Origin of the sequence: Meridianimarinicoccus zhengii (assembly GCF_003254465.1) — a bacterium.
Classification (GTDB): Bacteria; Pseudomonadota; Alphaproteobacteria; order Rhodobacterales; family Rhodobacteraceae; genus Meridianimarinicoccus; species Meridianimarinicoccus zhengii.
On sequence record NZ_QDFI01000024.1, the window covers coordinates 1 to 53,707 of the forward strand.

The 53,707-nt window shown below is 65.3% G+C and carries 44 protein-coding genes and 1 pseudogene; 21 read left to right on the top strand and 24 right to left on the bottom strand.

Annotated features, from left to right (window positions below):
- Positions 1–50 precede the first annotated feature (50 nt).
- Both DDE13_RS09625 and DDE13_RS09630 read right to left on the bottom strand, forming a co-directional pair.
- A complete protein-coding gene (locus tag DDE13_RS09625) occupies positions 51–407 on the bottom strand; it encodes a hypothetical protein (RefSeq protein WP_162630929.1) in 357 nt (118 codons plus the stop codon).
- Between the two features lie 33 nt (positions 408–440).
- Positions 441–1,412 carry a Bug family tripartite tricarboxylate transporter substrate binding protein gene (locus DDE13_RS09630; protein WP_111403838.1) on the bottom strand — a complete coding sequence of 324 codons (972 nt, stop codon included), beginning with the start codon at positions 1,410–1,412 and terminating at the stop codon, positions 441–443.
- A 329-nt stretch (positions 1,413–1,741) separates the two neighbouring features.
- On the opposite strand from DDE13_RS09630, the gene DDE13_RS09635 reads away from it, so the two are divergent.
- Positions 1,742–2,827 (top strand): AbrB family transcriptional regulator, encoded by a 1,086-nt coding sequence (locus DDE13_RS09635; protein ID WP_111403840.1) that lies wholly within the window; start codon positions 1,742–1,744, stop codon positions 2,825–2,827.
- A gap of 9 nt (positions 2,828–2,836) precedes the next feature.
- Here DDE13_RS09635 and DDE13_RS09640 read toward each other — a convergent pair whose 3' ends face one another.
- Both DDE13_RS09640 and DDE13_RS09645 read right to left on the bottom strand, forming a co-directional pair.
- On the bottom strand, positions 2,837–4,219 hold the full coding sequence (locus DDE13_RS09640; RefSeq protein WP_111403842.1) for an MmgE/PrpD family protein: 1,383 nt from the start codon (positions 4,217–4,219) through the stop codon (positions 2,837–2,839).
- Entirely contained in the window at positions 4,216–5,616 is a 1,401-nt protein-coding gene (locus DDE13_RS09645) for an MmgE/PrpD family protein (RefSeq protein ID WP_162630930.1), read from the bottom strand. The genes DDE13_RS09640 and DDE13_RS09645 overlap by 4 nt, the downstream gene beginning before the upstream one ends.
- Before the next feature lie 191 nt (positions 5,617–5,807).
- On the opposite strand from DDE13_RS09645, the gene tcuA reads away from it, so the two are divergent.
- Positions 5,808–7,301, top strand: coding sequence for an FAD-dependent tricarballylate dehydrogenase TcuA (gene tcuA, locus DDE13_RS09650; RefSeq protein ID WP_111403844.1), 1,494 nt, complete (start codon positions 5,808–5,810; stop codon positions 7,299–7,301).
- 18 nt (positions 7,302–7,319) lie between these two features.
- A complete protein-coding gene (locus DDE13_RS09655) occupies positions 7,320–8,783 on the top strand; it encodes an MmgE/PrpD family protein (protein ID WP_162630931.1) in 1,464 nt (487 codons plus the stop codon).
- Between the two features lie 19 nt (positions 8,784–8,802).
- On the opposite strand, the gene DDE13_RS09660 is transcribed toward DDE13_RS09655, so the two are convergent.
- Entirely contained in the window at positions 8,803–9,528 is a 726-nt protein-coding gene (locus DDE13_RS09660; RefSeq protein ID WP_222626068.1) for a GntR family transcriptional regulator, read from the bottom strand.
- Between the two features lie 130 nt (positions 9,529–9,658).
- Here DDE13_RS09660 and DDE13_RS09665 point away from each other — a divergent pair, with 130 nt between their 5' ends.
- Positions 9,659–10,795, top strand: coding sequence for a 2-methylaconitate cis-trans isomerase PrpF family protein (locus DDE13_RS09665; RefSeq protein WP_235868654.1), 1,137 nt, complete (start codon positions 9,659–9,661; stop codon positions 10,793–10,795).
- A 13-nt stretch (positions 10,796–10,808) separates the two neighbouring features.
- Entirely contained in the window at positions 10,809–11,918 is a 1,110-nt protein-coding gene (locus DDE13_RS09670; protein WP_268951235.1) for a PrpF domain-containing protein, read from the top strand.
- Between the two features lie 12 nt (positions 11,919–11,930).
- Here the strand turns inward: DDE13_RS09670 and DDE13_RS09675 are convergent, their stop codons facing one another.
- The 7 genes from DDE13_RS09675 to DDE13_RS09705 form a co-directional block, all read right to left on the bottom strand.
- On the bottom strand, positions 11,931–12,971 hold the full coding sequence (locus tag DDE13_RS09675; protein ID WP_162630932.1) for an AbrB family transcriptional regulator: 1,041 nt from the start codon (positions 12,969–12,971) through the stop codon (positions 11,931–11,933).
- Positions 12,968–14,521: a tripartite tricarboxylate transporter permease gene (locus DDE13_RS09680; protein ID WP_111403856.1), complete on the bottom strand. Its 1,554-nt coding sequence runs from the start codon at positions 14,519–14,521 to the stop codon at positions 12,968–12,970. The genes DDE13_RS09675 and DDE13_RS09680 overlap by 4 nt, the downstream gene beginning before the upstream one ends.
- A gap of 15 nt (positions 14,522–14,536) precedes the next feature.
- The gene (locus DDE13_RS09685) at positions 14,537–15,010 is read right to left on the bottom strand and encodes a tripartite tricarboxylate transporter TctB family protein (RefSeq protein ID WP_111403858.1); all 474 of its coding nucleotides are present in this window, start codon (positions 15,008–15,010) and stop codon (positions 14,537–14,539) included.
- An 87-nt stretch (positions 15,011–15,097) separates the two neighbouring features.
- Positions 15,098–16,054, bottom strand: a complete 957-nt coding sequence (locus tag DDE13_RS09690; RefSeq protein ID WP_111403860.1) for a Bug family tripartite tricarboxylate transporter substrate binding protein — start codon at positions 16,052–16,054, stop codon at positions 15,098–15,100.
- Positions 16,055–16,142: 88 nt separating this feature from the next.
- Positions 16,143–17,015, bottom strand: coding sequence for an isocitrate lyase/PEP mutase family protein (locus DDE13_RS09695; RefSeq protein ID WP_111403862.1), 873 nt, complete (start codon positions 17,013–17,015; stop codon positions 16,143–16,145).
- A gap of 343 nt (positions 17,016–17,358) precedes the next feature.
- Positions 17,359–18,324, bottom strand: coding sequence for a D-2-hydroxyacid dehydrogenase family protein (locus DDE13_RS09700; protein WP_111403863.1), 966 nt, complete (start codon positions 18,322–18,324; stop codon positions 17,359–17,361).
- A gap of 177 nt (positions 18,325–18,501) precedes the next feature.
- Complete coding sequence (locus DDE13_RS09705; RefSeq protein ID WP_222626069.1) at positions 18,502–19,167, bottom strand: GntR family transcriptional regulator; 666 nt, start codon at positions 19,165–19,167, stop codon at positions 18,502–18,504.
- Between the two features lie 824 nt (positions 19,168–19,991).
- On the opposite strand from DDE13_RS09705, the gene DDE13_RS09710 reads away from it, so the two are divergent.
- The gene (locus tag DDE13_RS09710; protein ID WP_111403867.1) at positions 19,992–21,299 is read left to right on the top strand and encodes a short-chain fatty acid transporter; all 1,308 of its coding nucleotides are present in this window, start codon (positions 19,992–19,994) and stop codon (positions 21,297–21,299) included.
- Between the two features lie 629 nt (positions 21,300–21,928).
- Here the strand turns inward: DDE13_RS09710 and DDE13_RS23405 are convergent.
- From DDE13_RS23405 to DDE13_RS09745, 7 genes and pseudogenes are all read right to left on the bottom strand, one after another.
- Positions 21,929–22,192 (bottom strand): annotated as a pseudogene (locus DDE13_RS23405) (IS110 family transposase); the annotation flags it as partial.
- A 134-nt stretch (positions 22,193–22,326) separates the two neighbouring features.
- Positions 22,327–23,163 carry a DUF6635 family protein gene (locus DDE13_RS09720; protein ID WP_235868655.1) on the bottom strand — a complete coding sequence of 279 codons (837 nt, stop codon included), beginning with the start codon at positions 23,161–23,163 and terminating at the stop codon, positions 22,327–22,329.
- 154 nt (positions 23,164–23,317) lie between these two features.
- Positions 23,318–25,096 carry a dipeptide ABC transporter ATP-binding protein gene (locus DDE13_RS09725; RefSeq protein ID WP_111403869.1) on the bottom strand — a complete coding sequence of 593 codons (1,779 nt, stop codon included), beginning with the start codon at positions 25,094–25,096 and terminating at the stop codon, positions 23,318–23,320.
- Positions 25,093–25,932 (bottom strand): ABC transporter permease, encoded by an 840-nt coding sequence (locus DDE13_RS09730; RefSeq protein WP_111403871.1) that lies wholly within the window; start codon positions 25,930–25,932, stop codon positions 25,093–25,095. The genes DDE13_RS09725 and DDE13_RS09730 overlap by 4 nt, the downstream gene beginning before the upstream one ends.
- Positions 25,929–26,897, bottom strand: coding sequence for an ABC transporter permease (locus DDE13_RS09735; protein ID WP_222626070.1), 969 nt, complete (start codon positions 26,895–26,897; stop codon positions 25,929–25,931). Before DDE13_RS09735 ends, DDE13_RS09730 begins: the two co-directional genes overlap by 4 nt.
- Positions 26,894–28,762 (bottom strand): S9 family peptidase, encoded by a 1,869-nt coding sequence (locus DDE13_RS09740; protein ID WP_111403873.1) that lies wholly within the window; start codon positions 28,760–28,762, stop codon positions 26,894–26,896. Before DDE13_RS09740 ends, DDE13_RS09735 begins: the two co-directional genes overlap by 4 nt.
- Before the next feature lie 66 nt (positions 28,763–28,828).
- Positions 28,829–30,418, bottom strand: coding sequence for an ABC transporter substrate-binding protein (locus DDE13_RS09745; RefSeq protein WP_111403875.1), 1,590 nt, complete (start codon positions 30,416–30,418; stop codon positions 28,829–28,831).
- A 174-nt stretch (positions 30,419–30,592) separates the two neighbouring features.
- On the opposite strand from DDE13_RS09745, the gene DDE13_RS09750 reads away from it, so the two are divergent.
- Complete coding sequence (locus DDE13_RS09750; RefSeq protein WP_162630933.1) at positions 30,593–31,639, top strand: LacI family DNA-binding transcriptional regulator; 1,047 nt, start codon at positions 30,593–30,595, stop codon at positions 31,637–31,639.
- 314 nt (positions 31,640–31,953) lie between these two features.
- On the opposite strand, the gene DDE13_RS09755 is transcribed toward DDE13_RS09750, so the two are convergent.
- Positions 31,954–37,005, bottom strand: coding sequence for a DUF4347 domain-containing protein (locus DDE13_RS09755; protein WP_162630934.1), 5,052 nt, complete (start codon positions 37,003–37,005; stop codon positions 31,954–31,956).
- A 643-nt stretch (positions 37,006–37,648) separates the two neighbouring features.
- Between DDE13_RS09755 and DDE13_RS23560 the strand changes: the two genes are divergently transcribed.
- Positions 37,649–37,777, top strand: a complete 129-nt coding sequence (locus tag DDE13_RS23560) for a hypothetical protein (protein ID WP_268951236.1) — start codon at positions 37,649–37,651, stop codon at positions 37,775–37,777.
- A 141-nt stretch (positions 37,778–37,918) separates the two neighbouring features.
- On the opposite strand, the gene DDE13_RS09760 is transcribed toward DDE13_RS23560, so the two are convergent.
- Together DDE13_RS09760 and DDE13_RS09765 are read right to left on the bottom strand one after the other, a co-directional pair.
- Positions 37,919–38,833 carry a LysR family transcriptional regulator gene (locus tag DDE13_RS09760; RefSeq protein ID WP_111403881.1) on the bottom strand — a complete coding sequence of 305 codons (915 nt, stop codon included), beginning with the start codon at positions 38,831–38,833 and terminating at the stop codon, positions 37,919–37,921.
- Positions 38,834–39,077: 244 nt separating this feature from the next.
- Positions 39,078–39,455, bottom strand: a complete 378-nt coding sequence (locus DDE13_RS09765) for an AtzH-like domain-containing protein (RefSeq protein ID WP_162630935.1) — start codon at positions 39,453–39,455, stop codon at positions 39,078–39,080.
- Positions 39,456–39,547: 92 nt separating this feature from the next.
- On the opposite strand from DDE13_RS09765, the gene DDE13_RS09770 reads away from it, so the two are divergent.
- The 4 genes from DDE13_RS09770 to DDE13_RS09785 are packed head-to-tail and all read left to right on the top strand — an operon-like array spanning position 39,548 to position 43,524.
- On the top strand, positions 39,548–40,237 hold the full coding sequence (locus tag DDE13_RS09770; protein WP_111403885.1) for a cysteine hydrolase family protein: 690 nt from the start codon (positions 39,548–39,550) through the stop codon (positions 40,235–40,237).
- A 29-nt stretch (positions 40,238–40,266) separates the two neighbouring features.
- Entirely contained in the window at positions 40,267–41,856 is a 1,590-nt protein-coding gene (locus DDE13_RS09775) for a hypothetical protein (protein ID WP_222626071.1), read from the top strand.
- A complete protein-coding gene (locus DDE13_RS09780; RefSeq protein WP_111403887.1) occupies positions 41,853–42,074 on the top strand; it encodes a DUF4089 domain-containing protein in 222 nt (73 codons plus the stop codon). The genes DDE13_RS09775 and DDE13_RS09780 overlap by 4 nt, the downstream gene beginning before the upstream one ends.
- Positions 42,067–43,524 (top strand): AtzE family amidohydrolase, encoded by a 1,458-nt coding sequence (locus DDE13_RS09785; protein ID WP_111403889.1) that lies wholly within the window; start codon positions 42,067–42,069, stop codon positions 43,522–43,524. The genes DDE13_RS09780 and DDE13_RS09785 overlap by 8 nt, the downstream gene beginning before the upstream one ends.
- A 290-nt stretch (positions 43,525–43,814) precedes the next feature.
- On the opposite strand, the gene DDE13_RS09790 is transcribed toward DDE13_RS09785, so the two are convergent.
- Together DDE13_RS09790 and DDE13_RS09795 are read right to left on the bottom strand one after the other, a co-directional pair.
- Positions 43,815–44,972 (bottom strand): glycine cleavage T C-terminal barrel domain-containing protein, encoded by a 1,158-nt coding sequence (locus DDE13_RS09790; protein WP_111403891.1) that lies wholly within the window; start codon positions 44,970–44,972, stop codon positions 43,815–43,817.
- Between the two features lie 712 nt (positions 44,973–45,684).
- The gene (locus tag DDE13_RS09795; protein ID WP_111403893.1) at positions 45,685–46,089 is read right to left on the bottom strand and encodes a DUF4168 domain-containing protein; all 405 of its coding nucleotides are present in this window, start codon (positions 46,087–46,089) and stop codon (positions 45,685–45,687) included.
- 185 nt (positions 46,090–46,274) lie between these two features.
- Between DDE13_RS09795 and DDE13_RS09800 the strand changes: the two genes are divergently transcribed.
- From DDE13_RS09800 to DDE13_RS09835, 9 genes are all read left to right on the top strand, one after another.
- Complete coding sequence (locus DDE13_RS09800; protein WP_111403895.1) at positions 46,275–46,778, top strand: RNA polymerase sigma factor; 504 nt, start codon at positions 46,275–46,277, stop codon at positions 46,776–46,778.
- A gap of 1 nt (position 46,779) precedes the next feature.
- Positions 46,780–47,694, top strand: a complete 915-nt coding sequence (locus tag DDE13_RS09805) for an anti-sigma factor family protein (protein WP_111403897.1) — start codon at positions 46,780–46,782, stop codon at positions 47,692–47,694.
- 357 nt (positions 47,695–48,051) lie between these two features.
- The gene (locus tag DDE13_RS09810; RefSeq protein WP_111403899.1) at positions 48,052–48,456 is read left to right on the top strand and encodes a DUF4168 domain-containing protein; all 405 of its coding nucleotides are present in this window, start codon (positions 48,052–48,054) and stop codon (positions 48,454–48,456) included.
- A gap of 45 nt (positions 48,457–48,501) precedes the next feature.
- Positions 48,502–48,987, top strand: a complete 486-nt coding sequence (locus tag DDE13_RS09815) for a PRC-barrel domain-containing protein (RefSeq protein ID WP_111403901.1) — start codon at positions 48,502–48,504, stop codon at positions 48,985–48,987.
- A 624-nt stretch (positions 48,988–49,611) separates the two neighbouring features.
- The gene (locus DDE13_RS23565; protein ID WP_268951237.1) at positions 49,612–49,740 is read left to right on the top strand and encodes a hypothetical protein; all 129 of its coding nucleotides are present in this window, start codon (positions 49,612–49,614) and stop codon (positions 49,738–49,740) included.
- 3 nt (positions 49,741–49,743) lie between these two features.
- Entirely contained in the window at positions 49,744–50,496 is a 753-nt protein-coding gene (locus DDE13_RS09820; RefSeq protein ID WP_222626072.1) for a phosphate/phosphite/phosphonate ABC transporter substrate-binding protein, read from the top strand.
- An 81-nt stretch (positions 50,497–50,577) separates the two neighbouring features.
- Positions 50,578–51,378, top strand: coding sequence for a phosphonate ABC transporter ATP-binding protein (locus DDE13_RS09825; protein WP_111403903.1), 801 nt, complete (start codon positions 50,578–50,580; stop codon positions 51,376–51,378).
- A gap of 15 nt (positions 51,379–51,393) precedes the next feature.
- Positions 51,394–52,185, top strand: a complete 792-nt coding sequence (gene phnE / locus DDE13_RS09830) for a phosphonate ABC transporter, permease protein PhnE (RefSeq protein WP_111403905.1) — start codon at positions 51,394–51,396, stop codon at positions 52,183–52,185.
- 636 nt (positions 52,186–52,821) lie between these two features.
- The gene (locus tag DDE13_RS09835) at positions 52,822–53,277 is read left to right on the top strand and encodes a GFA family protein (RefSeq protein WP_111403907.1); all 456 of its coding nucleotides are present in this window, start codon (positions 52,822–52,824) and stop codon (positions 53,275–53,277) included.
- Positions 53,278–53,707: the final 430 nt, after the last annotated feature.

Below are 53,707 nucleotides of genomic sequence, written 5' to 3' on the forward strand. Positions count from 1 at the left end.
ACCAGCGCTCCAGCGTGATCTGCGCTGAGAATCAGTAGGTTAGGAATTGTTCAGGGCGAACCAAGCAGGATCGACAGCACCCAGGGAAAGCCACTTCTGGCAAACTCGGCGAAATCGCCGCTCGATTCCTGGCGATAACTGTCGAAGATCATCATAACCGCCGCGATGAGCATCCAGACGACGCCAAGGAGCGGAAAGAAGCCGAGCGTGAAACGATCCGACTGGACCGATGACGCCCAATTGCTGTTGTAGATGTAGTAGAAGAGACCCAGGAGGGAAACTGTCAGAGCGATTCCGAAGAGCTGGTTCGATTTGAGCCAAGGTATCGAAAACCTGTTGTTTCCACTCGGCATATCCGCTCCAATTCTTCGGGTATGTGCAAGGAAGGCATGGAGATCGCCGGTCATGGCGGCAATCCCCATGCCTGTCGTTCCGGGGCGTTAGCGCAAGAGTTCCGTCGCAACGCGCATGTTTTCGGAAAGCCGGTTGTAGTTTTCCTGCGCCTGCGGAGCAGGAACGAAGACCACTTCGGCATTGATCGCCTTCAGCATGGCGCCGACGCCCGGTGTCTCGATCATCTCGCCGAGAAGTTCGGACCACCGGAGAACGATCTCATCCGGCGTGTCCGGATGGGCTCCGACCCAGCGCGGAAGGGAAACACCTTCAAGACCGATGTCCGTTGCAAGCGGCGGATTGCCGAATTGTTCCTTGAAGTCGTCTGACAAGGGCAGATCGCTGGCATTGATGATGACCTGTCCATGAACGGGATAGATCGCCGCGATATCGGCGGCCGGCGCGGCCAGTGCATCGATATGCCCGCCCAAGAAATCGGCCGTGGCGTCGGACGTGCTGGCATAAGGCACGAGTGTCGCCTCGATCCCGGCAGAGCCGAATGTCGTCGCGACACCGACAAGGTTGGAGTTGGTCGCGCCGATCGTGACCGCCCCCGGATTGGCCTTGAGATGTTCGACGAAGCTGTCCCAATCGTCCCAACCCATACCTTCTTGGGTGGCGATGATCGTTCGGAAGGCACCGACATAGGCAACGATCTTGATATCGTCGAGATCGATGGGCGGGTTTTCCTGTTGAAGCAGGGCAAGCATCGGGGTCGGGCTCGCCTGGATCAGCGTTCGACCGTCCGCGGGCAGATCCAGCAGGTTGGTCCACCCGACGACCGCCGACGCCCCGGGCATGTTGCGTACGTTCATCGGCTGTCCGGTAACATCCATGGAACCCGTGGTCATCGCCCTTGCCCACTGGTCGGTCCCGCCGCCCGCTCCGAAGGGGACGATCATCGTTACGGGCCCATCGAGAAAGTCGTCGGCTTGCGCGGCACCCGGATTCGCGAACCCGATGCTTCCGAAGGCGACAGCGGCGGCGGCGGCGAACTTCCATTTCGTGATGGCTGGCATTTCACTTCTCCCTGTTCATTGGCGAACGAGCGTCCAGCACTCGACCATAACTCGAAAGGTTGACATTACTTTTGCAGAGTGTCAACAGTTCACAAGTCTTGGTTTTCGCGTCGGCGTCTTTCTCGGCCATACGCTTCGCGTGACAGCCGCAATAGGCGATCGCGCGCAAGGATGACCGGGCGGGCTTTATCGGGGCGTCATCCACGCGCGCGTGGCTGAAAAATTGCGATGGCGCAGAAGTTTGCCGACGCCATTGCCATCAAGCGCGTCAATCCGGAAAAGACCCTTGTGGCAACCGACGCGTTGGAGCGATTGCCGGAGGAGTGGCGATGATTTCCGACTGGACCCGCGTTGCGCGACTGAGGCATGTCCTGCTGATCTATGCGGGCGCGCTTGTATGCGGGGCAATCGGGAACCTGATGGACCTGCCGCTGCCCTGGATGATCGGGGCGATGGCTTTCGCGACGGTCCTGCGTCTGTCGAACCGCGAGGTCCGGGTACCACCGGTCACGCGACCGATCGGGCAGATGGTGGTCGCGTCTTCGGTCGGCATCTCGTTCACGCCTGCCGCCGTGGCGGCGCTGTCCGTGCTGTTCGTGCCGATGGTCGGCGCCGCACTTCTCACCATTGCAGCGGGCTTTCTCGTCGCCGCCTGCCTCATGCGGATGGCCCATGTGGACGTGGTCACCGCCGCGCTGTCGTCGATCCCGATGGGACCGGTGGAAAGCGCGCATCTTGCCACCCGGCACGGGGTCACGCCCGGCCCCGTGGTCTTCGCGCAGACGCTCCGCATCATGATCCTGGTGGTCTTCATACCGCCCGCGCTCGTCGCGCTGTCCGACAGTACCGAGCCCGCCAACGACGTCCTGCGCGCGATCCCGTGGACGCCGACGGGGGCCTTGCTGCTTGCTGCCTTCGGCGTGGTGGGCGCACTGACCGCCCGCACCGTGCGCCTGGGCAATCCGTTTTTCGTGGGCTCGATCGGCGGCGCCGCGCTGGCCGCCGCGCTCAGCCTGCCGGTGACGGCCTACCCCTACCCGGTGCTGGTCGTGGCGCAGGTCTTTCTGGGCGTCTGGCTTGGCGCGGTCTTCGACCGGGAGCTTCTGCGCAAGGCCACCGGGTTCATCTCGGCCGCGGTGGTATCGTCGTTGCTGCTGATCGGCCTGTGCATCGCGATGGCAATCGGGCTCGCCTGGATCACGAACGAAGCGTGGCAGGTCATGGTGCTGGCCACGGCGCCCGGCAGCGTCACGGAAATGGCCCTTACCGCGAAGGTCCTGCAGGAAGGGATTGCCGTCGTGTCGGCGTTCCACCTTGTCAGGATTTTCATCATCCTGCCCTTCGCCCCGCTGATCATCAGCGTGACCGCACGCCTTGCGAAAACCGGGCGGCGCGACCAGGACGCGCATCGCTGACAAGGGTGACTAGGCGCCGTCCGCACAGGGCAGCCCGAGCGAACGGATCAGGGCCTTGAGGGAGCCCGGGTCGTGATCCGAGACCGCGCCAAGCTGCGCGTCCAGCCCTTCGGGCAGCCCCGCGCGGGCGACGCAGTCCCGCAGCTTCATGACACGCCAAGCCGCCGGCGCAGGTCGTCCCCAGATGCCGGGCGGGCCGTCGCACATCGCGCCGTGCATAGCCCCGTCGGCAAGACGCAACATGATATCAAGGCTCATCTCGTCGAAACGCCCCTTGCGGTCCGGATCGGGCGCGATCGCTATACGCGGCAACAGCGCCACCATGTCCGGCGCGAAGCGGCGTGCATCGGTAAACGTGTCGAGGGTCACGGCCCCGTCCAGGAGCGCGGCCGCCGCCACATACTGGAAACTGAACTTCCCGGCGAGGCCCGAGGGCGGCGACGGGCGGTCGACATAGGGCATCGGGGGGCAGGTAATCGTCACGCTTTCGATCGGCGCGTCGCTGCCGATGGCAGCATGAAGCTCCAGTGCCGCAGTGATGACGAAATGCGTTCCGTACTGGCTGGGGTAGAACTTGAAGGCCGGGCCCGGATCCATCACCGCGAGCGGCCTGTCTTCGGTCAGCGCACCGGGGTCGGCGCCGCTGCCGAAAAATGCGTTCAGATAGCCCCGCGGCCCGTCGAGCGCATCGCCGTCCGCCGTGAACCCGCGCGCGGCCAGCAGTGCAGCCTCGAGCCCGTCCGCGGCAGCACCGCCGCAATGAAGCGCCTTGGTCATGCTGCCGACATTGGCGAGCACGCCCCCTGCCCGTGACGCCGCGATCCCGACAGCATGCACGACCGTTTCCGGATCGAGCCGAAGCAGCACCGCGCTGGCCACGGCCGCCCCGATGGGCCCCACGACGCCGGGCGGATGGAACACGAGGTCGGCCGGCTCGAACTGTCGGGAGGCGCGCCGCAGCCGCGCCTGCGTCTCGATGCCGATGGCGAAGGCGGTCGCGAGCCCGGCGCCGTTCGTGCCGGGTGCCGAAGTCTCGCACAATGCGAGCAAGGCCGGCAGAACCGTCGAGACGGCGTGGTTGGCCGGGTTCCACATGGGCTCGTAATCCAGCACATGCATCGCGGCACCGTTGACACGGGCGGCCGGCACGGGCGGCAGCCGTCCCTCGCGGGCCAGAAGCGTCGCACCGGCGCGGGACAGACCGCCAGACTGGGCAGCGCTTTCGTCGGCCAGCAGCGTCGGCCCGCGCTCGGCCGCCCCGGCAAGACCGACGGCGATCCCGTCGCCGACAAGCGCATCCATCCGGCCAAGCACCGCCGGATCGCCCCGCACCCGCGCCTCGAGCCCGAGCATCGCCTCCACGAACCGGATCGTGAGGGCGCGCGCGCTCATTCGGTGCTGCCGCTCAAGCCGCGGGCGAGCTCGCGTGCCGAACGGGATCCGAGGTTGAGCACAGTCTGCCGCAGACTGGCACTGCGCTCATGACCGAGAACCGGATCGGCGTTGGCGTGAAACTTTGCCGACACCGCGTCACGGTCCATCATGCGCTCCCCCGCCCCGCTGTTGACGCGCACATGACGATCGACGACGCGGCCATCTTCCAGCCTGACCCGCACGCCACCGGAGAAATAGGTCGGAAAGGCGCTGTCTTGGTCAATCACGCAGGTTACCCGTGGCATCAGCGCCTTCACGGCGGGATCGGCCAGCGCGTCGCCGGTCAGATCGGCCAGCGTGAAGGCGCCCCGCAACAGGCAGGTGCCAACGACATAATGGGCGCTGAACTTCGCCTCGTACTCGGTGGCGGCGGCGCGCTTGGCCGCCTGCGGCTCGGCGACGATGGGCATCGTGTCGGCCGGAAGGCGGATCTCGACCTCCGCGATCGGGCTGCCGGCGATCTCTTCATGGGCCGACAACGCCGCATCGGCTGCACCGTGAATGAAATGGCAGACCGGATACGGTTTCAACGCGGTATCGGCCATCATCCAGCGCGCGCCCAGGGCATCGGTCAGAAATGCCGGGGCCAGGTCGTGCCCATCACCCTGAAGATGGGTCTCGAACAGCCCGAACCGGCCTTCATAGGCGCGCGACGGACCACGGAACGCATGCTGCGCGAAGGTGGCCGCCGTGATGCCGCCGACAGCCGCCCATCCAGGATGGAACCGTTTCGTCCACGCGCCTTCCTCGAGAAAGACCTGGACGCCGGAGGCCGTGCTGGCGGCGATGCCCTGCGCCGCCACCAGCGCATCGGGGCCGAGACCGAGAAGCCGCCCGGCAGAAAGCGCGCTGGCGAAATGGGCCACGATGCCCGTGGCATGAAAGCCGGTATGGTGAAACCCGCCCTGAACCGCCGCGCCGATCCGGATCGCCGCCTCCATGCCGATGCAATAGGCGACGAGAAGCGCCTCGCCGGACATCCCGCGCTCCTCGGCGATGGCCAGCGCCGCGGGAAGACAGGCGGCCGTCGGATGCACGATGGCCTGCTGGTGCGTGTCGTCGAAATCGAGACCGTGGATCAGGATGCCGTTGGCAAGCGCCGCATCCCGCGGCGCGGCGCGCAGTGTCTGGCCGATCATGGTGCAGCGGTCGTCGCCCGCCGACAGCGCGGCAACACCAGCCACGGCCGATGCCGCGAAATCATGCCGCGTCGAGGCCAGGCCCAGCCCCAACCCGTCGAGGATGTGCAGAAGCCCGCGCGCGCGGACGTCCGGGGGAATGTCCGACAGTTGCACGCTTGCCGCGAACTCGGCCAGTCCGCGCGCATGCGCCTGCGTCTCAGTTCGATCCTTCACAGCATCCCTCCTTCGACCTGTATCGCGTTCGGACCGGCTCGATCCGACTGCCTTCCAGATACGCCAAATGACGACTGTTGACAATCTGCATCCCGCAAGAGCATTCTCCCCCGCAACGGCCGGGGCCCGGAACCGGTTCGGTGTGACGGACCTTCGGACGAAACAGACGACGCAAATAAGGGGAGCCAGCGATGTCGCAATATGACGTGATCGTTGTGGGAGCAGGGAATGCGGCGCTTGCCGCGGCAGTGTCTGCCAGGGAAAACGGGGCCGAGCGGGTCGTGGTTCTGGAAAAGGCACCGCGCGACATGCGGGGCGGCAACACGCACTGGTCCGGTGGCGTGTTGCGCTTCGCCTTTGACGATCCCCGCGAAATCGCCCCACTGGTGCCAGGCGCCGAGGAGCAGATCGAGAATTTCTACGACGGCATCGCGCCCTATCCTTATGACGACTACCATGGCGACCTGATGCGGGTGACCGGCGGGCGGACGGACCCGGTCCTTTCCGACATCCTCGTTCGCAATTCCAAGGAGACCGTGTTCTGGATGAACGAGGTCGGCCGGGTACCGATGGAACCGGCACTCAGCCTGTCCGCGATCAAGAAGGACAACAAGGTCATCTGGGCACGCGGGCTCGTGGTGCGCGCCAAGCACGAAGGCGTGGGCCTGTCGCGCGCATGGTTCGCGACTGCCGAGGCGATGGGCGTCGAGATCCGCTATGGCGCGGCGGCGCGTGAACTGATCGTCGACGACAGCGGCAAGGTCAGCGGCGTCCGGATCCGCGACGACGACGGGATGCACACCCTGAACGCGAAATCCGTGGTTCTCGGCGCGGGCGGGTTCGAAGCGAACGTGCAGATGCGGACTCAGCACATCGGCACAAATATCGGCAACGCGAAGGTGCGCGGCACGCCGCACAACCAGGGCGACGGCCTGCGCATGGCGATGGATATCGGCGCCATGCCGACGGGCCAGTGGTCGGGGTGCCACGCCACCCCGATCAGTGCCGACTGGGGTGAATTCGCCCCGCGCGAATTGACGGACCGATCGAACCGGCTCAGCTATCCCTTCGCGGTCATGGTCAATCTCAAGGGCGAGCGTTTCGTCGACGAAGGTGAGGATCCCGCGCTGTTCACCTATGCCAAGTTCGGCCGCGCCATTCTCGCCCAGCCGGGCGCAAAGGCGTGGCAGATCTTCGACACCCAGACCCTGCACCTGCTGGAAGCGCGCTATTCCACCTCGGACCCGATCGTCGCGGACACCCTCGAGGACTTGCTGGAACTGCTCGATATCGAGGACAAGGCGCAGGCCCTGCGGACGCTGAAAGCCTATAACGCGGCCGCGCGCGACGCCGGCGAAGGTTTCGATCCGACGAAGAAGGACGGGCTTGAAACCCATGGCGATCTGAAGCCGCCCAAATCCAACTGGGCGCTGCGCCTCGATAAGCCGCCCTTTCACGCCTATTCAGCGACCGGCGGCATCACCTTCACTTTCGGTGGCCTGAAGATCACCGAGGACGCCCAGGTGGTCGCCACGGACTGGCGCCCCATTCCCGGCCTGTTCTGCTGCGGCGAAATGGTCGGCGGACTGTTCTACGACAACTACCCGGCGGGCACCGGACTCGTGTCTGGTGCGACATTCGGGCGGATCGCGGGACGCTCCGCCGCCAATGCCGCGCAGGGCTGACACCGAAAGGAGATCGCCGTGACCCAGACGCAAACCATTGCCGAACAGCTTGCCGAACGCATCGTCGCGTTCGACGAAAAATTGATCACGCCGAAAGCGCGCGAGCGCGCGCTGATCGGTATCGTCGATACCGTGGCCGTGATGCTGGCGGGGGCGCGCACCCCTTGCGTCGCCACGTTGCGGCAGGTGCCGGGCATTGCCGACGCCCCGGGCCCCTGTACCCTTGTCGCCCAGACCGACAAGGTGTCGATGCTGGATGCCGCGCTGGTGAACGGAACGGCTGCGCACGCGCTCGATTACGACGATTTCAGCAGCGTCTTCGGCGGGCATCAATCCGCACCGCTGGTGCCGGCGCTCTTCGCCCTCGCCGAGGCCGAGAGATCGGCCGGCAAGGATGTCGTGACCGCGTATGCGGCTGGCGTCGAAACGGAAATCCGCCTCGCGCGGGCGGTGCATTTCCACCACTATGACAAGGGATGGCACCCGACGGCGACGCTCGGCACGATAGGTGCGGCGGCAGCGACATCCAAGCTTCTCGGTCTTTCCGCCGAGAAGACGGCGATCGCGCTGGCGCTCGCGGTCTCGCAGGCCGCCGGCGTCAAGGCGAATTTCGGAACCATGACCAAGCCCTTCCATGTCGGCATGTGCGCCCGCGCAGGGCTGCTGTCCACATTGCTCGCGCGCGAGGGTTTCACGGCGAACCCGGGCGCCTTCGAACATCCGCAGGGGTTCTTCGAGGTGTTCAACGGTCCGGGCACCTACGATGCGGACCGTCTGTTCGCGAACTGGGCCGACCCGCTCGAGCTTGAGGACGAGGGGATCGCGGTCAAGTCCTACCCGTGTTGCGGCAGCACCCATGCGGCGATCAAGGCGGCGTTGTGCCTGCGCGAATCGACATCTCTGAAGCCCGCGGAGATTGCCAGTGTCGAGGTCCTGCCCCATGGTCGGAGGCTGAAGCATACCGACACCCCGCATCCACGGACCGAGCTTCAGGCCAAGTTCAGCGTGCAGTACGTGGTCGCCCGCGCGCTGCTGGACGGCGCGGTAAAGCTGGAGCATTTCGAAGAGGCCGCAATCTCGGAGCCGGCCGTGACCGACCTGCTCTCTCGCATGGCGGCGAAGGCTCATCCTGACATGGCCGACAGCGCCGATAGCCAGTGGGCGGCGGAAGTCGTCGTCCACACCACCGACGGCCGACGCCTCGCCCATCGCATCGACAATCTTATGGCCGATGGCGGCGCCATCCCGAAAAGCGTCTCCGGCATGTGGGAGAAGTTCATGGATTGTGCAGAGGCGGCGCAGTTGCCCGCCGACATGGGCGGCGCCGTATTCGAGCGGCTGGAAACGCTGGAAAGCGCCCGCGACATGAGCCAGGTCCTGCGCCTGATGAAAGGCGCCCCCGCGCGGCCCGCGGCGGACAGGACCAGCGCAGGGAGCTATGTCGTGGGCGACCCGGCTCCGGAAACCCAGTGGGTGCCATAGGGACGGGACGAACGGTCGTTCAGGCCGACTGTTCCCGTGCCGCGTCGGCAGCGATTTGCTCCAGCGCCATCAGCGCGTAGCCACGTCCGTTGGATATGTGGCTGCGCATCATCCGCTCCGCCGCCTCGGGGTCGCGGCTTCGCAACGCCGCGACGATCGCGCGATGCTCTGACAAGGCGGCCCCCGCCCTACCCTTCATCGTCGACGACTTGTACCTGTAGACGCGCAGCAGATCGTAGAGATCGCCGCAGATCATCGAGATCAGCATGTCGTTTCCGGACGCCTTCGCAATTCGGAAATGAAAGTCGAAATCGCCCGATTGCTGGTAATAGCCTGCCCCGGCCTGGGCATCGATGGTCGCCGCGTGATCTTCGATCATCGCTTCGATCTCGTCGAGTTCGGCGTCGGTCAGGCGCTCGCAGGCCAGCCGCGCGCCCATGCCCTCCAGCGCCTCCCGCACATGCAGGAGATTCGCAAGCCGCTCGACCGAAAGCTCGACCACGCGAACGCCGACATTGACCTTTCTTTCCAGAAGCCGCCGACCCTCGAGACGGCGGATCGCCTCGCGCAGGGGCCCCCGGCTAACCCCCATGGACGCGGCAAGGCCTTGTTCGCTGATCCGCTCACCAGGCGCGAGACGCCCCTCCATGATCGCGGACTCCAGTTCCTCCGTCACGGCATCCACCAGGGACCGAGCCGTCACTTTTCCGAATTGTGCTTTTTGCATGCTGTTTTTCCAGCCCAAGGTAAATGTAACGATCACTCGCAGATATTAGACTTTTGTAAGCGCTCCAAGACACATTGACAACTGTTGACATTCCACCATGTAGCGGCTTCAATCCGTATGGACAATCAGTAGGAAGAACATGCCACAGATGCGGATACCTGCAGTCTTCATGCGGGGCGGCACGTCCAACGCGCTCGTGTTCAAACGCGAGGATCTGCCCGGGGACGAATCGCGCTGGCCCGCACTTTTCCTTACGGCGATGGGTTCTCCCGATCCCAATGGCAGGCAGTTGAACGGTATGGGCGGCGGGATCTCCTCGTTGTCCAAGGTCTGCGTCATCGGCCCGCCCACGCGTGACGATGCCGACATCGACTATTCCTTTTTCCAGATCGGCGTCACCGACGAGACTGTCGACACCAGCGGGAACTGCGGCAACATGTCCTCGGCGATGGGGCCCTTCGCGCTCGACGAGGGTTTAGTGTCGGCCCCGCCGGACGGCGACGAAGCCGTGGTACGCATTCACAACACCAATACCGGGAAGCTCATCGTGGGACGCTTCCAGGCCGAGGATGGCAAGGCAAGGGTGTCGGGCGACTTCGCGCTCGATGGCGTCTCGGGAACCGGCGCCGCGATCAGGCTGGAATTCCTCGATCCGGGTGGTGCGGGAACCGGGCGTCTCCTGCCGACGGGCCAGGCGCTGGACACGCTCGACGTGCCGGGCGTTGGCCCCGTGGAGGTATCGATGGTGGATGCCGCGAACCCTTGCGTCTTCGTCGCTGCCGAGAACATCGGCCGGGACGGCACCGCGCTGCCCGACATGCTGGAAGCGGATGCCGAATGTCTTGCCATTCTCGAACGGATCCGCCGTGCCGCCTCGCTCGCCATGGGCATCGCAGAGACCGAGAACGGGGCCGGCCGCATTCCGTCGATCCCCAAGGTCGCGATGATCTTCGCGCCGACCGACTGTTCCACGCTGTCCGGCGCGCGCCAGTCCGCCGCGGACTACGATATCGGCATCCGCATGATCTCGATCGGACGCCCGCACCGGGCGGTCCCGCTGACGGGGGGCATCTGCCTGGCCGTCGCCACGCGCATTCCGGGCAGCCTTCCCAACCGGCTGGCCCGCCACGGTGCGGGCGAAATCATCGTCGGCCATCCCTCCGGCACGCTATCGCTCGATGCCGACGTGACCGTCGCGCCGGACGGCACGGTACACGCGCGGCACGGGGCGGTGTACCGCACGGCACGACGCATGTTCGAGGGCCATGTCCTTGTTCCGGCGTGACAGGAGAGTGACAGTGATAGGCGACCAGAGACCCGTACCCTTCGTTTTCATGCGCGGCGGCACCTCCCGCGGGCCATACATGCGCCGCGCGGACCTGCCGGCTGACCAGGAAACCCTGTCGCGGGTACTGATCTCGATGATCGGGGCGGGGCATTCTCTGAACATCGACGGGCTGGGCGGCGGCAATCCCGTCGCCACGAAAACGGCGATGCTGTCGGTGTCAGACGATGACTGGGCCGATATCGACTATTTCTTCGCACAGGTCGCCGTCGACAAGCCGCTGGTCGACTATGCTCCGACCTGCGGCAACATCCTTTCGGGCGTCGGCCCCGCCGCGGTGGAGCTTGGACTGATCGCGCCCCGCGACGGCGCGACGACCGTACGCATACGCATGGTGAACACCGGAGCTCGGGCCGAGGCGCGGTTCGAAGTGCGCGACGGCCGCCCCGTCTATGGCGGCGCTCAGAGCATCCATGGTGTGCCGGGAAGTGCTTCCCCCGTGGCGCTGCAGTTCATGGACACGGTCGGCTCTCGCACCGGGACCATGCTGCCGACGGGGCAGGTCCGCGATACCATCGACGGGATCGAAGTCACCTGTCTGGACGTTGCCATGCCCATGGTGATCGCCCGCGCCGAAGACCTTGGCATCACCGGCCATGAAGGCAGCGAGGCGCTGGACGCAGACGCGGCGCTTTTCGCACGCTTCGAACCGATCCGCCGCGAAGCAGGCAGACTCATGGGGCTTGGCGACGTGTCGGACAAGGTCGTTCCGAAGTTCGGCGTTCTCGCACCGCCCCAGGGCGATGGCGCCGCCGCCGCGCGCTATTTCATGCCGTGGAAGACCCACCCGACGATGGCCGTGACCGGGGCGCAATGCCTCGCCGCTTGCCTGATGCTTCCGGGGTCCGCCGGCAGCGGGATCGCGCGGCTACCGTCCGGGGCCGGTCAGGGCGATGCGCCCTTCACTCTCAGCCTCGAACACCCGACGGGCACGATCGACGTCACACTCGACTGCAAGGTGACCAATGCAGGGCTCGATCTGCGGTCCGCGGGCATCATGCGCACTGCCCGGCTTCTGGCACGGGGCGATGCGATGGTCCCGTCACATGCGTGGCCGGACTGACGCCAAGGCGCGTCAGGTGAGCCATCGCGACAGGAACGGCGTAAGGCTCATGACCAGCAGCAATCGCAGCACGTGGTGGAGGATGACATAGGTTATGTCCGCTCCGGTGAGGATGGCGAGCATGACCATCTCGGGCTGGCCGCCCGGCGCGAAGGCGAGAATGCCGTGCAGCAGATCGTTGATGCCTGACAGCGCGATGATCTCGCCGAAGGCCAGCGTCAACGCCGCAAGGATAAGCGCATAGCCCACGCTGGCCGAAATCACGTGCCGCAGCTCGTGCCGCGTGACACCGACATAATGCGCGCCGATGCTGATCCCGATCACGAACTGCGCGAGGATCAGCGCTTCCGTGGGCGGCCGGTTCTCGATCAGGCCGAGAATGCTGGCCAGCCCCGACAGGAGCATCGGGCCAAGAACGCTTGCCCCGAACATGCCGATGCGCATCGCGCCGTGATATCCCACGAAGGCACAGACCGCCATGATCACGAGATCCTTGGCGGGAATGTCAAGCAGACGCACGCCCGGCGCGACGCTCAGGTCAACGTCCAGATAGATGTTGATGATGAAGGGCGTGAGCGAGACCAGGGTCAGGATCCGCGTGGCATGGACCAGCGACAGCGCGCGGACATTCCCGCCCTTTTCGGCCCCGAACAGGATCATTTCCGCGAACCCGCCCGGCATCGTGGCGAAATAGGCAGTGGGGCGGTCGAAGCCGGCCACGCGCCGGAAGAACGGGAAGCCGAGAAACAGCGACGCCGCGATGAACAGTGGAACAAGACTGATGCTTGCCAGTGTCATCGGCAGCTGTTCCATCAGCGACGGCGACACGGAGGATCCGGCGGCCACGCCGAGGATCGTGCGCACGGAGTTCAGCCAATGCGTTGGAGGGCCGGACAGCCGCGCGCCCATCAGCGCCGTGATCAGGCAGGCGGCGAGTGGTCCCAGCAGGAACGGCAGCGGCATGCCCAGAAGCCAGAAGATCGCCGTGCCCAGAAGACCGATCGCGGCGGTCCATCCACGCCGGACCCAGATGCCCCGATCGATCCGGCTCATTTCACCCGCGGCTCGGAACCAGCATCCGCGCGGCCCACCTTGGCGAGTTTCGCACCTATATTCATCCGGAACGTGATCACGATCACCAGCGCCGCAAAGGCCGCCATCGTGATCGCAAGCGGCGAGTTGAACAATGCCGGAGTCCATTCACCGCGATTGATCAGAAGCGCGCGGCGCAGGTTCTCTTCCAGCATGGGCGCGATGAGAAAGGTGATGATCAGCGGCGCCTCGGGAACGCCGATCTTGCGCATCATGAAGCCAAGGAACCCGAGACCGAGCATCATGTAGATGTCGTAGACATCCCCGCGCGCCGAATATGCGCCGATGACGGCCATGACCATGATCGTGGGAACGAGCACCCTGGGCGACACCTGGCCCAGCCGGGCATACAGGAACCCGAAGGCACGCCCGATGCCGAGATTGACGAAATTCCCGATGAACAGGATCATGAAGAGCGCGTAGATCACCTCGGGATGGAGCGTGAACATGCGCGGCGACGGCGTGACGCCCTGCAACATCAGCGCCGCACCGATCAGCGCCGCCGTGGCGCTTCCCGGGATACCGAAGGCCAGCAGCGGCACGAGCGTGGGTCCGACCGTCGCGTTGTTCCCGGCCTCGGCCGCGGCGATGCCGTGGATCGACCCCTCTCCGATGCGCTTCTCGGGGAAGGACTGCTTGGCGATGCCGTAGGACAGAAAGGCTGCGACCGTGGCGCCAAGGCCCGGAAGCGTCCCGACGAAGGTGCCGACACCCAGGCCGATCCCCATCTCGCGCCAGCAGCTGAGGTATTCGCGGAAGGTCAGGCCTTCGGACGTCTTGCTGAACAGATCCGCCAGCTTGCCCGACGCCTCCTGCACCCTTCGGGAACTGCGCAACACGCCGAGCCCCTGTTCGAGCATCTGGCTCATGGCGAAGATGCCGATGACCAGCGGGACAAGATGAAGCCCGTCACGCAGCCAGACCTGGTCGAACGTATTACGCGGCACGTTGCTGACGGGGTCGGTGCCGATCGTTCCCAGGAACAGCCCGATGCCGGCGCTCAGCATCCCCTTGGCAAGGTGTCGGCCGCTCAGCGCGCCAAGCAACGCGATGGCGACGACCATCAGCCAAAGCCTCTCCGACGGCCCGAACTGAAGGGCCATCAGCGCGATGGTGGGCGCGATCAGGATGACGATGATGTCCGACAGGGTATCGGCGGTGACCGAGGAATAGAGCGCGATGAGGATCGCTTTCCGGCCCTTGCCCTGCTTGGTCAGCTTGTAGCCGTCATAGACGGTGGCGGCGCTGTCCGGCGACCCCGGTATCGCGAAACTTATGGCCGATATCGACCCGCCGAAAACCGCGCCCTTGTAGAGGCCGATCAGCAGCCCCAGCATCCCGGTGATGTCGAGAAGGAAACTGAGTGGAAGCACCAGCGCAATGCCGGTGGAGGCCGTCAGACCCGGGATCGCACCGAGGCCGACACCCAGAAACACCCCGGCCACGAGCCAGAACATGGTTTCAAGCGTGAAGACGAGAGCAAGTGCTTCGTTGAGCGCTTCGACGTTCATGTCTACCTCGGGACGCTAGAAGAATGCGGGGAGGATGCCGTTCGGCAGCCTGACCCCGATCACACTGAACAGGACGTAGATTCCGACTGGAATCGCCAAGGCGAGAAGGGCCGTCCGCTTCAGCGGACGCAGACCGAACCAGAACATGTAGACGAAAAGAAACACCGGCGTGGTCAACAGGAAGCCGATTTCACGCATCGCCGCGAAGTAGACGCCGATGCCGATCAGCATCGCGATCGCCTGTCCCGTTTCGGTCCAGCTGATGTCACCCAGATCTTCCGGGATCTCGCGCCGCAACGGGTCGACGATCAGGGCGAAGGAGCACAGCAGCATGCCCGCGACACCCAGCAACGGAAAGAAGCCCAGAAGGAACCCGTCCCGCGTTTCCCGGAAGACCCAGGACGTCGACAGCATGTAGGCGAGCAGCAGACCGAGGCCGATACAAAGGTAGACGCCGATCGCTTGATTGCTCCGATAGAATTTCGACATGATCCAGAGCCCTCCCCTTGCCTCGATGATCGTTGTGTCGGCTGCCCTGTTGGAGGCCGGGCGACATCACGCCCGGCCGGGGGAGCGTCACTCCAGGATTTTCACGGCACTCCGAAGCGCTGGGATCAGGGCCTTGTAGTCGGCGCGGGCTTCTTCCATGGCCATGTACTGGATCGGCTCGCCGGCCGCGGCCCATGCCTCCCGCACGGCCGGATCCATCGCGAGCTTGCGCACGAGTTCCGCAACGTCCGCCTGGATGTCCTCCGGCGTATCGGGGTGCACGCCGACCCAGCGCGGCGACGCCATGCCGGTATAACCGAGATCCCGCGACATCGGGATGTTTCCACCCAGGGCCTCGTCGATCTCGGGCGCAAGCGGCAGGCTGGATGTATTCAGCAGCGCAATCCCGTTCTCCGGCACGATCGTGGCCGCAGTCGACTCCGTAGTCGTGACGACATCGATATGCCCACCCAGGAAGTCGGTGACCGCCTCGCCCGTGCTGGGATAAGAGACGTAGATCACCTCCACACCCGCCTGCGAAAGGGTGTTGGCCGCGCCCAGCAGCGTCGAGTTCGTGCCGCCCACCGTGATCGGGTCTTCCGCGGCGGCAGCGACGAAGCTGTCCCAGTCGGGAAATTCGTCGCCGCGCACGACGATGATCGACGCGAAGGCTCCGATATAACCCACGATGGCAATATCCTCAGGCTGCACCGGCGAATTCTCTTCCGTCAGGATCGTCACCAGCGGCGTGGGCGATGCGTTGAAGATCGTGTAGCCATCCGCGGGCTGGTCGAGAACGTGGAGCCAGCCGGTCGTGCCGCCTGCGCCGGAATGGTTTTCGACCATGACGGGCTGACCGACGATGCTTTCGGCGTCGGCGGTCAGAAGACGGGACAGCCTGTCGGTGCCGCCGCCGGCGCCGAAGGGGATCACCCACGAGACCTGACGCGCGGGGTAGTCATCTTGCGACAGCACCGGGCCAGCGAGCGTGCTCAGACCGGCGGCGACCGCGGTCGCCTTCAGGATCTTGCTTCCGAGTTCCATGGTTTGCGTTCCTCCCAATTTTCGTGGTCTAGGCCACTGTTCAACAGGCTCACGCCTGCCCCTCCGCCTGCCATCCGCAGATCTCTGGTTATTTCCTCGTGGAAAAGGTCTGCTCGATCGCGTCCCAGGCAGGTTTGCCCACGATCCTCTGCCGTTCTTCGAAACCTGCCAGAATTGGCGCCGCACGATCCAGGCGCCCGTCCGACTTCAGCACCGACAGGGCGGCCCGCGCGCCATGCATCGCTGCCTGCAGCGCGGCATTCGCATAGAGCACGACGCTGAAACCCATCTCGGCCAGCGCTTCCTGCCCGGGATCGGGGGTCCGGCCGCCATGCACGATATTGGCGAACTGAGGCACGGCAAGCGCCGCAGCGATACGCGCAAGCTCGGACGCGTCCACGGGCGCCTCGACGAATGTCGCGTCGGCACCCGCCTCGATATAGAACTGCGCGCGCTCGATGGCGGCATCGAGTCCCTCGATTGCCCGTGCATCGGTGCGCGCGATGATCTGCAGGTCTTGATCGCGCCGCGTATCGACCGCGGCCTTGATCTTGTCGATCATCTCGATGGCGGGAATTACTTCCTTGCCCGCGAAATGGCCGCATTTCTTGGGAAAGACCTGATCCTCGATCTGCAACGCCGACGCGCCGGCGCGCTCCAGCAGACGTACCGACCGCACAACGTTCAACGGATTGCCGAAGCCCGTGTCCATGTCGACGATCAGCGGCAGCGATGTCACGTCCGCCATCTCGGCCGTCGTCTCCGCCAGTTCCTTGATCGTGCCAAGCCCGATATCCGGCACGCCGAGCTTCATGTTCACAACGCCGGCGCCCGTGACATAGACGGCTTCGAACCCGAGATCCTCGACAATACGAGCGAAAAGCGCGTTCGCGGCTCCGGGCACGATCATTGCGCGTCGGCTCTTCATGGCCTGCTTCAAGGCGGCTGCGGTGGTTGGCATGGATGCTCCGTCCCTCTCTCGTCATGAAGACAACAGGTCTGAAGACAACTGTCAACACTTTACAGTTTGATAGTCGTTCAGCTATGAAACATGGGACGGTGCCAAAGTTTCGGGAGTATGGATCTTGCCAACACGCGTTCTGGTTCCTTCGGGTGGCCGCGCTTTGCCGACCACCCGGTGTGTGCACGCCCTGCGCTTGGAAAGGGATACCCCGGCATCGTCGCGCAGGCCGGGCCAGGCTGGGACAATACCCCGATCGACGACATCCAGCCCCTGGGCCCGTGCCCGGAGGCGCATCGCTCGCGGGGCGAACAGCAAGCACCCGCTGCGCGTCGCCGGGGTGCTAGGATGGGCTGGCGATCACGCGGATCGGCGCGCCCTTCGCAAAGGCGCGCACGTCTTCGGCCGTCTCGCGGTAGAATTTTTCGTAGGTATCCAGCGCACCATAGCCGATATGGGGCGTTATGATCAGCCTGCCGCTATCCAGCAGCGCCGCGTCGCGCCACGGGCTGTCGGCGGGCAGCGGCTCCTCGTCGAACACGTCCAGCGCCGCACAGGCCAGCGTTCCCGCATGTAGCGCGGCGATCAGCGCCGCGCGGCCCACGATGGGTCCCCGCGAGGTATTGACCAGGCAGGCGTCCGGCTTCATGTGGCCAAGTTCCTCTGCCCCGATCAGTCCCCGCGTCCGGTCCGACAGCACCAGATGGATCGACGCGATATCCGCGCGCGACAGCAGGTCCGGAAGGGTTTCTGCCCGCTCCACCCCGACCTCCGCGCAGCGCGCATCGGTGAGGTTCTGGCTCCATGCAAGGAACTTCACGCCGAAGGGAGCCGCCAGTTCCACCATTGCGGCGCCCAGCCGCCCCAGCCCGATCAGCCCGAGGGTCAGGCCCTCCAGATCGCGGCCCGCCGGCGCCTGCCATCCGCCGCGCCGCACCGCGTCGAGGTTCGGCACCACATTGCGCGCAGCCATCAGGACGAGCGTCATCGCCAGGTGCGCGGTGGCCGCCTTGCGGTTGCCCGTGCCGCAGACGGTGATCCCGCGCGCGGCAGCGACATCCATATCGATGGAAAGGTTCCGCGGCCCCGTCGTCACGATCAGCCGCAGGCTCGGAAGCGCTTCGATCAGCTCGGCCGGAATCGGCGTGCGTTCCCGCATGACGCAGATCACCTCGAACGGGTGCAGGGTCCGGGCCAGTTCCCCCGGCGGAATAGGCGCTTTGAACACGGTGACGCCGGGTGCCAGATCGCCCCAATCCGCGAAACGCTCCGAATAGCCAAGGTAGTCGTCCAGGACTGCGATCTTCATCTGCTTCTCCCTCCATCCGCCAGATGCGGCCAGCGACGGCGCGCCATCAGCGCCGCGCCGCCAGGCGCACCGTTCCGCCGGGCGTCCACCACGGCAGGCGCCGCGCAGCAGAAACCGTGGACCATCTTCGAGCGGGTATCGCCACGACGAAAGCGAGAACCGCGCCGGGATGAGGCGTCATCGCGCGCTACCTTTGCGAAGCTGGTGCTGCCGCGCGCGGTGGGCCGCGTCCATATGCGCGCGCATCCGGGCCTCCGCCGCATCCTCGTCGCGCGCGCGCAAGGCCTCGATCAACTGTGCATGTTCGGCGACCGCGGCGCTGGCCCGGCTGCCCTCCTCCATCGTCGATGGACCAAGGATCAGCAGCGGCTTCTGCGCCGCTTCGACGGCATGCAGCAGAAAGCGGTTGCGCGCGGCACGGCGCAGGATGTCGTGGAACTGCCAATTGGCCTGACGAAGCCGTTCGACATCGTCCGTGGCCGCCGCCATCTCGGCGTTGAGCGCCTCCATCTCGTCGATCTCGGAGGGGTAGGCGGCGCGGGCCGCGAAACGCGCGGCCGTGCCCTCCAGAACGACGCGCATCTCGTAAAGCTCGGTGATCTCGGCGTAGTCGAGTTCCCGGATCACGGCCCCCACACGGGGCGTGTGCGACACGAGCCCATCCGACTGGAGAAGGCGGATCGCCTCCCGCACGGGTGTGCGCGATGTCCCGAGCCGCTTGGCAAGCTCGGTTTCGGTCAGACGGTCCCCGGGCACAAGGCGACCCTGCCGGATTTCTGCAAGCAGCCGGGTATAGGCGTCATGTCCCTGCGCGGCAGCCGTGTGGCCATCGTCCTGCGCCATCATTTGTCTCCCTGTATCTTTTTACATACAGCAGGATACATGCGCGCACAATCTGGGAAGATTGCCCTTTCCGGGCGCAAACCCGACCGCTCGAAACAGGAAAGCACATCGACGGTGAAGCCAGCAGTGGTGACGGTGCCTGCCTCCGGGGCGGTCTTCAAGGGTCACGACGCCGGCAGTCGTGTCGATGGAGCAACTTCCGAACCGTTCGTCGGCGCCCGAGGCCAGCGCGACGAACTGCGTGTCCCGCTCCGGCTGCGCCCGCAATCGCGGAAGCGAGCGGTGGTCTTGTCCGTGAACAGCTTCGTCGTTGCCTTCACATCTCCGGCCATCCAGCCGATTCCGGGCCAAGCCTAGCGTGACATACCCCAAGTCTTCTGCAGGGTGGATTCAGGGAATGCTGCGGCTCAGGGCTGCGTCCACGAGGTTTACGCGCGGGGGTGGTCTTGCCAACGCCCGGCAATCGGGACACCGAAATCGAACGCGCCACGACCATCACCCGTGCCGTGGCCGGCCCCGTCACAGCGGCAAGTCTATCGCACCCGGATCGCCTCGAACCGACGCCGCGGAGCGCAGGGCCGAGCGATGCCGACTATTTTCGTGTGGCGTGACATCCGCCGAAGGCGGTCGCGCCGGATGATCGCAAGGTCAGGCCAAGCCGGTTTCCGTGGGCCCTGCCATCGACCGGTTCGCGCCTCACGGTGGTCGGCTTGGCTCAGGCGAAACGCACCCGCCGGCACCCTGACCTGACGGGTTGCGCACGACGCCTTGACCTTGTCCCTGATACAAGGTGACACGGGTCCCACACCGATAAGGAGAATCCCGTGCTGCGCTTGCTTTCGCGTCCCGCCGTGACGCTGACGGAACGGTATCTGCCCGATCCGTTCATCTTCGTGTTGATCCTGACAGTCGTCGCCGCGGCAGCGGCCATGCTGTTCGAGGGAACCACCCCGCTGGAGATCGTCGAGATCTGGGGGAACGGATTCTGGGATCTGCTGACGTTCTCGATGCAGATGCTGCTGGTTCTGGTTACCGGCTTCATACTGGCATCCTCGCCGCCCGTGAAGCGGCTTCTGGCTGCGCTTGCGGGGCGCGCTTCTGGTCCAGGAGCCGCCATCGTGCTGGTGTCGCTCGTCTCGCTTGCCGCGTCATGGATCAACTGGGGCTTCGGGCTGGTGATCGGGGCGCTTTTCGCCCGTGAACTCGCCCGCGTGGTGCGGGTCGACTACCGCCTGCTGATTGCCGCGGCCTATTCCGGTTTCGTGGTCTGGCACGGCGGGCTGGCAGGATCTGTCCCGCTGACGATTGCCACGCCGGGCCATTTCACGGAGGATCAGATCGGTGTCATCGACACCGGAATGACCATTTTCGCAGGCTTCAACCTGTTGATCGTGGCCGCTCTTTTCATCGTCATACCACTGACCAACCGCATGATGCTGCCGAGCGAAGCGGACAGCGTCTTCGTCACGCGCGAACAGCTTGGCGAGGTGGGGACCAAGGATTTCGTGCCGACGCGGCCAGCCGAACACCTCGAAAACAGCCGTGTCCTGATGTGGCTCGTGGGACTTCCGGGGATCGCCTTCCTCGTGTCCTACTTCGCGGATGGCGGCGGGCTGAACCTGAACATCGTCAACTTCATGTTCCTGATGGTCGGGATCGTCCTGCACGGAACCGCGCGCAATCTGCTGGACGCCTTGCAGGAAGCGATCAAGGGTGGCTCGGGGATCGTGATACAGTTCCCGTTCTATGCCGGCATCATGGCGATCATGATCCATTCCGGTCTCGCCCAGAGCATGTCGGAGTGGTTCGCATCGATTTCCACAGCCGCCACCTTGCCCTTCTGGACGTTCATCAGCGCGGGCGTGGTCAATCTCTTCGTGCCCTCTGGCGGCGGACAATGGGCCGTCCAGGCCCCCGTGATGCTGCCCGCGGCAGAGGCGCTTGGAGCAGATGTCGCGCGCATCGCGATGGCCGTGGCCTGGGGCGATGCCTGGACGAACCTTCTGCAGCCCTTCTGGGCACTGCCGATGCTGGCCATCGCCGGGCTGAAGGCCAAGGACATCATGGGCTTCTGCCTGATCCACCTGTTCATTACCGGTGCGATCATCAGCGTATTGCTCGTGACGATCTAGGGCACATGGTGGCAGTCGGCGTCCTTCGTGACGCCGGCTGCCACCCTTCCCTGCCCTGCGCGTGCATGGCGGCATCCGCCAAGGACCTGTTCATTCCAGCGGGCCTGATTCTGCATCGTTGCCGTCCCGCGTGCTGCATGGCTTGGCCTTGACCCGCCGGGATTTGGCGACCGGTCGCAGGTTCCGAAACTCGCAAGGCTCCGGGCCCCGCCATGAGTGCCCGATGGGCGCCTGGATGGTCTTGCCAACCCGTCTGCATCGCGTCGCAACCCTGCCGATCAGGGCGCCCAGCCAGTCTTCGACGACAGAAAATTCGGCAACGCGGAACAGACAAGCTGCGCGCCGACCAAATCTGTAATTTGGCACGCATGTGTGGATGTCCCCGGTGATGCAAGGATTTCTTCGCTGTGCTGAAGCTGTGATCGGATGCGGTCTTGTGTCAGGCTTCGAGGTGAGGCCGACAATGCGCCGCGGGCCGGTATGGCGATGCGCGGGTCCGGCCCAGATAAAAATTGCGAGCTCGCAACTCTTTGCATGCCACTGGTTTTTCGAACTCCGAACTTTCCGATCATTTGCCCATCCGGATCGTCGCTCTCTTCGCATCTCCGACGTTTGCCGGTGATCTACTGTCAGCAGACGGCACCCGCCGGATCTCGATAGTCTTCGCCGCGCATCAGCATCGCCCGGATCATTCGTGCCATCTTGTTGGCAAGCGCGATGGCGACCAGAAGCCGCGGTTTTCGTGCCAGCATATGAGCGAGCCATCAGCCGGGCCGACCGCTCTCTTGCCCTTTCCATGTGACCACGGACATCGCCCCAAGAATGAGCAGTCGTCGGATGTCGCGCTGGCCCATGCGCGTTGCCCGCGGTCCGCCGGGTCCTGTCTTGCGCGGGAACCGTCAGGCGGGCTTCCACTCTCGCTGCGCAGATGCCCCGTGACGTTCTTCGAGACGTTTCACCCCTGTCCCTTTACGGATCGCATGTCCGGCGGAGGTCGACGCATGCGCCCGCTTTCGCAAAGGCAAGGTCAGGGCCGCAGCATGCGCAGAAGCGCCGCTGCCGCGTCCGACACGTCGGCCATGCGCGCCAGAAGATGTTCTCGTGCAATGGCTGGGTCGTCGCCTTCGGCCGCATCGATGCGCGCGAGAAGCCGCAGCAGCCGCCGTTGGTGAACACCGAGCAGGGCTTGCAACGGATCCGCGACGACACCGGCAAACGTCGTCACGATTGATCCTGCAACCACCAGCGTGATGCCGACCCCGGCGACGAACCAGACGGATTGGTCGGCGGGAAACAGCCCGTACCAGGCACGGCCGAGACTTTCGCCCAACGGAAAACCAGCGACGGCCGCATTGAACGCCGCGCGCTCGGACACCAGCGGCGCGAGCGACAGGACACCCGGCGTGGCGGCCCGGAACACGAGCAGGCCGGCGATCAGCACCAGAAGGGTCGTCGCGATCTCAGCGACTGCGCTGCGGATGCCGAGATAATCCTCGACATGTCGCGCAGGAATGGCGGGGTCCGTGTTACCTCGCCATGTCCGCCTCTCCAGAAGGTCGTCGCAAAGGGCGCGTTCGAGCGCGCGGGACGCGTCGGAGCGCAGAAGGATGCGGCGCGAGGCAAGCCAGCGCCCGGCGCGCACGAGACGAAGGCGCGACAGCACCAGCGCGGCAATCCGCACGAACAGGAAGACCGGCGCCAGCGCCACGTTGATCGGGGCGCGCAACAGGTCGAGCCCCAGCGACGCGCCGTGCATCCGGAGGGAACCGCGCCACGAGAAATGCCGGCGCACGAAGGCCCGGACCAAGGCCGCATCTTCGCTGCGATGGTCGTTGGCATCCATGTGCGCGATGTTCTCCAACATGGTGATCGGGTCCCTCCATCACCGTTGCAGGTGCCTTGGCACCGGATCGCTGGCCCTGTCCGGGCTGGTCGCACGCTATATCCACCCGGGGCGGAACCGAAAGGATTTCCTGGTCATGGGATGTCGGGCCGACTCCGAATAGGCGACATGGCAATCAGGCATCACCCCGCGATTGGAGCCTTGATCGACCGGGCAACGCAGATACCAGCGTCTTCGTATAGGGTTCTGCGGGCGCGTCCATCACGCGATCGACTGGGCCTGTTTCGATGATCCGTCCCCTCTCAAGAACGGCGACGCGATCGGCCATCTGGCGCACGACGGCCAGGTCATGGGTGACGAATAGATAGGCAAGCCCGCGGTCGCGCGCGAGCCGCTTGAGCAGGTTCAGGATCTGCGCCTGCACAGATACATCGAGCGCCGAAACGGCCTCGTCGCAGATCAACAGTCTCGGCCCCAGCGCAAGCGCGCGGGCGATGGCAATACGCTGGCGTTCGCCCCCCGAAAGCTGCGCCGGGCGGCGGTCGAGATAGGCCGGTGTCAGACCCACCTGCTCCAGCAGGGCCGTTTTCTCGGTGTCGTCCCTGTCGGGGCGCCCGTCTGCGCGCAGGATCTCGTCGAAGCATTTGCGGATACTGTGGCGCGGATTGAGCGTCGCGTAGGGATCCTGGAAGACGAATTGCACCGCACGGCGGAAATCGACCAGCGCCGCCGCGCTGCCCGTCGCCGGATCAGCCACCGCGGCCCCGTCGAGGGTGATTTCGCCCGCATCGGCGCGTTCCAGCCCGACAAGACAGCGCGCGATGGTGCTCTTGCCCGAACCGCTTTCGCCCACAAGGCCGAGACACTCCCCCGGATAAACCTCCAGATTGATCCCTTCGAGAACCCGCCCCGCACCGAAGCTCTTGGTCAGCCCCACGATCCGCACCAGCGGGGCACCAGTTGCCCGATCCACAGCGGCATCCGCCGCCGCTCGGCGCCGCGCCCGGCGTTCCGCCATCTCGGGACCGATCTCGTCCTGTCGCAGGCAGGCCGAACGGTGCGCATCGCCCTCCGAACCCAGCACCGCATCGGAAGCCCGGCAGACAGTCGAAGCCCAGTCACAGCGTTCTGCAAAGGGGCAGCGGCCGAGCACGCTTTCAGCGGGGGGAACGACGCCGGGTATGGCGTGGAGTTCCTTCACCCGCCGGTCCGCGGGTGGCTCTGACAGCAGCAGGCCCAGCGTGTAGGGGTGTCGCGGCTGCGCTGCGATCTCGTCGGTGCCCCCCGCCTCCAGCAATGCGCCTGCATAGAGCACGAGAACCCGGTCGCAGGCGGAAAAGGCCAGCCGCAGGTCATGGGTGATGAGCACCAGCCCCATGCCACGCTCGCGCCCCGTCCTGGCGAGAAGGTCCACGATCTCGGCCTGCGTGGTGACGTCGAGCGCTGTCGACGGTTCGTCCGCGATCAGGATTTCCGGGTCGTTGGCGAGCGCGGCAGCAAGGCCGACGCGCTGGCGCAGGCCGCCCGACAGCTCGAACGGATAGCGTCGCGCAACCGCCGGATCGTCGATGCCCACCTCGGCAAGACGCCGTGCAATCTCGTCCGCACCGGGGCGATGCAGCCCTTCGGCCAACGTATCGCCCGCGGTCTGAAGCGGATTGAGCATGGTGAACGGGTCCTGGAACATCATGGTGATCCGCTTGCCGCGATGCGCAGCCGCAGCGCCCGGGCGCAGCAGATCGGTCTCGCCCAGGCGCACGTCGCCCGTGGCTTCCAGGCCGGCGGGCAAAAGCCCCATGATCGCCCGCATGGCGATCGACTTGCCCGAGCCGCTTTCGCCGACGATCCCGATCGTCTCGCCGCGTGACAGCGAAAATCCCAGATCACGCAGTAGCGTCGCGCCGGACGCCGTGCGCACGGAAAGCGTCTCGACGGACAGGAGAGGCCCGTTCATTTCGCCACCGCTTCGCGGATGCGGTCGCCCAGCATGTTGATGCTGCCCGCGGTGACCACGATCATTGCAGCGGGCAGCAGCAGCGCCGCGGGGTTGGTGAACAGGATGTTCCGGTTCTCGAACAGCATCCGCCCCCAGTCCGCCGTGCCGGGTTCCACCCCAAGGCCGAGGAAGGACAGGCCCGCAAGGTTGACCAGCGCGAAGGCGAAATCGAGCACGGCATAGGACAGGATGATCGGCATGACGTTTGGCAGTATATGCACGAACAGGATCCGGTGGCGCGGGATGTTCTGGATCCGTGCCGCCTCGATATAGGGCTGGCTGCGCTGGACCAGCACGGCACTGCGCACGATCCGGGTGTCGGGCGCCACGAACAGTACGATGAGCACGCTCACGGCCGTCCAGTATCCGCCACCGGTCACGCCCACGACGACGATGGCGATCAGCGGCCCCGGCAGGGCGAGGATGATGTCCACCCCGCGCATGATGACGTTGTCGATCCAGCCGCCGAAATACCCTGCGATGAGACCAAGAACGGTGGCGATGGCGAAGGCACCGGCGGCGACCACAGTCGGGCCGATGAGCGCCGTTCGCGCACCGGCGACCGTCCGGGCGAGCACGTCGCGCCCGAGCTTGTCGGTGCCCGCCCAGAACTCTGCCGAGGGCGGCGTGTCGCCGACCAGAAGCCGCTGCATGTCGGGCGACCCCGGCGCCACGGCACCGCCGCCGATGGCGCAGACCAGCACCACCAGAACGCAGCACGCAGCCACCCAAAGCGCCGGGGACATGGCGCCGACAATGCGTCCGCCGATTGCTTGCACCGACTGCCCCGTCATCGCGCCGCCTTTCCGAACTGAATGCGCGGGTCGATCAGCACATAGAGAATATCCGTCGCCACGTTCACCAGGATCACGAAGACCGAAAAGAACAGTGTCGCCCCCTGGATGACCGGGATGTCGCGCTGGCGCACCGCGTCGACCAGGAGGCTTCCGAGCCCGGGCAGCGCAAAGGTAATCTCGACGTAGATCGCCCCGGCCATCGTCGCCACCACGATCACGCTCGCCGCCGTGACGACGGGCACCATCGCGTTGCGCAGCAGATAGGACAGCATGATGCGACGCTCCGGCACGCCCCGCGCGCGCGCGAAGGCGACGTAGTCTTTTTCCATCTCCTCGATCACCGCGGCGCGAGTGATCTTCACCACGATCGCCAGAACCGACAGCGCCAGTGCCAGCGCGGGGAGCGTGAGATGCCACGCGCGGGTCCAGAAGCCCCCGTCGCGCCCGGCCCCGAAAACCGGGAACAGGCCCGCGACAAAGCCGAGGTAGTAAAGCAGGAAAAGCCCGCTCACGAAGGCTGGCGTGCTGACCCCGAAAACCGACAGGGTGACCACGCTGCGGTCCAGACGCGAGCCCTGGCGCAGTGCGGCAGCCAGCCCCAGCGGCACGCCCGCACAAAGCACGATCATCGCGGCATAGAAGGTCAGCCAAAGGCTCAGAGGTGCGCGGTCCAGAACCGCCGTCACCACCGGCTGGCGCGTCTGCACGGAGGTGCCGAAATCGCCGGTCAGTGCGTCGCCCAGCCAGCGCAGGTATTGAACGACCATCGGCTCGTCGAGATGGTACTTGGCGCGCAAGGCGTCCATCGCCTCCTGCGAGATCGCCCGCCCGCCGGTCAGCGCGCTTGCCGCGTCGCCCGGGGCAAGATGCACCAGCACGAAGACAAAGACCGAAATGACCAGCAGAAGCGGGATCGCCGTGAACAGGCGCAAGGCCACATATCGGATCAGGGCGCGGTTCAAGTGCAATGCCCCAGATGTTCGGCGAACCAGTCCAAGGCCTCTCCGGAGAGGCGAGCACGATGCGCGGTTTCCTCGATCATGTGCCCTTCCCGCGGGAACACCACCAGACGCGCCCGCGTGCCGCGGTGCAGCAGCGCGGCATACATCATCCCGGCCTGGGTCACTGGTGTGCAGCGGTCGCGCTCGCCGTGCAGGAACAGGGTCGGCGTCGCGCCCGGCGCGAGATTGTGGATGGGCGAACGGTCGATCAGCAGTGCGCGTGTCGTCGCCGCGTGCGCCGGGCCGTCGGCCACCCATTCGGAAAAGGCATGGTTGCAATCGTAGTTGCAGGCCAGAAGATCGCTGATGCACGAAACGACCACCGCCGCCGCGAAGCGGTCGCTATTCGCCGCCCCCCATGCGGAAAGAAATCCGCCATAGCTTGACCCGGTGATACCGATGCGACCCGGCGCCGCCAGCCCTTGGGCCACGACGTGATCTACCCCGGAGACGATATCCGCCCAGTCGCCGCCTGCCGGGTCGCCGATGACGGCGCGGGTGAAATCCCGGCCCTGCCCCACGCTGCCGCGATAGTTGGGAAGCAGAACGCGGAAGCCGGCCTCGACGTACTGCAACGCACCGCCGGGATCGAAGCTGCAACGTGCCGACGCCGTGGGTCCGCCATGAACCACGACGATCAGGGGCCCCGGCGTAGGGCCGCCGGGATCGAGCAGCAGGCCGCCGATCTCGGTGCCATCCGGCGCATGCCATTCCAGCTTTCGCGTTTCATGCGGCGGCGCTTGCGCGGCAGCGTGCTGGTTGAAAGCACTGAGCTTGCGCCATTCATCCCCGGTGCGCAGAACGATCTCGGGCGGGTTCGCCGTGCTTTCGCGGATTGTCATCTCGCAGCTCGCGCCCTGTTCCACCCGAGCGGCGAACCGGCCCGGCCCGAGCTGGGCGTCGTCAGCATATTCGGACAGCACCTCCCCGTCCGTCGAGATCCGTCCATAGCGGCACCCGAAGCCCTTCCAGCCGGAGAACCCGATCACCGTGTCCGACAGCCATGCGGCATGGGTCAGGTCATCGAGCCGGGCTGCGGCGAGCAGACGGTTTTCCCCCGTGGCCAGGTCGATCAACCGAAGGCGACCGGCAACGAGTTTCCTGTCGCTCGCAGGACCTTCGAGGATCAGCGCCCGATCACCCGAGGGCGAAATGGCAGGACACTGGATCTGTTCGTCCGACAGGTAGATCGTCTCGCAGCCATGCGGGCCGATCCGGACCAGCCGCGCCCCGTGCCAGCCGCGCTCTGTCGGATCGTCCGACACGATGGCGAGCATCATGCCATCCGGCCCCACATCGAATTCCCACACGGACGGCCCGCGCGTGGAGATTTCGGTCGCTTCTTCACTCTCCAGGTCGAACCGCACTAAGCGCCGCACGGGTCTGCCATCGGTCACCCGCGGATCGCCTGGCGCGTTCCATGCCAGCGGCAGCGCGCCGTCGCAACTGGCCGTGTCCAGCCCTTCCTCGGCCACCAGCAGGTAAAGCGCCGCGCCATCGCGCGACCAGCTCAGCGTTTCAACTGTGCCATGCGGCGCGCAAAGCGGTCCGGCAATCGCACCATCGTCGATCAGGAAGGGCTGGAAGCACCCCCGCTGCTCCCGGTCAGACAGAAACGCGATGCGATTATCGACGGGAGACGGCGTCGGCCCCTTGTCACAACCGGGCCCATCGGAAAGACGCTCCGGCTCGTTGCCGGGCGTGACGCGCCAGATGCGGGTCTGCAGGCTTTCGCCTTGCGCACGCCCATCAGGCGAGAGCGTGAAGACGGCCCTGCCGTACCGGTCGAGGCGCAACTCGCCTGGCCGCATCAGGGAAATCGGCATGGATGAAATTCTCCGTCGTGTGCGACCCGGTGCCGGAAGGTGTCCCTGCACCGGGTCCGCCGCCGCCTACTTGCGCTCGAACCCGCGCACGGCCCACGGTGTGTTGTACCAGAAGGCGGTGAACCCCTCGAGTTCAAGTTCGGCGTCGATCGCCATGGCAGAGGCTGGCCAGAAGATCGGGATCGCCGGAAGGTCGGCGTTGACCTTCTCGGCAACCTTCATCAGAGCTTCGGCACGGGTGTCAGTGTCCGTCTCCTGCAGCGCGGTGGCGAGATAGCCGTCCACTACTTCATCGCGGTAGTTCGAGGTGTTCGACCCGTTCACCACCGCGTTCTCGCTCGCGAAGAACAGGAACGGGTAGTTCGCCGGGTCCGCGTAGTCGGGGAAGTAGCGGCGCATCTGGATGCCGAGATCCTCGTGGGACATGAACGCGTCGAGCCATTGGGTATGGTCGAGTTCCTGAACCCTCAGATCGATGCCCAGCGGCTCCACGTTCTGCGCCAGGGTCAGCATGATCGACGACATGTATGGGTCGGCCGACGATACCGGGACCGACATCTCGAACCCGTCGACGCCCGCTTCCGTCCAGGCGGCGGCCGCCTTGTCGAGATCGAATTCGTACTGGTCGAGCGTGTCGTAGAATTCGCGCACCTCCGCGACGGGCTTCACGCCGGCCCACATCTCCGGCGGGTTGATGGCACGGGCGACGTCGCCATTACCGGCCAGCAGCGCGTTCACCAGCCCTTCGCGGTCCAGCGAATGGGCGATGGCACGGCGCACATGCACATTGTCGAGGGGCGGCGTGTCGAAATCCAGTGTCAGGAAATAGACACCCAACGACGGCGTCGTCACCACGTTCACGCCATCCAGGCCGCTCCATTGGTCGGCCTCGGAAATCGGGATACCGAACGTGCCGTCGATATCGCCGTTGCGCATCGCCAACAGGCGGGTCTGACCATCGGGGATGGCAAGCACTTCGATCCGCTCGAAATTCGGCTCCGTCCCCCAGTAGTCTTCATTCTTTTCAAGCACGATGCGCTCGCCCGGAACGAACTCCACCAACGCGTAAGGCCCGGTACCGAGCGGCAACTCGTCCGGTGTCCCGTAGGTGTCGGGATTGTTCTCGATCTGCGCACGCTTCATGATGAAGCCCGACATGTGCGCTGGCGTGTACGCGAATTGCGCGTCCGGCCGTGTCAGCCCGACCGTCACCTCACGCTCTCCAGTCGCCTCGATCGTGTCCACGGCGGAATAGAACGCCGCCATCTGCGATCCGTTCTCCGGATCCAGGTGCCAGTTCATCGAGTAGGCCACATCCTCCGCCGTCACCGGACTGCCGTCGTGGAAGGTCACGCCGTCGCGGATGCTGTAGACATAGGTTGTCTCGTCGACCTGCTCCCATTCGTCCGCCACGCCGTCCGTCAGCGCGAGGTCGTTGGAGAATGCCGCGAGCCCCTCCTGCACGAGAGACATGACACCGCCAGTATTCACGCTCCATGCATGCGCCACGAGCAGCGTATTGGGCAGACCGGGCAGCGCCCAGGTGATCGTCTCGTCCTCCTGCGCGGCGGCGGGTGGCGGCGCGAAAGTTGCGATCACGGCCAGCGCGGCTGCGGCTGCAGCACCCCGGTGCACGTTTGAATGTGGGTTTTTCATTGCTCCGTCTCCTTGCTGGACATCGCCATTTCTGAGCTGGCTTTTGATGTGAATTCCACGATGGAACCGCTTCCATAAGAACACAACGGCACTTGCAACGCAAATCTGCAGCCGTCACCTTGTCATAGTCCGACCCTCTCGCGGGCATCCGGACCTCAACGGAGCGATGTGCAAGTGACCGGTGCAACGAAAACGAATCTGCTCGACGTCGCGCGCAAGGCGGGCGTTTCCCAGACCACGGTGTCGCGTTTCTTCAACGAGCCGGAGAAAATTCGCGAGGAGACCCGCAAGCGCATTTCACGGGCCATCGCCGAGCTTGATTTCGTCCCGAGCATGACGGCCCGGGCACTCGCAATGTCCCGTTCGCACACCATCGGGGCCATCGTGCCCACTTTCGACCACGCGCTCTTCTCCCGCGAACTCAGTGACATGGCCGACCAGCTTTCACAGGCCGGTTACGCGCTTCTGATCTCCTCCGGCCAGTACGAACCGGGGCAAGAACACGACCTCATCCGCACCATGATCGGACGCAATGTCGACGGACTTCTGCTTGTCGGGCTAGCGCGCGACCCAGACATCTACGATCTGCTCGACCGCCGTGGTGTGCCTTATGTGACCACGTGGACGATCGACCGGGAGGTGAAGCGCCCGCAGGTTGGCGCCGACAAGTTCGCGGCAGCACATGAGATCGCTGATCACTTGCTCGACCTGGGCCATCGTCGGTTCGCCGTGGTCGAGTTTCCGCTCAACAACAACGATCGGGCCCGTACACGGCTGCGGGGCTTCAGAACCGCGTTAGAGGCGCGCGGGCTGTCACTTCCGGACGAGTTCGTCTTCGAGGGCCTCCCAACTTACGAGGCTGGTGGCCGCGTCCTGAGATCAATCCTCGATTGCGCCGCACCGCCTACGGCGCTCATGTGCAGCACGGACGTGTTCGCCATCGGGGCGCTGCTGGAGGCGCGGCGGCTGGGCGTGAGCATTCCGTCCGAAATCTCCATAACCGGGTTCGACAACCTGCCGATCTCATCTCTGCTGGATCCCCCCCTCACGACGATTGATCTTGCCGTGCGTGAAACCGGTCAGCTTGCGGCACGGTACTTGCTCGACCGTATCGAGGGCAAGATACCGCCGATGACTTCGATCGCGCGACATAGCTTGATCTTGGGACGAAGCACTGATTCCGCACAGGGCCGAAAATCGCATGTTTTCAGTACATCATAGGTGCTCGATCCCACGACTGAAGTGGCGGTCCTCTCGTGGAAACCGAAGGAAGCACTAGGTATCCGCGGTGAACTCATGGACACGAAGATAAGGTCCTGACCATGGCACTGGAAACTTCATGTGCCGAGACGGAAGTTCAACCGGGAGTTCAAGATCACGACCGTCATGGGTTGCCCAAGCTTGCCGAGAACTGGTGCTGGCCGAGAACGTGTTGCGACGTTTGATGCGGGAAGCGGCGCAGGCCACCATGGCCGCGCCGCCCGAGCGAAGCAGCCGCGACATCTTGATCCCGGCCGCCCGTTGCGTTGATCGCCTCACCCGAGGAGGAAGCTATCCGCCGCGAGTATCCGGAAGGCCACGTCCTCGTAGTCGCGGTCGCCGCCGCCTGTCATGTCCTCGAACCCGACCACGATGCTCTGTCCGCCCTCTTCGACGCCCGACAGCACGTGTTGCACGCCGTCCGCGTTCTGACTGGTCGAATAGCTGTGATAGACCGGCGCCGTGATCACGGTGCCGTTCGCGCGAAGCAGGATGCCCGCGCCATCGTCCAGCCCCGCCGACCCGCCTTCGAGATCGACGAAATCGAAGGTGTCGGTCGCGTCGAATCCTGCCAGCGCGCCCGCCGCGTCTTGTGCGATAAAGAAGGCCAGCGCATTGCCGGGATCGACGTCCTCGATCCGCGCTGCGCCCCCCTTGTCGGCATTCGCGTTGAAGCTGAGGATCTGCACATCGACGATCGCACCGTCGGACGTGATCTCGTAGGCACCGATGACATTGTCATATCCCGCATAGCCGAGATCGAGAAACTCGATGTCGAAATCCCTGGCCATGTCGCCGTTCAGGAACTTCTGGTTGACGATGCCATTGATCCCCTGCGGATCGACATTCTGCCCCTCGGCGAGCGTCGGCAGGAAGTGCGCGAAGGTGATCTCCACATCGTCCCCCGTGCGCACGGCCATGAAATCGCCGGCGTCGAAGCTCCCATCCAGGTGCAGGACGGTGTCCGGACGCAGATACTTGCTGCCGTCGATGCGCAGATCCAGACCATCCACCGTCGCCGAGACCTGCAGGTCTTCGCGGGTGAACACCATCCCGGACACGCTGATCGCATCGTCGTTCCCGAACCCGACAATCCTGTCGCCATCAAGGTCGTCCGCCGCGCCGCCAACATGGTCGGCGCCGCCACCAAGCGAGATCCGGTCGGACCCGGTTCCCGGGGCGATCATGTCGTTGCCGTCACCGCCGACCAGCGTGTCCTTCCCGGTGCCGCCCGACAACTCCCCGCCGCTGCTGCCGAGCTCCTGCACGACGACCCGCGCGGTATCCTCGGGACCGGCGCCAAGCGCGGGATCGTCCAACCTGACCTCCACTTCAATGAGGCCGTCGTCACCGAATTCGACCTTTGCGTCCCGGGCGATGACAAGCGTGTCGCCCTCGATCGCGAAGATGCCGGCATCGGCGCCGCTCAGGGACAGATCGTTCGCGCCCATCGCGTCGTCCGTGATGCCGAGCCGCGCGACCGCGACGGCGGTCGTGGTGTCGATCCCGCCTGCGATGCGATCCAGCAGCATCTCCAGCGTGAGCGACGGAGGATCGTTGATGTCCTTGACCTTGAGCGAAAACGTGACGGTGTCGTCCGGCGTGGCGCCGATCGTGGCGTCGTCGACCGAGACCGTCACGTCGAACACGGGTTTCGCCACCGGGTCGAGCACCGCGCCGGCACGGAGGTAAAGCGCGGCCCCCTGGATTTCGAACATCGCCGCGTCGGCACCGCCGAGCGTCAGCGCGTTGGTCCCGAGCGCGTCGTCGCCCACCTCGATATCGGCGAGCTTGACCCGGCTTGTGGTGTCGGTGTGTTCGCCGATCTCCGTCACGGCGTTCGACAGGGCCACGGTCGGCGCGTCATTGACGTCGGCCACTGCCGCGGTCGGCTCCGACCCCACGCTTTCCGCGGTGCCGCCGTCATCGGTGTAGGACGCCACGACCGTGATCTTCGCGCCGACATCGGCCTGGGTCAGCGTGTGGCTCGGCCCCGTCGCCCCGTCGATCGCCGCGCCGTCGCGCCGCCACTGCCAGGCGAGATCGCCCAGCCCGTCCGCGTCGCCCAGATCGTGCGCCGCCGTCAGCGTCTCGCCCTGCGCCGCCGTGCCGCTGATCGTGACCCCGCCCGTGGGCAGGTCGTTGACCGGATTGATCGACAGGTTGAAGGTCAGCGGGTCGAGCGTGGCGATCCCGTCCGAGACGGTGAAGCTGAAACTGTCGGCGGTCGTTTCCGAACCGCCATGGCTGTAGCGCAGGCGGCCGTTTTCGATATCGGCCTGGGTGAAGCTTTCCCCCGCGATCAGTTCCTCACCCTTTTCGAGGGTGTCGTCCCCGTCATCCAGCCAGAGCGCGCCGTTGGCGGTCGTCGTCCCGAGCTTGAAGGAAAGCGCTGCCGCGGCCTCTTCGGCGTCGATTGCCTTGAGCTCCGCCGCGGTGATGGTCAGGCTCGCCCCTTCGTCCAGCGTGGCGCCCGTGTTGGTGCTGACCGCGGGCGCGGTGTTGTTGGCGATGGTATACGTCTCGTCCGCGCCGGAGACCGCGGTGACGGCAAGTGAGTTGCCGGCGGCATCCAGCAGCGTCGCGCCATCCGCGAGATCGAGGTTCAGGGTGCCGTTCGAGGCCGCGATGCCGGTGATCGTCACGTCATAGGCCGCCGGGGCGCCGGACACCTGCACCGGGTCGCCGATGGTGGCATCCGCCGCGGCGGTGCCGGACAGCACGAAATCGGCCGCGCCGACCTTGGCCGGGTCCATGTCCTCGGAGAAGGTCACGCGGAAGGTCACGCTGTCGGCGTCCGTGGTGGCGTCGGCCGGGGCGTGCCGGACGATGGACACGGCCGTCGGCGCGCGCGTGTCGACCGCGTAGGTCGCGCTGTCGGTCGTGCCCGTCCCGGCGTTGTCCGCAGTGTCGCGCACGCCGGTCATGTCCACCGTGACGACGTTGGTGGCGACCTCGGTGTCGGCGTCGGGCGTCAGCACGGCGATATAGGTGGTGGCGCCCATCTTCAGCAGACCTGACAGGGTGCCGTTCGCAGCCGTCGCGTCGTCGAGCGTGAAGTCCGTGACGGCCTCGGAGAATTCGAAGGTGACGGTCGCCGTTTCGCCCGCGATCAGGGCGTCATCGTCGACGGTGACGGTGACCGTTGGGGCGATGCTCACCGTCGCGCTCGCGGCGGCGACGGCGTCATGGGTGATGTTGGCGGGCTGCCCGTCAGTGCCGGTGATCGTCGCGCCGTTGAGGCTGAGCGCATTCGCGGGAACCGTGATCCCGTCCGCATCATCGCTGTCGTCCGCCGTCACTGTGTAGGAGAATCCCAATTTATTGACGTCGAAAATTAAAAGGGTTGCCTCGCGCAGCGTGCCACCGATGTCCAGCGTGAGTGTCGGCGAACCCAGTTCGGTATCGAGCTGCATCGCCTGGTCGAAAGCCACCACGGCATAGATGGGGTCGCCGATGCCATGGGAGTCGGGAATGACCTCGATATAGTCGACGTCCGGGGCGCCTTCGACCGTCACGTTGACCGTCATCGTGTCGGTGTCGGTGCCGTCGCTGACCTGCACCACGAAGCTGTCGGAGCCGTTGTAATCCGGGTCCGGCGTGTAGGTCAGGCCGGACGGGGTGACGCTGCTGCCGGTGGCCGATCCGGTGGCAGAGTCGAACCCGCCCAGCGTGCCGTTCGGACCGGACACGATGCTCCAGGTCAGGGTGTCGCCCGTGTCCGCGTCGGTCACGCCGAGGATGTCATCGAGGCTGGTCGCGCCGCTGTCTTCGGTCACCGTCAGCGCCGTGTCGATCGTCCCGTCATCGTCGCTGTCGCCGTCGAAGACCGGCGCGGCGTTCGGCGCGACCGCCGCCCCTTCGTAGGCGCCGAAATCGACTGTGCCGTTCTGGATGCGGTCTGCACCGGCGAGATCGAGAGTGCCGGATACCTCGCCATTGTTGCTGAGGAAGTTGTCGATCAGCAACGAGCCCTCGGCAGGGCGATAATCGTCGTTCGCGGCGTCCGCGAAGAGGTCGTCGCCCGCGAACAGATAGGTGGAGTCATAGCCTACAGTCGTGCCGGATTCGATCACGGAGTTATAGACGGACGCAGACCCAGAGCTGCTAAGGTACGTTGTGGCGATGGAATTGTCCGCCGCGGTGACGTTCCTCAGCGTGATCGACCCATTATATCCAGCCACGACAACCCCGGACCCGACCGTGTTCTCGTAGAACAGGCTGTTCGTGAGGTTGATCGTGGAATTCATGTTCATCCCGATGACGGCGCCGTCTCCGGTCTGCGTCACATTCGTAAAGATGCTGCGGTCCACGTTGACGGTATTGAACGATCCCGCGGTGATCGCACCGCCGGTTTCCGGGACGAATTTTTCCGTGCTGGTGAGATCGCGAAACTCGGACGCTTCGACATTCAGGGTGGAGGATTGGCTGTCCCCACTAAAGCGGATCGCGGTGCCGTCCTGCGTGGACGACAGGCCCTGAAAGACGATCCCCTCGATGGTGACGTCGATGTGATAGCCATCCAAGACGAGCGCGCTGACGGTGTTCGTGCTGTCACCGTCCGTCAGTGTCACGTCGGCGACGCCGTCATTGTCGACATCGCCGTCGATGACGAGGCTGCGGGTGATATACGGCAGCGTGTTCACGATGCTCGACCCGTCGAGATCGATGGTGAAGCCTTCCGAAAACTCGATCCGGTCGGCGCCTGAGTGTTCGATCGCGTAACCGAGACTGCCTTCGCCGCTCAGGTTGTTATTGGTGACCGTGTAAGTATAGGGATAGGGTGCCAGAAGGCCGGTGTACTGCTGTTGCGCCGCAGGCCGGATCGCCGGGTCCACGTCAGCGCCGAACGCGTCGGCAAGCCGCCAGTCGCCCCCCAGCGCAGCCGCGCCGGTGGGTGTCTCCGACGCCGCCACTTCCCGCCAGAGCGCCGCTTCCAGCGCGGCGACGAAGGCCCGGCCCTCGGCCCCCTTCGCCACCTCGCAGCCGTAAAGGACGACCTTGCCCTCGGGCGCCAGCGCGCTGCCGATCTTCGCCAGAAGCGGGCCGTTTGCCGCCAGCGTCTGCGCCGTCACCGGCACGGTGCCGAGGAACAGCCGCCCCGGCGCGCCGTGGGAAAAGACGTGGAGCGCGTCAAGCCCGCGCACGCCCGCCAAGAGGGCCGCAAGGTCCGCAAGCCCGTCATCCGACCCGGGCAGCGCCACAGGGATGATCCCGGCCCGCAGCCCGTCCATGAGCACCTGCCGGTCCGGCACATCCGGTGCGAAAACCGCGATCTCGCGCTGCGTCCGCGCCATGGCGCTTGTGTCGATTGTCGGGGATGTCATGTCGGTATTCCTTTTGTCGATGCCGGAGCGGGTCTGTTGATGGGATGCGGGCTCAAGCTCCACACTGGAGCGGAGGAACGTTTCGTCGTGGCGGACTGTCTGCAAGCAGACGCATGGAGGGTCATGGGGCCCGCGCGGCGCGGTGGCCGCCCGCAAGTCGCCCATGTCAGCGCCTCGTGCGGGGTCTGCAGTGCCCGGTGGCGCGCGCCTGACGCAATTGAGCTTTCGCACGTCTTGTCCTCCCTTGTCCGGTCGGGTCTGCCGTGCTGTCAGGCGGGATGGTCAACACAATCCGCCAGCCTGCCCCCCGCCCCGTGGCGCACCCGTCGGGACCGGCGATTGCCTTACACATGTGCGACCCGGATGCGGGAGATGTGAGACTTTGTTCAAAAACCTTCGGGATTGTATCGGCCGTCCGCGTCAAGAAGATCGCCTCCAAATGCCAGCGCACTGAAGAGACGGGCTGGTCTTGCACCCGTTCTGCCGGACACTCAGGCAATCGCGGTTTGAACTGAGATGAACTCGTGGGGCGTGCGCATTTTCGTATCCATCCGGCCACGCTTGCAGTTACCCAAGGGTCGATTGGCGACGTGATCGCCTCCCGGACTTGGCCCTGCCAGCACCGATCTGGTCATGACACGTCGTGTGGCCCCGAACGATCGAGGTGCAGGCATGCCCGGCGCCGGATGATCGAGACATCCTTGCGGACCCTGAGGACGGTTGCCGGATCGAGGAACTGCGTCTGGCCACCGCCGACCACCTGGCCAACTGAATCGCGCTCTGCTGCGTCGTGGCGTGGCGCGTGTGATGGTTACGTCTCTGGTCCGCTGATGGCATTGTCCGCAAGGGAAGGCCTGCCGCCACATCGATCCCGCCGGGGGATTAAAGCATCAACGCCGATGCACGCGGCCGATCACCCATCGACTGTCGCAGGTAGAAGCTCGTCCAGCGCCGCCGCGACCTGCAAGGCGAACTTGGCAGCCGCGACCGGAAGCGTGCGGCCGCGCAACTGCCCGAGCAGGAGCATCCCCGTCGGCACGTCGCGGGCATGCAGGGCGCGCACCACCAAGCGGGGGTCGCGCAGCGGCAGCAGGCCGATGGGGATCTGGAAGCTGACCGCGCGTTCGCGCAACACGTACTCGCGCATCAACTCGAAGCTGTCGGCCTCCATCACCGGGTTGAGCGCAAGCGAGCGTCCGCGTGTCGCCACATCCAGCAGATGCCTGACCCCGTATTCGGCAGACGGCACCACATGGGGCCCATGCAGGCAGTCGCGCAGCCGCAGCTTCGGCTTACCGGCGAGCGGATGATCGGTCGCCATGATCGCGCAGACCGGTTGGGCGACCGCCTTTATGACCTCGAAATCGGCCAGATACTGCGGCTCGAACACCAGTGCCAGGTCGCTCGAGAATGTGCCAAGCTCGCGTTCCGCGTCGGCCCGATCGCGGACCCTGACCGAGAACGTGACGCGGGGGTGCTGCGCGCGGTACTTCGAGATCTGGTCCGGCAGAAAGATCGGGTTCAGGCCCTGACTGCAGGCGATGGAGATGTGACCCCGCCTTTCGCCCGCGAGGTCCGCGATCTGTCCGCGCAGGCGATCGAGGTCGCTCATCTGGCTGCGGATATGCTGCATCAGCAACTCCCCGGCGGGGTTCAGGCGCATGCCGCGTGGCAAACGCTCGAACACCTGACACCCAAGTTCGGCCTCGAACGCCTGGATCCGCCGGTTCAGCGCCGACGAGGTGATGTTCATGTCTTCGGCGGCCTTCCGGATCGACCCCGCCCGCGCGACATCCCTGATCAGGTACAATGTCTGCAAGTGCCTCATGCGGCGGAACTCTTTCAATAGCGCTGCATGAAATGCAGCGTTCTGCTGAGAATATAGCATTGGAGTTCAGCGCAAGGAAGGCGCAGCGTTTCGGCATGTGCAAGGTCGGCCGCGCCCTCCGATGGCGCAGGCGGATCCGCAATCGGCTGTCAGAAGGGGAAACGACGTGTCAGACACAGCGCGATCCACACCAGGAACGGCAGATCCGGCGGCACCGGCAGGTGTCCTTGATAATGCCGCCAGTTCAGGCGCCGAGGCTCACATGCGCGGCGGCGATGCGCCACCCCTCCGGCAGGCGTATCCAGACCTGGGTTTGCGCGCCGCGCCGCCCGGACAGACGGCGCCGGTACTCGGCCGTGGCGACCGCCACGTCGTTCGACAGCGCCATGATGTCCACCCGCAAGAGGTCGCGCGCGATGTCGGTGGTATCGCGCCCCCTGCGGAAGGCTGCCATCTGGTCCAGCCCGTAATGGCCGCTTTCATCGGTCATTCGCACCGTCGCGGGATCGTCGCGGAAAAAACCGATCAACGTCTCGACATTGTTGGCCAGAAGCGCGTCCTCATAAGCGTCGAAGGCAGCGCGGACCTCGGACTGGACGTTTCCTGCATCGAACGCGCGCATTGCCGCCCCTTCCATCTGACCGCTGGTCCAAGGCTAGACGCAGCGTGGCGCCCCCACAAGGCCCCCGGCGCCGCGGTGACGGGGGCACGGGCATGACGCACGGCATATCCCTGCACGCCGAGCCGGCCCCGATCACGCTGGTTCCCGCGCGCACTGCACTTGTCATCATCGACATGCAGCGTGACTTTCTTGAATCCGGCGGTTTCGGCGAGGCCCTGGGCAACGATGTCGGCCTGTTGCAGGGCGCGGTCGGACCGTGCCGCACCGCGCTGGCCGCAGCCCGCGCGGCAGGGCTGCTCGTGATTCACACCCGCGAGGGCCACCGCCCCGACCTGTCCGATGCCCCCCCTGCAAAGGTCGCGCGCGGCGCACCTGAACGCCGCATCGGCGATCCCGGCCCGATGGGTCGGATCCTGATCCGGGGCGAGCCCGGCCATGATATCGTGGCCGCCCTCGCGCCCCGCCCCGGCGAGCCGGTGATCGACAAGCCGGGCAAGGGCGCCTTTCACCAGACCGACCTCGACCAGATGCTCCGCAATGCCGGTATCGACACGCTGGCCGTCTGCGGCGTGACCACCGAGGTCTGCGTCCACACCACGATCCGCGAGGGCAACGACCGGGGCTACCGCTGCGTCGCGCTCGGCGATGCCTGCGCGTCGTACTTCCCCGAGTTCCACCGCGTCGGGCTGGAGATGATCAAGGCACAGGGCGGCATCTTCGGCTGGGTCAGCGATTCCGGCGCCTTCGCGACCGCCGTTCGCAGCACCACGCAAGCCGCCTGAAACCGCGCCCTTCAAATCGGAGAGACACCATGTCGGCATCCTCGTCGAAACTCTGGACCCAAGGCGACTGGAACGCCGTGTTCGGTCTGGGCACCAACGTGCTGGTCAACCTGCTGGTGATGACCGGGCTTCTGAAATTCGTGGTCGGCCTGCCCGACGAGTTGATCTTCGGTCGCATCCTTCCGGCCGTCGGGCTCATGCTTTTCCTGGGCAATGCCTATTATGCGTGGATGGGCTACAAGCTCGCCCGGAAGGAAGGGCGCCACGATGTCTGCGCCCTGCCTTCGGGGCCGTCGGTGCCGCACATGTTCATCGTGGTCTTCGTGATCATGCTCCCGATCCTCGGCACCACCGGCGATCCGGTGAAGGCGTGGGAGGCCGGACTCGCCTGGGTGTTCATTCAGGGCTTCATCCTGCTCGGTGGTGCCTGGGTCGCGCCGCTGATCCGCCGCATCACCCCGCGCGCAGCGCTTCTCGGCACGCTCGCGGGCGTCTCGATCGCCTTCATCGCCATGCGCCCGGCGCTGGAAATCTTCATGACATCGATCATCGGGCTGTCGTGCCTCGCGATCATCCTCGCCAGCTGGTTCGGTGGCGTTCGCTACCCGCGCGGGCTGCCCGCCGGGCTGGTCGCGATCCTGTTCGGCGTGATCGTGGCCTGGGGCGCCACAGCGCTCGGCTTTCCCGAGATCGGCGGCATGAGCGGTGCAGCACTCCTGTCCAGTTTCGCGAGCTTCGGTTTCTCGATCCCGCTGCCGGCCGTCGGTCACGTGTTCTCGGGTTTCGAGTTCCTCGGCTTCATTCTCGTGACCGCCATTCCCTTCGGCGTCTACGACCTGGTCGAGGCGATGGACAACGTGGAAAGCGCCGAAGCCGCCGGCGACAGCTATTCCACCACCGAGGCGATCACCGCCGAGGGCGCCATATCGCTGATCGGCACGCTGCTCGGCTCGCCTTTCGCCAACGCGGTCTACATCGGTCACCCGGGCTGGAAGGCAATGGGCGGACGGATCGGCTATTCGCTGGCCACCGGCGCATTGGTGCTGCTGCTGACGTGGTTCGGCATTCTTGCAGTGTTTCTCAACCTCGTGCCGGTAGTCGCCATCGCGCCGATCCTGCTCTATATCGGGATGCTGATCGGGGCGCAGGCGTTCCAGACCACGCCACTGGCCCACGCTCCGGCGATCATCCTGGGGCTGGTGCCGCATCTTGCAGCCTGGGCGAAGACGCTGATCGACGGGGCGCTCGGGGCCGCGGGTGTCACCGTGACGCCCGACCTGATCGCCGCCATGGCAACGGGCGGTGTGCTCTACGACGGGCTGGCGATCCTCGGGAACGGGGCGATCCTGTCGGGCCTCGTCCTGGCCGCCATCGGGGTCTTCGTGATCGAACGCCGCTTTGTCCTTGCCGCCGGTTTCGCCGGGGCCGGTGCGGTGCTGACCTTCTTCGGGTTCATGCATGGGCCCGCTGTCGGCTTTGCGGTGACGCCGATGGTGGCGATTGCCTATGGGATGGTGGCGGCACTGTTCGTGCTGTGTGACCGGCTGAACTGGGCCGAGGCGCCCGATGCCCGGCCCGCGCCTGAATTCGATGCGGCCGAGGCGCAGCCGGCAGAATGACCGCAGCACCCTCGGATCCCGACCACCAGATCGACGCGGCCTCGGCGATGGTGGGCTTGCCCATTGCCGCGGCGTGGCGGCCCGGCGTGTGGCAGTTTCTGGTCGTCGCCCGGCAGATGACGGACATACTGGAGGCCGTGCCCCTGGCGGACGACGACCTCGCCCTCGCGCCGGTCTTCCGCTTGCCACGCCCGACCGGGAACGATGCCGATGCTTGACCTTGCGACCGACCCTCTCGGCCCCGTGATATCTGCCGGGGATATCGCGCGCGCGGTCTTGGATGGCCGTGTGAGCGCGCGGGCGGTGGCCGAGGCGACGCTGGCGCGGATCGCGCAGCTGAACCCCATGCTCAACGCTTTCACCGACATCACGGCCGACCGCGCCTTGCGCGAGGCCGATGCCATAGATTCAGCGCTCGCGCGTGGCACCGTGGTCGGTCCGCTGGCCGGTGTTCCGGTCGCAGTGAAAAACCTGGTCGATGTGGCGGGCTTGCCGACGCGCGCGGGGTCGCGCATCAACCGCGACCTGCCGCCCGCGACCACTGATGCGACCCTCCTGCGCCGCCTGAACCGTGCGGGGGCGGTGCTGGTTGGTGCGTTGAACATGGGCGAGTTCGCCTATGATTTCACCGGCGAGAACGCCCACGATGGCCCGTGCCGCAACCCCCATGACCCTGGACGGATGAGCGGCGGTTCCTCGTCTGGCTGCGGTGTCGCGACGGCCGCAGGGCTTGCGCCGATCTCGCTCGGGTCCGACACGAACGGCTCGCTTCGGGTGCCCGCATCGCTGTGCGGCGTGTTCAGCCTCAAGCCCACCTATGGCCGCCTGTCACGCGCGGGCACGTTTCCCTTCGTTGACAGCCTCGACCACCTTGGCCCCTTTGCCCGCAGCGCCAGGGATCTCGCCCTTGCCTATGACGCGATGCAGGGCCCCGATCCGGCGGACCACGCCTGCGCCGGGGACGCCCCGGAACCGGCATTGCCGGACCTCGCGCGTGGAATTGCCGGACTTCGCATCGGCTGCCCGACCGGCTGGATCGCGCGGCAGGCAGGGGGCGAGGCCCGCGCGGCTTCCGATCGTGCCGCAGCCGGGATGGCCGACGCGGGTGCGGTCCTGCGCGACATCGACCTCGACGGGGCCGAGGCCGGGCGCGCCGCGGCCTATCTCATCACCAATTCCGAAAGCGCCGCGTTTCACCTCGACCGCTTGCGAAGCCGGTCCAATGAATTCGACCCCGACACCCGCGACCGGTTCCTGGCCGGGGCGCTTCTGCCCGCGGCCTGGATCGCCCGGGCGCAACGGGTACGGCGCTGGTGGCTGGATCAGGCGCTCGCGGTGTTCCGAGATGTCGATCTGCTGGTGCTGCCGGCCACACCCTGTCCGGCGCCGGTGCTGGGCGCGCGGACCTTGACGCTCGACGGAACCGACCTGCCGTTGCGCCCCAGCCTCGGGATACTGGCGCAACCGTTTTCCTGCATCGGCCTGCCGGTGGTGACAGTGCCTGTGTTCGCGCCGGGGTCGCTACCGCTCGGGGTGCAGATCGTCGCCCCGCCCTGGTGCGAGGCCCGCGCGTTGCAAGCTGCTTCGGTGCTGTGTGATGCGGGACTGGCCGCAGCCCATCCGCCCCCGCCGACACCGACGGTACCGTCACCTGGAAATGGAGGTTGATCGTCACAAACCGCCTGATCGACGGTCGTGAACCGGTCCCCCTCTCAACCGGGATCCTGGGCACGACCATGGCTGCGCCGGGACGGGCGCGCTCGCCGGGGTCTGAGCCTCACCGGAATCCACCGGCACGAACACGGCCACGCGATCCGGCGACCACAGGCCCTTCTTCTTCAGGTCACGCCGCCAGCCGTAGATCTGGGACGCCGTACACTCGACCAGATCGACTGGCACCGGAATTCCCGTGAAAGCGGGGCACCCGAACTGCCCCGCCTTCAATCACACAACCCGCATCACGCGACCTGTGCGGCTCCGGTGGCGAGCGATTTCTTCTGATCGTAGAAGGGGCGTTCGACCATGTCGGCGCGCACCAGCATATTGTCCACGAGCACCTGAACATCGTTGCCGATCACGGCCTGCTCGGCATCGACCATCGCCAGCGCGATGTTCTTCCCGAGCCGCGGAGAATAGACAGCCGAGGTCACCCTGCCGATGCGCGACGCGTCCTTGAGGATAGGCCAGAAATCCGTATTCGGTCGTTCCAGCGGGTCAATGTCGAGAACGAGGCCGACCTGCTTGCGGGCCACGCCTTCATCGCGGATCCGGCGCAGCGCCGCCTTGCCGACGAACTCCGCATCCATATCGAGGTTGACCAGACGATCCAGACCAAGCTCGAACGGATTGGTCTGCGCGTCCATATCCGCATGGTAGGACAGCATCCCTGCCTCGATCCGCCGGATAGTCGAGGTGTGACCGGGTTGAAGGCCATAGGGCGCGCCGGCGGCCATGACCCTTTCCCACAGCTCATCACCGCGCGTTTCGTCCTGCAGATACAGCTCATAGCCAAGTTCGCTCGACCAGCCGGTGCGCGAAACGACCAGCGGGATGCCGTCAAGCTCAAGCTCGCGCAGCCAGAAATAGCGAAGGCCCACGATCTCATCGCCGAAGAGCGCCTGCATGATGTAGCGCGACTGCGGCCCTTGGAGCTGGAGCGGCGAGACGTCGGGTTCGCGGATCGTCACGTCCATGCCTGAATGCACGGCAAAGCCCTGCGCCCAGAGCAGGATGTCGCTGTCCGCGAGCGACAGCCAAACCTTGTTCTCGGCCAGCCGAAGGGCGATCGGATCGTTCAGGATGCCGCCATCGGCATTGGTGATCAGCACGTACTTGCACTGGCCAACCGCCATCGTCGACAGGTCGCGCGGTGTCAGCATCTGGGTGAACCGCATCGCGTCCGGCCCGGTGATCTCGACCTGGCGCTCCACGGCCACGTCACACAGGATCGCCGCGTTCACGAGGTTCCAGAAATTCTGTTCGGGATCGCCGAAATCTCGCGGGATATACATGTGGTTATAGACGGAGAATCCTTTGGCTCCCCACCGCACCGTCGCGTTGAAATAGGGTGACTTCCTGATCTGCGTTCCGAAACCGAAACCTTGCGCTTTCATCATTCCGCGGCCCTCCCAAACCGATAGGAATTCGCGCTGCTGTCTTGCCTTTTTGGTTCCCGCAATGGCGCGGCAAACTCACTCAAGCATCATGCAACAGACAGGGTGCATCCCCGCCGGGGAGACGCTTGACATATCGTCCCCGCTTCAGTCGCGATATAACCGACACCTTGGATGCTGGAACCGTCAGAAGCACGAGACACGTCCGCCGATACCGGTCCACCGTTCAGCGAGAAGCGCGGATCTTGGGTTAGCGGTTAAGAAGCGTGCAATTTTGCATCTGCAGCTTATTTGGTGCAGCGAGGTCGATTTCAGACGCTCCTCGAAAAAGCGCACACGGAAGACCGGAGCCTTCCGTGTGCGAAGTCCAGCAGGGAGGCAGTAAAGGTCACGACAACTCAGGCAGTTGCCGTGCCACACGACGCCACGACACTGGGCCGCCGCGCCGATCGGTTGGCCGCGAAAGGCGGTGTCAGAATCCAACTGAAGCACCGGAAGCCTGGGCAAGTCCTCTCGAGCGTCAAGCCTGGCACGGGTCATCTGATGCACCTTTGTATTGCGGCATCACGGCGAAAGCTGCGCGGCGGCTCGGGCATTCTTGAGAACGACTCCCGCTCAGGCCCCTGTTCCGGCAGAGCGGCCTCAGGAACCAGGGGTATCCCTGAAGACCGATCCACCGGATCGCCACGCAACTGCGCTCAAAGCTCGGACAGTGTCAGATTTGTGTGTTCTCGACCGCCTGATTGATGCGGTCGGCCAACTCCGGGTCCTGCTGCGCCGCCTGAAGGAGTGCGTCATACTCTTCCAGAGTGATGTTCGGCGCCTCTTCGACCGCCTCCATCATCTCCTGCGCAGCCTCCTGATTGATCTGCTGGCGCTGCTCTTCGGTTTGGGCTGCTTGAAACGGCCCGCTGTAGCTCGCACGGATCTCCTCGACCTGCACGAGCGCGGCCGCGAAGGCTTCGATTTTCTCGTCATCGAAGGCGGTTGCCTGAGCCAGGACGAGCGGTGTCGGGTCCGATGTCACGTCATTGGCGGCAACGGCCGCCGGGAGTGCACCCAGCGCGGCGACCAGTCCGCATCCAGCCAGAATGGTCGTCAATTTGCGCGTCTCGATCATGGTCGTTCATCCTCGTTTGTTACAGCAGCCACTGCGCGACGGGTTGCGCTTGGCCTGAAGACAGGACAGTCCCTGATGCTCTGGGGTTCCACGGTCCGGGAGTTTTTTGAACCTGACGCCCTAGGCGGAACTTTTTCGGACCTGGGCCTGTCACTTCTGTGGCGAGGGCGACGACGGGAGCGAAAATGCAGGAAACGAAATGGCTGATCGCGCGGGAAATCCCTCGATTGCGCCGCTACGCACTTGCACTGACACGCGATCCCGTCGCGGCCGATGACCTTGTCCAGGACACGCTGGAGCGCGCGATCCGGAAGCGGCACCTGTGGAAGCGCCATGGCACCATTCGTGGCTGGATGTACCAGATTTTGTATCGGACGTTCCTCAACCAGAGCACGCGCCGCAGGCGCCGAGCCCTCGAAGTTGATATCGACGATGCGCCGGAGCCGATTGCGCCGGGGTCGCCGGAGGCCGGCCTCGTTCGCCGGGACATCGTCGACGCCTTGTGTGATCTCCCCACCGAGCAACGCGCGGCAATCGCGCTGACAGCGATCGAGGGCCTGTCCTACGATGAGGCAGCGGCGGCGCTCGACATCCCTCTGGGCACATTACGTTCGCGGCTGTCGCGCGGAAGAGAGCGTCTCCGTGCAAACTTCGACGCGACAGAGCTCTGTCTACGGCAGGTGAAGTGAAATGACCGAACGCCTTGAAATCGACGAACTGGACCTTCTCGCGCTCGCCGACGGAGTGTTCGACGATGACCCCGCACGCAAGGCGGAGCTGGAATCTGCAGTCGCGGACAGTCCGCGTGCTGCGGCCCAGCTCGCAGACTACCGCGCCCAAACGGCAGCGCTTCGCGCCGCCTATGCCGGCGTCCTCGCCGAGCCGGTCCCGGAAAGGCATTATGCTGCTCTGGACGGCGCGGACAAAGGGCGGGCGCGACCCATGATGCGACGCGCTGCAGCCGGACTGTTGATCGTTGCGGCGGGCATGGGCGGCTGGCTGATCGGGAATGGCGATGACGATCCCATCCGGCAAGCCCTGCTTGACGAAAGCTATCGCCAGTTCCAGCTGCACGGCTCCAACGAGGCAAACGCAGCTTCCACCGTTGCCGCAGGGTCTGCCATCAACTGGGCCGACGAGGGTGTGGCCATGCGCCTGTCGGCGCCCGATCTTTCGTCCCAGGGGTTCACGATCGTCGAGAAACGCGGCGTACGGATCGGCAAGGACCAGATTGTTGCGCTCAAGTACATGTCGCAGGACGGTCGCGCGTTCAGCCTCTTTCTCACACCGCGATGGGCGAACCGGCCCGGGCCGATCGTCGAACAGGAACGCGACGGTGTGGCGCTGGCCTATTGGCACGACGGGCCGCTGGCCTCCTCCATCGCGACGACGCTGCCACAGGATCAGGCTCGCCATCTCGCCCGGACGGTGCGCGATGCGATGCGCGAAGATGCTGCAACGCCTCCCGCAATTCTTGAGCCGGACCCACGGCTCTTGCGCAACCCGGCAGCGGGCGTCATGGCCGACACGCTCGGATCACAGCCAGGACCTGGGGCGTCCGCACCCGGCGAAGGGCCTCAACCAGCCTCCGTTACGCCGAATTGAGCGGTCTGGCGAAATACGGCCTGACCAGGAATTCGGGTTGTCGGGCATCTTGCCGGCCGCGCACTGATGCGCATGACGTGCAGCGGCCAGAGACACCCCGCATCCTTTGATGGAGGCGATCCGGGTCAGTCTCCGCAGCAAGATCTCGGCCGATCAGCCGGTTCTATACGGAACTCCGCAACTCTTGGGTCGTGGCGGTTCACGTGACAGCCGCTCGGCACGAAACTCTCATGAGCACTCTACCGCGCCCCGCTACTTTTTCGGCGTTGACGCAACCTTCCGGACCGAACGCCTGTCTCTTAGGCAGGGCGTTGTGGCCACCAGACGCCCGGCGGCTGGAACGAGGAGACCGAAATCATGACAGACATCCCAATGGCAAAGACGTTTCTCGCGGCGTTTGGACTTGCCGTCTTCGGTGGTGCCTTGCCCATGGTCGCACTTGCGAACGACGCGACGTTCGGCAGCGCCCCGTTGGTACTGGCACAAGCCCCGTCCTTCGACGAGGACAAGATCGAAGCCTTCGCAATGGCAGAGGCCAAGATTCAAAAAATTCGGTCCGCCTACGCCCCGGAACTCGAGACCGCCGAGAGCAAACTGGAGCAAATCGAGATCCGACGGCAGGCGGGCACCGAGATGGTGACAGCTGTCAGCCAGACCCCCGGGATCACGCTCGAGGAATACAATGCAATCGTCGACACCGCGGCGGCCGACCCGGTCCTGGCTGCGCGGGTCGACGAAGCGCTGGCCGAGCGGACGGAGTAAACGTCCGAAAGACAGCCGGCGCAGCAAAGAGAAAGGCGGAAACACATGGTTACCAATCTTGACCCTCGAGTGTGTCGCAGCGTGATGGCGTTCGCCATTGTCTTGTCGCCGTCATTTGTCGGCGCACAGGAGACCGCTCTGCCCACCATCCCAAGCGATACGGTCATCGTCGAGCAGGCCCCGGAAACGACCCTGGCAGACGATCTCATCGGCCTGCCGGTCACCGGCCAGCAAGAGAAAAGGATCGGCACCGTCGCTACGCTGCTCTTCGACGCCGACCATGAGATTGCCGGGGTCGTTATCGAACTCAGCGGCTTTCTCGGCTTTGGCTCCAAGCAGGTGGCCCTTTCCCGCGATGCCGTCGAGTTCCGCGAAGAGGAAGGACGGCCGGTCGTCGCCCTTGTCGATCTGACGGCCGCCCAGCTTGAAATCGCACCAGACTTCCTCAACCGCGACGCGCTCGAGTTCCAGCAGCAACAACAGCAGTCGCAACAGGAGCGTCAGCTTCAATTGGAGCCGGGGCAGCAATAAGGTCGGAGGGCCGCCTTCGTTCTGGCCGACACTGGCCGCGCCGGTTCAGCACTTCAGGCGCAATTTTCGCGGTCTGGATTACCAGCGTTGGCCGCGGCAGCGCTTGCCCCATCCTAGCTCCCACCTGTTTTTCACGTGGGCTTGCAAGACGAGCATGCCACAGGACCGCCGCGCGAGGTGGTGCTTGCAGCCTGTACTGACGCCGGCGCGGCGAGGCAGCTCTCGCCCATGCGGCTGACATACCTTGATGCGGCCGGCTCGATTTTCCGCTCGCCCACCTGTCCGGTGCTGCTTCATGGTTTCACCAGATCCGCGGTTCATGGATCGCGCAGCGGTTTCGAAGCGCCCAGTAGCGCCGCGGGCGCTCGACCAATTGTGGCTTTGGCAATTCGCCCTGGCGTCAGCGGCGGAAATCGCGACCTGGTCGCCGTCTGCAATCAACCTTCTTCAGCCGCGCGCGTCGCTGAAAGACGCGCCGGGACCAATGGAACCCATTGCCTTGATAAGCCCCAATCGACACGGGATTGGCGTTTTGCCGCCATGCGCCGCCTTTGGTCAGTGTCACCTACCTGTCATGTGGGCTTGTTAGGCGGGTCGGGTTCGTGCTCGAAAGGAGACAAGACGATGACGAAATTTCACGGTCTGGCCCTGTCCGCGGCGACCGCAGCTCTGCTTGCCGGTCCCGTTGCCGCACAATCCACACCCGCCGATGTCTGCCCCAATCCGCTGAAGATGGCCGATACCGGCATCTAGGGCATGACCACGCTGACCGAGGCCTTCGCGCCCTTCGCCGAAACCTTCGAAGAAATCTCCGGCGTGGCGCTCGAACTTTACTCGCTGTCCAACCGGACCGCAGCGGGCAACGCGCTGCAATACGACGAGGTCGATCTGGTGTTCGCCGGGCCGTCGGAATTCGTGCTGTTCCAGCAACTGGCGGAAATGGACATCCTGTTCTCCATCGTGCGCCCGAACTACGGCTCCAGCTTCGTGGTCAAGGCGGACAGCGACATCGAGACGCTCGCGGAACTCGAAGGTCGCCGCGTGGCACTGAAGGATGCAGGCTCGACCTCGGGCCATATCTTCCCGTCGATGATGCTGGCCGAGGCCGGGCTCGATCTCGAACGCGATCTGGAAATCATCATGGCCGGCGATGCGCGTATCCAGGTGCTGATCAACGGCGATGTCGATGCCATGGGCGGCGGCAACAAGGACTGGGACGCCGTGCGCGAACAGGACCCCGACACCGAATACCGTCTGCTCGCCCAGACCGACACGCTGCCCGGCGATCCGGTCGTCATGCGCGCGTCGCTGCCGCAAGACTGCCGCGACGCCCTGCGCGCTACGCTCAGCGCGCATACCGACACCCTGTGGTCGGCGCTGATCGAAACGGATCGCAACGAGGACAAGTTCCTTGAGCGCGACGCATACATGTCCTTCGAAACCGACCCCGCCATCTATGACATGGTGCGCGACGCCTATGAGGCCGCGGGTATCGAACTCGGCAGCTGATCCGGCACCGGCACACGCAACACGGGCCGCCCCGCCGGATTGCAGGCGGGGCGGCCCATTCGATTTGGAAGGACAGACCGCATGACCGCGACCGCCCCGGTTCTCGATGTCAGCGACCTGCATGTCAGCTACGGCGATCTCGCGATCCTGCGCGGCGTGACATTCTCCGTCGGGCGCGGCGAAGGGGTTGTGCTGCTGGGGGCGAATGGCAGCGGCAAATCCACCTTGATGCGAGCCATCAACGGGCTTGCCCCGGCCACGTCGGGACAGGTCACGCTTGACGGGACCCCAATCATCGGGGCGCGCCGCGCGACCCTGCGCAAGGCCCGCCGCCAGATGGGCTATGTGTTTCAGCAGTTCAACCTCGTGCCGCAGTTGAGCGCCTTTCAGAACGTGCTCTTCGGCGTGATGGGGCAGCGGCCCCTCGGGATCCTCAACTGCATCAACGCGGTCGCGCGCAGCGAAGATCGGGCGCGCGCGCTCGATTGTCTCGACCGCGTTGGACTCGCCGACCGCGCGGAGCATCGGCCGACGGAACTGTCCGGCGGCCAGCAGCAACGGGTCGCCATCGCGCGCATGCTGATGCAGCAACCGACCATGGTGGTGGCCGACGAGCCGATCGCGAGCCTCGATCCCAAGGCGGGGCGCGAGGTGCTGGACCTGTTGTGGCGGATCGTCGACGACGAAGGGCTGAGCATGCTCTGTTCGCTGCACCAGCTTGACCTCGCCCGGGAATACGGGGATCGCGTCATCGGGCTGAAGGCCGGCACCGTCCTGATCGACGACGCGACGGGCAGCATCGATCCGGCGCGCCTCGACGGGCTCTACGAGGGCGCGACCCGGCCCGAAGATGCCACCGGCGCCAAGATCGCCGCAGCCTGAGGCCAGCGAGACACCATGTCCGACCAGACCCCGACCATCCCCCGGTTCCGCAGTCCATCGCCGGTGGCGTGGATCATCGCAGTGGCTTTTCTCGCCTTCTTCCTGCAGGGGCTCTGGGCGGCCGACATGTCGCTGGATCGGTTGCAGCGCGGCGCGCTGAACCTCGCGCGGTTTCTCGGCCAGGCGATGCCGCCCGATTTCAGCAACTGGTACGGCATCGCCGACGCCATGTGGGAAACGCTGAACATCGCCATCGTAGGCGTCACCTTCGGCTGCCTGTTCTCGATCCCGCTCGCGATCCTCGCGGCCAGCAACACCAGCCCCAACAGGGTGGTGCGCACCGTCGCACGCCTCGTGATCGCGGTATCGCGCACCATTCCAGACCTGATCTGGGCACTGATCTTCGTCGTCGCGGTCGGCCTCGGCCCGCTTGCCGGGATATTGGCGATCATCATGGACACCATCGGCTTTGCCGCGCGCTTCTATTCCGAACGCTTCGAAGAGGTCCAGAAGGGACCTTCGGAGGCGCTGACATCGACCGGGGCGGGCCGGCTTTCGGTCATCATGGGCGCGATCTTGCCCGAGAGCTTCGCGTCGATGACGGCGACATCGCTTTTCAGCGTCGAAAAGGCGATCCGTTCGGCTGTGACGCTCGGCCTCGTCGGGGCTGGCGGGATCGGGGTCGAACTGTCGACGGCGATGCGGCTTTTCCGTTATGACGATGCCGCGGCGATCATCCTCGTCGTGCTGGTTGCGGTCATCGGGTTCGAACAGTTGTCATCCTCGATCCGCAAGCGTGTCATCTGACGCGCCGCTGATGCAGCGCCGCGAGGTGGGCGCTTGCAGGCGCATGCCAGCGAACACGATGATCTTGATGCACCCATGCGGCGAAGCAGGGGGCTGACGGAAACCGCGCCATGTGCAGCCGCCGTCCGTCAACGCCGCCGCACGGGCCTGCGGCATCGGAGCCTTCACACGTGCCGTTCACTGTCGAAAACCTTCGCGGTCGCATTGCAAACCGGGCGCGCGCCGCGAATGGCAGGAAGGCCCCGCGCCGCTGCCGCTGATCGCGCGCCTGCGGCGAATGGCTGATCTCGTGAAATTGTAATGCAGCATTCTGCGCGTTGGTGGAAGTCGGTTGAGGGCCTTGAACGAAGAGCCGCGCGGTTATCAAGGGACCCACCCGCTGCCCTGCCGCAAATCCGCTTGGAGCCCAGACTGACCCCATTGTGGCGGGGCCATTTCGCGCGTGCAGCGACGCCCACCACGTATTGGACGGCCCAAATTCGACCTCCAGTCACCTCAGCAATGCTGCACCGCGGCTCGTCGTTGCTGACTTTTGCCGCACCGTCAGGCGCAGCGGGAGACACACAAACTTTCATGGTGCAGGCGGGTTGCCTATCCGTTTACTCCGGCCGAAATTAGACGCAATCGTTTAGTGCCATGCAAATCGACCGCGAAGCAAAATGGGAAAAGACAATGACCGGAACCTGTCTGTGCGGCGCGGCGCGCATCACGATCGAAGCGAAGCCTGAATTCATACATGACTGCAACTGCGATCTCTGCCGCAAGTCTGGAGGCGCGTGGGGGTATTTCTCGTCGTCGCAGGTCCGCACCGACGGGCCGACCTCGTCAGTGATGCGCAATGACAAGGCGGACCCCGCCGCAGAAGTGCATTCGTGCCGGTCCTGTCACACGACCCTGCATTTCGTAATCGCCAAGCCATTCCAGGACCAACACGGCCCGATCGACATTGTAGGTGTGAACATGCGCCTGTTCGAACTGCACGAGCTCGAGGGCGTCGAAGTCCGGTTCCCCAATGGCAAGGATTGGTCGGGAGTGGGACCCTTTGAGTACCGTCGCCCCGCAGAGACGATCGACAGGCAGAATGGCTTGTAGGGCCCAGATAACTGCAACGATCCGCCAGAAGATCTAGGTAAGGACGGCTTATAGCCGCCGCTGGTCGACCCAGCCTTATGCTGCGGTGCCGCCCGTCGAAGCGGCCATTCAAGCCCCTCGCAGCATCTTCACTCGGCCCACGACGGCAGTGCGGACGTCTCGCCGTTCGCTGCACGTACCCAGTTTGCGCTGCGTCAGCGAAGGTATCCAACAGGATGGCGGGAAAGTGGACTTGCGGCGGCGCAGCATTGTGCCAACGCGTTACCGACATAGCGGCCCTTCGCGGAACAGACTGACGTATGGAGCGGATCGTGACACTTTCATTCTGCGACCGATTGTCGAATTTCAAGGCGAGTCCGTAGCGCGCGGCGGTGGCAGCAGCGCGTCGGGTGGCTGGGGTGTGCCGTCGAGTTCCGCCTTGAACCCGAGC

Bases quoted from the DNA above. Each gene is read 5' to 3' on its own strand.
- DDE13_RS09625 (WP_162630929.1), bottom strand. From the start codon at position 407: ATGACCGGCGATCTCCATGCCTTCCTTGCACATACCCGAAGAATTGGA.
- DDE13_RS09630 (WP_111403838.1), bottom strand. From the start codon at position 1,412: ATGCCAGCCATCACGAAATGGAAGTTCGCCGCCGCCGCCGCTGTCGCC.
- DDE13_RS09635 (WP_111403840.1), top strand. From the start codon at position 1,742: ATGATTTCCGACTGGACCCGCGTTGCGCGACTGAGGCATGTCCTGCTG.
- DDE13_RS09640 (WP_111403842.1), bottom strand. From the start codon at position 4,219: ATGAGCGCGCGCGCCCTCACGATCCGGTTCGTGGAGGCGATGCTCGGG.
- tcuA (WP_111403844.1), top strand. From the start codon at position 5,808: ATGTCGCAATATGACGTGATCGTTGTGGGAGCAGGGAATGCGGCGCTT.
- DDE13_RS09665 (WP_235868654.1), top strand. From the start codon at position 9,659: ATGCGGATACCTGCAGTCTTCATGCGGGGCGGCACGTCCAACGCGCTC.
- DDE13_RS09675 (WP_162630932.1), bottom strand. From the start codon at position 12,971: ATGAGCCGGATCGATCGGGGCATCTGGGTCCGGCGTGGATGGACCGCC.
- DDE13_RS09680 (WP_111403856.1), bottom strand. From the start codon at position 14,521: ATGAACGTCGAAGCGCTCAACGAAGCACTTGCTCTCGTCTTCACGCTT.
- DDE13_RS09685 (WP_111403858.1), bottom strand. From the start codon at position 15,010: ATGTCGAAATTCTATCGGAGCAATCAAGCGATCGGCGTCTACCTTTGT.
- DDE13_RS09690 (WP_111403860.1), bottom strand. From the start codon at position 16,054: ATGGAACTCGGAAGCAAGATCCTGAAGGCGACCGCGGTCGCCGCCGGT.
- DDE13_RS09695 (WP_111403862.1), bottom strand. From the start codon at position 17,015: ATGCCAACCACCGCAGCCGCCTTGAAGCAGGCCATGAAGAGCCGACGC.
- DDE13_RS09700 (WP_111403863.1), bottom strand. From the start codon at position 18,324: ATGAAGATCGCAGTCCTGGACGACTACCTTGGCTATTCGGAGCGTTTC.
- DDE13_RS09705 (WP_222626069.1), bottom strand. From the start codon at position 19,167: ATGGCGCAGGACGATGGCCACACGGCTGCCGCGCAGGGACATGACGCC.
- DDE13_RS09720 (WP_235868655.1), bottom strand. From the start codon at position 23,163: ATGTTGGAGAACATCGCGCACATGGATGCCAACGACCATCGCAGCGAA.
- DDE13_RS09725 (WP_111403869.1), bottom strand. From the start codon at position 25,096: ATGAACGGGCCTCTCCTGTCCGTCGAGACGCTTTCCGTGCGCACGGCG.
- DDE13_RS09730 (WP_111403871.1), bottom strand. From the start codon at position 25,932: ATGACGGGGCAGTCGGTGCAAGCAATCGGCGGACGCATTGTCGGCGCC.
- DDE13_RS09740 (WP_111403873.1), bottom strand. From the start codon at position 28,762: ATGCCGATTTCCCTGATGCGGCCAGGCGAGTTGCGCCTCGACCGGTAC.
- DDE13_RS09745 (WP_111403875.1), bottom strand. From the start codon at position 30,418: ATGAAAAACCCACATTCAAACGTGCACCGGGGTGCTGCAGCCGCAGCC.
- DDE13_RS09755 (WP_162630934.1), bottom strand. From the start codon at position 37,005: ATGACATCCCCGACAATCGACACAAGCGCCATGGCGCGGACGCAGCGC.
- DDE13_RS09760 (WP_111403881.1), bottom strand. From the start codon at position 38,833: ATGAGGCACTTGCAGACATTGTACCTGATCAGGGATGTCGCGCGGGCG.
- DDE13_RS09765 (WP_162630935.1), bottom strand. From the start codon at position 39,455: ATGCGCGCGTTCGATGCAGGAAACGTCCAGTCCGAGGTCCGCGCTGCC.
- DDE13_RS09770 (WP_111403885.1), top strand. From the start codon at position 39,548: ATGACGCACGGCATATCCCTGCACGCCGAGCCGGCCCCGATCACGCTG.
- DDE13_RS09775 (WP_222626071.1), top strand. From the start codon at position 40,267: ATGTCGGCATCCTCGTCGAAACTCTGGACCCAAGGCGACTGGAACGCC.
- DDE13_RS09780 (WP_111403887.1), top strand. From the start codon at position 41,853: ATGACCGCAGCACCCTCGGATCCCGACCACCAGATCGACGCGGCCTCG.
- DDE13_RS09785 (WP_111403889.1), top strand. From the start codon at position 42,067: ATGCTTGACCTTGCGACCGACCCTCTCGGCCCCGTGATATCTGCCGGG.
- DDE13_RS09790 (WP_111403891.1), bottom strand. From the start codon at position 44,972: ATGATGAAAGCGCAAGGTTTCGGTTTCGGAACGCAGATCAGGAAGTCA.
- DDE13_RS09795 (WP_111403893.1), bottom strand. From the start codon at position 46,089: ATGATCGAGACGCGCAAATTGACGACCATTCTGGCTGGATGCGGACTG.
- DDE13_RS09800 (WP_111403895.1), top strand. From the start codon at position 46,275: ATGCAGGAAACGAAATGGCTGATCGCGCGGGAAATCCCTCGATTGCGC.
- DDE13_RS09805 (WP_111403897.1), top strand. From the start codon at position 46,780: ATGACCGAACGCCTTGAAATCGACGAACTGGACCTTCTCGCGCTCGCC.
- DDE13_RS09810 (WP_111403899.1), top strand. From the start codon at position 48,052: ATGACAGACATCCCAATGGCAAAGACGTTTCTCGCGGCGTTTGGACTT.
- DDE13_RS09815 (WP_111403901.1), top strand. From the start codon at position 48,502: ATGGTTACCAATCTTGACCCTCGAGTGTGTCGCAGCGTGATGGCGTTC.
- DDE13_RS23565 (WP_268951237.1), top strand. From the start codon at position 49,612: ATGACGAAATTTCACGGTCTGGCCCTGTCCGCGGCGACCGCAGCTCTG.
- DDE13_RS09820 (WP_222626072.1), top strand. From the start codon at position 49,744: ATGACCACGCTGACCGAGGCCTTCGCGCCCTTCGCCGAAACCTTCGAA.
- DDE13_RS09825 (WP_111403903.1), top strand. From the start codon at position 50,578: ATGACCGCGACCGCCCCGGTTCTCGATGTCAGCGACCTGCATGTCAGC.
- phnE (WP_111403905.1), top strand. From the start codon at position 51,394: ATGTCCGACCAGACCCCGACCATCCCCCGGTTCCGCAGTCCATCGCCG.
- DDE13_RS09835 (WP_111403907.1), top strand. From the start codon at position 52,822: ATGCAAATCGACCGCGAAGCAAAATGGGAAAAGACAATGACCGGAACC.